The 57,671-nt window shown below is 28.5% G+C and carries 60 protein-coding genes and 10 pseudogenes (3 of these 70 cut by a window edge); 34 read left to right on the top strand and 36 right to left on the bottom strand.

Features of this window, described 5'->3' with window-relative positions:
* The 14 genes and pseudogenes from DJ007_RS04450 to DJ007_RS04375 all read left to right on the top strand — a co-directional run.
* Window positions 1-298, top strand: partial view of a hypothetical protein gene (locus DJ007_RS04450; protein ID WP_129408501.1) — the final stretch only. Its footprint begins 1,106 nt before the window's first position; 298 of the gene's 1,404 nt are visible here — the last part of the coding sequence; the start codon falls outside the window, past its left edge; it ends in the stop codon at window positions 296-298.
* Window positions 299-384: 86 nt separating this feature from the next.
* Window positions 385-1,968 (top strand): AmmeMemoRadiSam system protein B, encoded by a 1,584-nt coding sequence (amrB, locus tag DJ007_RS04445; RefSeq protein WP_129408500.1) that lies wholly within the window; start codon window positions 385-387, stop codon window positions 1,966-1,968.
* Window positions 1,969-1,984: 16 nt separating this feature from the next.
* A complete protein-coding gene (locus DJ007_RS04440) occupies window positions 1,985-2,290 on the top strand; it encodes an Asp23/Gls24 family envelope stress response protein (RefSeq protein ID WP_129408499.1) in 306 nt (101 codons plus the stop codon).
* Between the two features lie 48 nt (window positions 2,291-2,338).
* Window positions 2,339-3,991, top strand: coding sequence for a DAK2 domain-containing protein (locus tag DJ007_RS04435; RefSeq protein WP_129408498.1), 1,653 nt, complete (start codon window positions 2,339-2,341; stop codon window positions 3,989-3,991).
* Window positions 3,992-4,002: 11 nt separating this feature from the next.
* Window positions 4,003-4,859, top strand: a pseudogene (locus DJ007_RS19680) (glycine--tRNA ligase subunit alpha).
* Window positions 4,831-6,884, top strand: a pseudogene (gene glyS, locus DJ007_RS04420) (glycine--tRNA ligase subunit beta). Before DJ007_RS19680 ends, glyS begins: the two co-directional pseudogenes overlap by 29 nt.
* A gap of 63 nt (window positions 6,885-6,947) precedes the next feature.
* A complete protein-coding gene (locus DJ007_RS04415) occupies window positions 6,948-8,069 on the top strand; it encodes a TM0106 family RecB-like putative nuclease (protein WP_129408495.1) in 1,122 nt (373 codons plus the stop codon).
* Window positions 8,066-8,966, top strand: a pseudogene (gene era, locus DJ007_RS04410) (GTPase Era). Before DJ007_RS04415 ends, era begins: the two are co-directional and overlap by 4 nt.
* A 63-nt stretch (window positions 8,967-9,029) precedes the next feature.
* Window positions 9,030-9,242, top strand: coding sequence for a hypothetical protein (locus DJ007_RS04405; protein ID WP_129408494.1), 213 nt, complete (start codon window positions 9,030-9,032; stop codon window positions 9,240-9,242).
* Between the two features lie 252 nt (window positions 9,243-9,494).
* Window positions 9,495-11,099, top strand: a pseudogene (locus DJ007_RS04395) (IS1634 family transposase).
* 199 nt (window positions 11,100-11,298) lie between these two features.
* Entirely contained in the window at window positions 11,299-11,940 is a 642-nt protein-coding gene (locus DJ007_RS04385; protein ID WP_206076091.1) for a PHP domain-containing protein, read from the top strand.
* Window positions 11,931-12,122: a PHP domain-containing protein gene (locus DJ007_RS15505; RefSeq protein WP_206076090.1), complete on the top strand. Its 192-nt coding sequence runs from the start codon at window positions 11,931-11,933 to the stop codon at window positions 12,120-12,122. The genes DJ007_RS04385 and DJ007_RS15505 overlap by 10 nt, the downstream gene beginning before the upstream one ends.
* 4 nt (window positions 12,123-12,126) lie before the next feature.
* The gene (locus tag DJ007_RS04380; RefSeq protein WP_129408490.1) at window positions 12,127-13,068 is read left to right on the top strand and encodes a cation diffusion facilitator family transporter; all 942 of its coding nucleotides are present in this window, start codon (window positions 12,127-12,129) and stop codon (window positions 13,066-13,068) included.
* Window positions 13,069-13,072: 4 nt separating this feature from the next.
* Entirely contained in the window at window positions 13,073-14,140 is a 1,068-nt protein-coding gene (locus tag DJ007_RS04375; protein WP_129408489.1) for an alanine/ornithine racemase family PLP-dependent enzyme, read from the top strand.
* Window positions 14,141-14,173: 33 nt separating this feature from the next.
* On the opposite strand, the gene DJ007_RS04370 is transcribed toward DJ007_RS04375, so the two are convergent.
* The 29 genes and pseudogenes from DJ007_RS04370 to DJ007_RS04250 all read right to left on the bottom strand — a co-directional run bounded on the left by DJ007_RS04370 (window position 14,174) and on the right by DJ007_RS04250 (window position 37,517).
* Entirely contained in the window at window positions 14,174-14,371 is a 198-nt protein-coding gene (locus DJ007_RS04370; protein WP_129408614.1) for a cold-shock protein, read from the bottom strand.
* Between the two features lie 175 nt (window positions 14,372-14,546).
* Window positions 14,547-14,744 carry a cold shock domain-containing protein gene (locus tag DJ007_RS04365; protein ID WP_129408488.1) on the bottom strand — a complete coding sequence of 66 codons (198 nt, stop codon included), beginning with the start codon at window positions 14,742-14,744 and terminating at the stop codon, window positions 14,547-14,549.
* A gap of 221 nt (window positions 14,745-14,965) precedes the next feature.
* Window positions 14,966-16,515: pseudogene (locus DJ007_RS04360) on the bottom strand (bifunctional UDP-sugar hydrolase/5'-nucleotidase).
* A gap of 124 nt (window positions 16,516-16,639) precedes the next feature.
* Window positions 16,640-17,440 (bottom strand): damage-control phosphatase ARMT1 family protein, encoded by an 801-nt coding sequence (locus DJ007_RS04355; protein WP_129408487.1) that lies wholly within the window; start codon window positions 17,438-17,440, stop codon window positions 16,640-16,642.
* Window positions 17,441-17,534: 94 nt separating this feature from the next.
* A pseudogene (locus DJ007_RS04350) lies at window positions 17,535-18,912 on the bottom strand (RtcB family protein).
* A gap of 535 nt (window positions 18,913-19,447) precedes the next feature.
* Entirely contained in the window at window positions 19,448-20,020 is a 573-nt protein-coding gene (locus DJ007_RS04345; protein ID WP_129408486.1) for an acetate uptake transporter, read from the bottom strand.
* A 149-nt stretch (window positions 20,021-20,169) separates the two neighbouring features.
* Window positions 20,170-21,708 (bottom strand): ATP-binding protein, encoded by a 1,539-nt coding sequence (locus DJ007_RS04340; RefSeq protein WP_129408485.1) that lies wholly within the window; start codon window positions 21,706-21,708, stop codon window positions 20,170-20,172.
* Window positions 21,709-21,784: 76 nt separating this feature from the next.
* Complete coding sequence (gene deoC, locus DJ007_RS04335; protein WP_129408484.1) at window positions 21,785-22,534, bottom strand: deoxyribose-phosphate aldolase; 750 nt, start codon at window positions 22,532-22,534, stop codon at window positions 21,785-21,787.
* 557 nt (window positions 22,535-23,091) lie between these two features.
* Window positions 23,092-23,634: an HD domain-containing protein gene (locus DJ007_RS04330; RefSeq protein ID WP_129408483.1), complete on the bottom strand. Its 543-nt coding sequence runs from the start codon at window positions 23,632-23,634 to the stop codon at window positions 23,092-23,094.
* Entirely contained in the window at window positions 23,631-24,482 is an 852-nt protein-coding gene (locus DJ007_RS04325) for a hypothetical protein (RefSeq protein ID WP_206076087.1), read from the bottom strand. The genes DJ007_RS04330 and DJ007_RS04325 overlap by 4 nt, the downstream gene beginning before the upstream one ends.
* On the bottom strand, window positions 24,464-24,610 hold the full coding sequence (locus DJ007_RS14560; protein ID WP_165974000.1) for a hypothetical protein: 147 nt from the start codon (window positions 24,608-24,610) through the stop codon (window positions 24,464-24,466). The genes DJ007_RS04325 and DJ007_RS14560 overlap by 19 nt, the downstream gene beginning before the upstream one ends.
* A 195-nt stretch (window positions 24,611-24,805) precedes the next feature.
* Window positions 24,806-25,122 (bottom strand): annotated as a pseudogene (locus DJ007_RS17130) (JAB domain-containing protein).
* Between the two features lie 200 nt (window positions 25,123-25,322).
* Window positions 25,323-25,469, bottom strand: a complete 147-nt coding sequence (locus DJ007_RS17125) for a UPF0758 domain-containing protein (protein WP_240739264.1) — start codon at window positions 25,467-25,469, stop codon at window positions 25,323-25,325.
* Window positions 25,462-26,022 carry a Maf family protein gene (locus DJ007_RS04315; RefSeq protein ID WP_129408481.1) on the bottom strand — a complete coding sequence of 187 codons (561 nt, stop codon included), beginning with the start codon at window positions 26,020-26,022 and terminating at the stop codon, window positions 25,462-25,464. Before DJ007_RS04315 ends, DJ007_RS17125 begins: the two co-directional genes overlap by 8 nt.
* A gap of 70 nt (window positions 26,023-26,092) precedes the next feature.
* Window positions 26,093-26,514, bottom strand: a pseudogene (locus tag DJ007_RS15490) (Gx transporter family protein).
* Window positions 26,508-26,870: a NusG domain II-containing protein gene (locus DJ007_RS04305; protein ID WP_129408480.1), complete on the bottom strand. Its 363-nt coding sequence runs from the start codon at window positions 26,868-26,870 to the stop codon at window positions 26,508-26,510. The pseudogene DJ007_RS15490 and the gene DJ007_RS04305 overlap by 7 nt, the downstream one beginning before the upstream one ends.
* Window positions 26,871-26,874: 4 nt before the next feature.
* On the bottom strand, window positions 26,875-27,408 hold the full coding sequence (locus DJ007_RS18835) for an FAD:protein FMN transferase (RefSeq protein WP_276318667.1): 534 nt from the start codon (window positions 27,406-27,408) through the stop codon (window positions 26,875-26,877).
* An 88-nt stretch (window positions 27,409-27,496) separates the two neighbouring features.
* Entirely contained in the window at window positions 27,497-27,913 is a 417-nt protein-coding gene (locus tag DJ007_RS18830) for an FAD:protein FMN transferase (RefSeq protein WP_276318644.1), read from the bottom strand.
* A complete protein-coding gene (locus DJ007_RS17120) occupies window positions 27,883-28,287 on the bottom strand; it encodes a hypothetical protein (protein WP_240739263.1) in 405 nt (134 codons plus the stop codon). The genes DJ007_RS18830 and DJ007_RS17120 overlap by 31 nt, the downstream gene beginning before the upstream one ends.
* 20 nt (window positions 28,288-28,307) lie before the next feature.
* Window positions 28,308-28,562, bottom strand: a complete 255-nt coding sequence (locus tag DJ007_RS17115; protein WP_240739262.1) for a radical SAM protein — start codon at window positions 28,560-28,562, stop codon at window positions 28,308-28,310.
* Between the two features lie 389 nt (window positions 28,563-28,951).
* Window positions 28,952-29,473: an AmmeMemoRadiSam system protein A gene (gene amrA, locus DJ007_RS04290; protein WP_129408479.1), complete on the bottom strand. Its 522-nt coding sequence runs from the start codon at window positions 29,471-29,473 to the stop codon at window positions 28,952-28,954.
* 13 nt (window positions 29,474-29,486) lie between these two features.
* Window positions 29,487-30,401, bottom strand: coding sequence for a tRNA pseudouridine(55) synthase TruB (gene truB, locus DJ007_RS04285; protein ID WP_129408478.1), 915 nt, complete (start codon window positions 30,399-30,401; stop codon window positions 29,487-29,489).
* On the bottom strand, window positions 30,394-30,771 hold the full coding sequence (gene rbfA / locus DJ007_RS04280; RefSeq protein WP_129408477.1) for a 30S ribosome-binding factor RbfA: 378 nt from the start codon (window positions 30,769-30,771) through the stop codon (window positions 30,394-30,396). The genes truB and rbfA overlap by 8 nt, the downstream gene beginning before the upstream one ends.
* Complete coding sequence (locus tag DJ007_RS04275; RefSeq protein WP_129408476.1) at window positions 30,764-31,672, bottom strand: HDOD domain-containing protein; 909 nt, start codon at window positions 31,670-31,672, stop codon at window positions 30,764-30,766. Before DJ007_RS04275 ends, rbfA begins: the two co-directional genes overlap by 8 nt.
* 8 nt (window positions 31,673-31,680) lie before the next feature.
* Window positions 31,681-33,147 carry a sensor histidine kinase gene (locus DJ007_RS04270; protein WP_129408475.1) on the bottom strand — a complete coding sequence of 489 codons (1,467 nt, stop codon included), beginning with the start codon at window positions 33,145-33,147 and terminating at the stop codon, window positions 31,681-31,683.
* Window positions 33,148-33,150: 3 nt separating this feature from the next.
* A complete protein-coding gene (locus DJ007_RS04265) occupies window positions 33,151-33,534 on the bottom strand; it encodes a DUF1667 domain-containing protein (protein WP_129408474.1) in 384 nt (127 codons plus the stop codon).
* On the bottom strand, window positions 33,509-34,729 hold the full coding sequence (locus DJ007_RS04260) for an NAD(P)/FAD-dependent oxidoreductase (protein ID WP_129408473.1): 1,221 nt from the start codon (window positions 34,727-34,729) through the stop codon (window positions 33,509-33,511). Before DJ007_RS04260 ends, DJ007_RS04265 begins: the two co-directional genes overlap by 26 nt.
* Window positions 34,726-36,159, bottom strand: coding sequence for an NAD(P)/FAD-dependent oxidoreductase (locus DJ007_RS04255; RefSeq protein WP_240739261.1), 1,434 nt, complete (start codon window positions 36,157-36,159; stop codon window positions 34,726-34,728). Before DJ007_RS04255 ends, DJ007_RS04260 begins: the two co-directional genes overlap by 4 nt.
* Window positions 36,156-37,517, bottom strand: coding sequence for a fibronectin type III domain-containing protein (locus tag DJ007_RS04250; RefSeq protein WP_129408471.1), 1,362 nt, complete (start codon window positions 37,515-37,517; stop codon window positions 36,156-36,158). The genes DJ007_RS04255 and DJ007_RS04250 overlap by 4 nt, the downstream gene beginning before the upstream one ends.
* Before the next feature lie 146 nt (window positions 37,518-37,663).
* Between DJ007_RS04250 and ruvC the strand changes: the two genes are divergently transcribed.
* The 8 genes from ruvC (at window position 37,664) to DJ007_RS04210 (ending at window position 44,282) form a co-directional block, all read left to right on the top strand.
* Window positions 37,664-38,137, top strand: a complete 474-nt coding sequence (ruvC, locus tag DJ007_RS04245; protein ID WP_129408470.1) for a crossover junction endodeoxyribonuclease RuvC — start codon at window positions 37,664-37,666, stop codon at window positions 38,135-38,137.
* 478 nt (window positions 38,138-38,615) lie between these two features.
* On the top strand, window positions 38,616-39,626 hold the full coding sequence (locus DJ007_RS04240) for a rod shape-determining protein (protein WP_129408469.1): 1,011 nt from the start codon (window positions 38,616-38,618) through the stop codon (window positions 39,624-39,626).
* Between the two features lies 1 nt (window position 39,627).
* Window positions 39,628-40,308: a hypothetical protein gene (locus DJ007_RS04235; protein WP_129408468.1), complete on the top strand. Its 681-nt coding sequence runs from the start codon at window positions 39,628-39,630 to the stop codon at window positions 40,306-40,308.
* A gap of 389 nt (window positions 40,309-40,697) precedes the next feature.
* Window positions 40,698-42,020, top strand: a complete 1,323-nt coding sequence (locus DJ007_RS04230; protein ID WP_129408467.1) for a penicillin-binding transpeptidase domain-containing protein — start codon at window positions 40,698-40,700, stop codon at window positions 42,018-42,020.
* Between the two features lie 66 nt (window positions 42,021-42,086).
* Complete coding sequence (locus DJ007_RS04225; RefSeq protein WP_129408466.1) at window positions 42,087-42,404, top strand: penicillin-binding transpeptidase domain-containing protein; 318 nt, start codon at window positions 42,087-42,089, stop codon at window positions 42,402-42,404.
* A 16-nt stretch (window positions 42,405-42,420) separates the two neighbouring features.
* A complete protein-coding gene (locus DJ007_RS04220; protein ID WP_129408465.1) occupies window positions 42,421-43,272 on the top strand; it encodes a hypothetical protein in 852 nt (283 codons plus the stop codon).
* Window positions 43,215-43,601 carry a hypothetical protein gene (locus DJ007_RS04215; RefSeq protein WP_129408464.1) on the top strand — a complete coding sequence of 129 codons (387 nt, stop codon included), beginning with the start codon at window positions 43,215-43,217 and terminating at the stop codon, window positions 43,599-43,601. Before DJ007_RS04220 ends, DJ007_RS04215 begins: the two co-directional genes overlap by 58 nt.
* A gap of 42 nt (window positions 43,602-43,643) precedes the next feature.
* Window positions 43,644-44,282 carry an HAD family hydrolase gene (locus DJ007_RS04210; RefSeq protein WP_129408463.1) on the top strand — a complete coding sequence of 213 codons (639 nt, stop codon included), beginning with the start codon at window positions 43,644-43,646 and terminating at the stop codon, window positions 44,280-44,282.
* Window positions 44,283-44,289: 7 nt separating this feature from the next.
* Here the strand turns inward: DJ007_RS04210 and DJ007_RS04205 are convergent, their stop codons facing one another.
* From DJ007_RS04205 to DJ007_RS04175, 7 genes and pseudogenes are all read right to left on the bottom strand, one after another.
* Entirely contained in the window at window positions 44,290-44,607 is a 318-nt protein-coding gene (locus tag DJ007_RS04205) for a hypothetical protein (protein WP_129408462.1), read from the bottom strand.
* A gap of 9 nt (window positions 44,608-44,616) precedes the next feature.
* Window positions 44,617-45,081, bottom strand: coding sequence for a 23S rRNA (pseudouridine(1915)-N(3))-methyltransferase RlmH (locus DJ007_RS04200; RefSeq protein WP_129408461.1), 465 nt, complete (start codon window positions 45,079-45,081; stop codon window positions 44,617-44,619).
* On the bottom strand, window positions 45,074-45,748 hold the full coding sequence (locus tag DJ007_RS18825; RefSeq protein WP_276318665.1) for an ATP-binding protein: 675 nt from the start codon (window positions 45,746-45,748) through the stop codon (window positions 45,074-45,076). The genes DJ007_RS04200 and DJ007_RS18825 overlap by 8 nt, the downstream gene beginning before the upstream one ends.
* Before the next feature lie 414 nt (window positions 45,749-46,162).
* Window positions 46,163-46,467, bottom strand: a pseudogene (locus tag DJ007_RS18820) (AlbA family DNA-binding domain-containing protein); the annotation flags it as partial.
* A gap of 9 nt (window positions 46,468-46,476) precedes the next feature.
* Entirely contained in the window at window positions 46,477-47,589 is a 1,113-nt protein-coding gene (locus tag DJ007_RS04185) for an FtsW/RodA/SpoVE family cell cycle protein (protein ID WP_129408458.1), read from the bottom strand.
* On the bottom strand, window positions 47,586-49,616 hold the full coding sequence (locus tag DJ007_RS04180) for an HD domain-containing phosphohydrolase (protein WP_206076085.1): 2,031 nt from the start codon (window positions 49,614-49,616) through the stop codon (window positions 47,586-47,588). Before DJ007_RS04180 ends, DJ007_RS04185 begins: the two co-directional genes overlap by 4 nt.
* A gap of 1 nt (window position 49,617) precedes the next feature.
* Complete coding sequence (locus DJ007_RS04175; RefSeq protein ID WP_129408456.1) at window positions 49,618-50,295, bottom strand: substrate-binding periplasmic protein; 678 nt, start codon at window positions 50,293-50,295, stop codon at window positions 49,618-49,620.
* A 99-nt stretch (window positions 50,296-50,394) separates the two neighbouring features.
* On the opposite strand from DJ007_RS04175, the gene DJ007_RS04170 reads away from it, so the two are divergent.
* Window positions 50,395-51,123 carry a DUF2520 domain-containing protein gene (locus DJ007_RS04170; RefSeq protein ID WP_129408455.1) on the top strand — a complete coding sequence of 243 codons (729 nt, stop codon included), beginning with the start codon at window positions 50,395-50,397 and terminating at the stop codon, window positions 51,121-51,123.
* Complete coding sequence (panB, locus tag DJ007_RS04165; protein WP_129408454.1) at window positions 51,120-51,926, top strand: 3-methyl-2-oxobutanoate hydroxymethyltransferase; 807 nt, start codon at window positions 51,120-51,122, stop codon at window positions 51,924-51,926. Before DJ007_RS04170 ends, panB begins: the two co-directional genes overlap by 4 nt.
* Complete coding sequence (locus DJ007_RS04160) at window positions 51,923-52,663, top strand: biotin--[acetyl-CoA-carboxylase] ligase (RefSeq protein WP_129408453.1); 741 nt, start codon at window positions 51,923-51,925, stop codon at window positions 52,661-52,663. Before panB ends, DJ007_RS04160 begins: the two co-directional genes overlap by 4 nt.
* A gap of 1 nt (window position 52,664) precedes the next feature.
* Entirely contained in the window at window positions 52,665-53,195 is a 531-nt protein-coding gene (hpt, locus tag DJ007_RS04155; RefSeq protein ID WP_129408452.1) for a hypoxanthine phosphoribosyltransferase, read from the top strand.
* A 60-nt stretch (window positions 53,196-53,255) separates the two neighbouring features.
* Window positions 53,256-54,089 (top strand): purine-nucleoside phosphorylase, encoded by an 834-nt coding sequence (locus DJ007_RS04150; protein WP_129408451.1) that lies wholly within the window; start codon window positions 53,256-53,258, stop codon window positions 54,087-54,089.
* A 124-nt stretch (window positions 54,090-54,213) separates the two neighbouring features.
* The gene (locus tag DJ007_RS04145; RefSeq protein ID WP_206076084.1) at window positions 54,214-55,083 is read left to right on the top strand and encodes a lytic transglycosylase domain-containing protein; all 870 of its coding nucleotides are present in this window, start codon (window positions 54,214-54,216) and stop codon (window positions 55,081-55,083) included.
* Window positions 55,084-55,093: 10 nt separating this feature from the next.
* Window positions 55,094-55,465, top strand: coding sequence for a hypothetical protein (locus DJ007_RS21015; protein WP_129408449.1), 372 nt, complete (start codon window positions 55,094-55,096; stop codon window positions 55,463-55,465).
* Window positions 55,462-55,938, top strand: coding sequence for a hypothetical protein (locus DJ007_RS21010; RefSeq protein ID WP_497006734.1), 477 nt, complete (start codon window positions 55,462-55,464; stop codon window positions 55,936-55,938). The genes DJ007_RS21015 and DJ007_RS21010 overlap by 4 nt, the downstream gene beginning before the upstream one ends.
* Window positions 55,939-56,039: 101 nt before the next feature.
* Window positions 56,040-56,276: a flagellar M-ring protein FliF C-terminal domain-containing protein gene (locus DJ007_RS19930; RefSeq protein WP_129408613.1), complete on the top strand. Its 237-nt coding sequence runs from the start codon at window positions 56,040-56,042 to the stop codon at window positions 56,274-56,276.
* Complete coding sequence (locus tag DJ007_RS04125) at window positions 56,242-56,640, top strand: hypothetical protein (protein WP_129408447.1); 399 nt, start codon at window positions 56,242-56,244, stop codon at window positions 56,638-56,640. Before DJ007_RS19930 ends, DJ007_RS04125 begins: the two co-directional genes overlap by 35 nt.
* Window positions 56,641-56,656: 16 nt before the next feature.
* Window positions 56,657-57,671, top strand: a pseudogene (fliG, locus tag DJ007_RS04120) (flagellar motor switch protein FliG) (it continues 1 nt past the right edge of the window).
* Window positions 57,665-57,671, top strand: the start of a protein-coding gene (locus DJ007_RS04115) for a FliH/SctL family protein (RefSeq protein WP_129408446.1). It continues 680 nt past the right edge of the window; 7 of the gene's 687 nt are visible here — the first part of the coding sequence; its start codon is at window positions 57,665-57,667; its stop codon lies off the right edge, out of view. The pseudogene fliG and the gene DJ007_RS04115 overlap by 8 nt, the downstream one beginning before the upstream one ends.

Here is a 57,671-nt window from a genome sequence, read left to right as displayed (position 1 = left end):
GATAGATAAAAATTATATAATAAAAGGTACAGAAAAAGCAGTAAATACAATAAAAGATTTCAATGAAAAATATGATATTAAAGAAACAAAAGAAAGTTCTCCTGTTATATTGCCGAAAAAATTTTATTATTTCACTGTTAAAAATGATGAGTATAAATATTTTTCTATTATTCTAAAAAATTTAAATATTGATCATGAAATAATATATGAAAACAATACGGGAAAAGTATTGAAAATACAGGCTAGTGAAAGCGATTATAAAAATTTAAAAGAATTATTATCCTTAAAAATAATCTAAAAGAAAATGCTGTAAAAGAGAAAAAAATAGAAAATCTGACATTATATGAACTGGTAGAACAATATGCAAAAAATAATAATTATACATTGATAAATGATGAAGAACTTAAGAATATAACTATATACAATCCGGTATCTTTTAAAGATATTGAACTTTTATTAAGTAAAAATGATTATTATTTTGAAAAAGAAAAAAATGTTATAATTGTAAAGAAGAAAATTCCAAAAATAATATCTATAGAAATTGCTATAGTAGATTCTTCTATCTTAGAAGAAACCATACAGAAAATAGAATCAAAGATTTCTTCAAAAAGCATTATAGATTCGTTAAATCAGGGAATAATTAGCTCTCAATTATATAAAGAAATACTCGATACTGCTTTTAATGTTAATGATATTAATTCAAAATCAAATTCAAAACTCGTATCCAAGCCACGAATTATATTAAAATCCGGAACAAAATCAACATTTAAATCTGTATACAGAGTCCCTGTTATTCAGGAAAACTCTATCAGGTATATTGAAAGCGGTTTGACGCTGGAGATAGAAGCGAATTATATAGAAAATATGGATTTAATTGATATGGATATTGATTTAAAGGTTGGAGAACCTGAAAAGTCTACTGTTTCAGAATATAATGCAGAAAATTCAAGAGAAATTAATACTAAAATGATTTTAAAAAATAATTTTGTAAGTATTTTAGGTGGATTAAAAATAATGAAGGAAGAAAATTTAAATTCTGGAATTCCATTTTTAAAGGATTTGCCTGTTATAGGTTTTCTATTTAAAAGTAATGAACAAAGAAATCGAGAATATGATTTGAACTTATTTATATGGCCCAAATTAGTTAATTATGGGGCGATTAAAATGATTAGATACCCTGTGGTTGCAGGGAGTTTTTATCCTGAAAAAATAAGTGATTTAAATGATTTAATGGAGGAGTTTTTTGGAGAATTACCGGACATCCCAAAAAATTATATAAAACCAACAGGCTTAATTTCACCACATGCTGGTTTTGTATTTTCTGGAAAAACAGCTTCATATGGATATTATGAAATCTTCAAAAAAGGTAAAATAAAATCTGTTATAATTATTGGACCTAATCACACAGGTATAGGTCCAAATATTTCTGTATTTCCAGAAGGAACATGGTTCACGCCATATGGAGAAATAGAAGTGGATGAGAAAGCACGATTATTATTATCAAAATTACAGATAACTGGTGATTATTCGGCACATCATTACGAGCATTCCATCGAAGTTCAGCTGCCGTTTTTACAATACTTATATGGAAATACATTTAAAATAATCCCGATAATACTTGGAGATCAAAGTTTAGAAACATCGAAAATGTTGTCTCAGTCCCTAAAAGAAATTATAGATGATGGAACATTAATAATTGCTTCAAGTGATTTGAATCATTATGAAAGTCATGAACTGACGATAAAAAAAGATGAAAGAATAATAAAAGATTTAAAAGAATTGAATCCTGAACTGTTGTATGATGATATAAAAAAATATAGTATTTCTGCATGCGGATATGGATGTATAAATACGTTGTTATATATGGGTTTTGATAATGTGAGAATTTTATATCACACAACCAGTGCTGAAACTTTTGGCGATTATGAAAGAACTGTTGGATATTTATCTGCTATATTAGAAAAATAATTCTGGAGGTGTTATTATGATAGTTGAAACAGAACTTGGAACAGTTACTATAAAACCGGAAGTTTTTAATGAAATTGTATATAGAGCGGCATTAGAATCATACGGTACTGTGGATATCGGAAAGGGTGGATTTTTAAATAAGTTAACTTCTATGCTTCAAAAACCACAGGAAAAAGGTGTTGAAGTAATTGAAGAAAATAACAGAGTAACTATAAATTTATATATCTATATGGAATACGGTTTGCCTTTGAAGAGAGTTGCAGCTAATGCTCAGGAAAATGTCTATCATAGAATAAAAGAGGCCTTGGGGATGTCGACGTAGTTGTAAATGTAAAAGTCGTTGGAATAAAATCATAAAGAGGTGACTATAATGACTGAATTAAAGGCAAGAGACTTTTATGTGGCATTCAAAAAGGCTGCTGAAACATTGTTAGTAAATAAAGATGAAATAAATGCATTAAATGTTTTCCCTGTACCTGATGGTGATACCGGTTCTAATATGACTTCAGGTATGCTGGAAGCATGTGAATGGCTTGATAGAGTTAAAAACAAAGATAAAATAAAAGATGTAATGAAAAACATGCGTGATGGTTTATTAATGGGTGCAAGAGGAAATTCCGGGGTTATATTATCTCAGATTTTTAGAGGTTTCACTGAAGTATTGGAAAATAAAGAATCTGTAACAACTAAAGATTTTATTGAAGCTTTAAAAAACGCAAAAGAGGTAGCTTATCATGCCGTTATAAAACCAGTTGAAGGCACAATGCTTACATTGATAAGAAAATTAGCCGAAAGGGCTGAAACTGAATTATCAAATATAGATGATTTTGAAGAATTTATGGATAAATTATATGAAATTTCAGAGGAAATTGTAGAAGAAACACCTAAATATTTGAAAAAATTGAGAGATGCCAATGTGGTAGATGCCGGTGCTAAAGGTGTCAGCTATATTGTAAAAGGATTTAGAGATGCTATTAAAGGAGATACTGAGGTTAATCTTAAAGATATAGAGTCAGCATCTGCTGAGGAAATAAAAGAAATTGCATATGAAGAAATTAAATTTCAATATTGTACAGAATGCGTATTAAAATTACATGATCCAGAAATTTCTAAAGAGGGTATTGATAAAATCAGGGCATTTCTGGAAGAGATTGGTGATTCTATTGTATTGGTTCATCAGGGAGATTTTTTAAAAACGCATGTACATACAAATAGGCCTGGTAAAGTTTTTGAAGAATTTCTGGAATATGGAGAATTATATAAGGTAAAAGTGGATAATATGAAGGTTCAACATGAACACGTTGTTGAATCGACAATAGAAAATACTGCTAAAAAAGAAGAAGAAAATTTTGAATCTAACAATGAAAATTGGGGAATTGTTACAGTTTCTCCAGGTGAAGGCTTAACAAAAATTTTCAAAAGCCTTGGTGTGGATGCTGTTATATTTGGCGGTCAAACAATGAATCCAAGTGTTAAGGATTTTATGGATGCTATAGAAAAACTACCTCAAAAGAAAATATTGATTTTACCAAATAATCCAAATATTATTTTAACTGCAGAAAAAGTAGCTGATATGGTTGAGGATAGAGAGATACTGGTAATAAAAACAAAATATATTCAGGAAGGCGTTGCAGCGTTATTGGCCTTTGATGATAATATGAGCTATGATGAATTAAAAGAATCTATAGAATCTGAAATATCCGGTGTTGTTCCTATTCAGGTTACTTATGCTATAAGGGATTCTGAGATTGCTGGAGAAAAGATTAAAAAAGATGAATATCTTGTATTTGTTGGAAAAGAATTAAAGGCTCATGGTTTTGATTTAAATGAAACTGTATTAAAGGTATTAAAAGATAAAATTGATGATGGTTATGAAATAATGACCATTTTCTATGGTCAGGATATAGAATTAAAAACTGCCGAATTAATAGCTAATGAATTAATGGAAGAATTTCCTGATCTTGAGGTTGAAATCCATAATGGTGGGCAACCACATTATCCGCTGTTAATTTCATTGGAATAGGAGGAATTGACTTGTATATACAGGATTTAATATTAAAATTAGATAGTTTCTGGTCTGAACGTGGTTGTGTTATTGATCAACCATACGACATGGAAATGGGAGCTGGTACATACCACCCATCCACTTTTTTCAGAACATTGGGAAAAGACCCTTTTTATGTGGCATTTGTTCAGCCAAGCAGAAGGCCTACAGATGGTAGATATGGTGAAAATCCCAATAGAATGCAGAGATTCCATCAATATCAGGTAATATTAAAACCATCTCCAAAAGATTCTCAGGAAATATATCTGGAATCATTAAAGGCTATAGGTATTGATCCACTGGAACATGATATAAGATTTGTAGAAGATAATTGGGAATCACCAACATTAGGAGCATGGGAATTGGCTGGGAAGTATGGCTTGATGGTATGGAAATCACTCAATTTACATATTTTCAACAAATGGGTAGTATCCCATTAAAGCCAATTTCTCTTGAAATTACATATGGTATTGAAAGACTTGCTATGTATTTGCAGGGAAAAGATAATGTATATGAAACTATGTGGAATAAATATGTACCTTATGGAAAATTGTTTAAAGAAAATGAAAGGCAATTTTCAATTTTTAATTTTGAAAAAGCCAATGTGGAAACATTATATGGATTATTTGAGACATATAAAAAGGAATTTGAAGCACTAATAGAACAAAAATTATATTTACCAGCATATGACTATCTTATAAAAGCTGCTCATTCATTTAATCTTCTGGATGCAAGAAATGCTATTAGTGTAAATGAAAGGCAAAAATATATTTTGATAATAAGAGATATGGCAAGAAAAACTGCCCGCACATATCTGGATGCGATTGGGGCGAAGAAGAATGATTAAGTCATTACTTGAAATAGGTGTTGAAGAGTTACCATCAAGTGAATATGATAATATAATTAAACAATTATATACATATACTGAAGAGGAATTAAAGAATAGAAACATATCTTATTCTAAATTACAGGTGTTTATAGCACCAAGAAGATTTGGAATATTGTTAGAAGGATTACCCGAAAAGGAACCTGATAGGGTGATTGAGAGAAAAGGTCCTGCAAAAAAGGTTGCATTTGATGAAAATGGAGAACCGGCAAAACCTTACCAAGGGTTTTTAAGATCATTACAGAATGAAAATTATGAAATAGAAGAAAAAGAAATAAAAGGTAATATATATATGTTTGCAAAGATTAAAAAAGAGGGAAAAAGATTTCTGAAACACTTGCAGAAATTTATCCTTTTATAATTAAAAAATTGAGATTTAAAAAACCCATGAGATGGGGAAATGGCGATTTTGAGTTTATCAGACCTGTGCACTGGATACTGGCATTGCTTGATTATGAAATAATTGATTTTGAATTGTTTGGTATCAACTCATCGAGGAAATCATATGGTCATCGATTCCTTGGAAAAGGTGAAATATCAATATCACATCCAGATAATTATTTCTCTGAATTAAGAGAAAATTTTGTTATCGCTGATTATAATGAAAGAAAAGAAAGAATAATAAAAGAACTGGAAATGGTTGCAACAAACAATGAACTGGAGATTGAAAAAGACGAAGAGTTAATAAATGAAATTACTCAATTAACAGAATATCCAGGTGCTGTTGTTGGTAAATTTAATGAGGAATATCTTTCTTTGCCAGAAGAAGTAATAAAAATTACTATAAAACATCATCAAAGAAGTTTTGTTGCGAAAAAGAATGGTAAGATTAGCAATTATTATATAGCTTTCCAGGATGGATTAAGTGAAGAAGAAAATGTTACCAATGGTTATTCGAGGGTAATTAATGCCAGGCTTGATGATGCAAAGTTTTATTATGAAGAAGATTTAAATACATTACCAGATGCATATCTATCAAAATTAAATGAAATAACTTATCAAGCAGGATTAGGCACATATCTTGATAAGGTAAATGCGATAAAAGAAATTGCTAATTTAATTTCAAATATTTTAGATTATAAAAACAAGAACCTTTTAAAGGCAGCTGAATTATCAAAAATAGATATCCCAACACATATTGTGTATGAATTTCCTGAACTGCAAGGTGTAATGGGCAGGATTTATTTGAAACATCATAATTATTCTGAAGATGTATACATGGTTCCAGAAGAACATTATAAGCCAGTTGAAGAAGGTGATAATTTACCAACAGAATTAAACTCTTTAATTGTATCGCTGGCTGATAAATTATTTGATATTATTGGATTTTTTGGTATAAAGAAAATACCAACAGGATCAAAGGATCCTTTTGCTTTAAGACGAAAAGCCTATGGTGTTTTAAGAATAATTATAGAAAATAACTGGGATTTTGATTTAAATGATTTGATGAAAGAAATTGCTAAAATAATAAATGTTGAATATCTTGAAGAAGAAATTGCAGACTTTTTCAAAGGTCGTTTTGAAACGTATCTTTCAAAGAAAAACATTTCAACAGATGTAATAAATACTGTTATTATTAACTGGAAGAAACCATTAAGAGCTTTAATTTCAGCTCAGGCTCTTAATAAAGTGGTTCATTCTGATGATTTTACAGCCTTCATTAAAACATTCCAGAGAGTACAGAATATCTCAAAAAAACATGATTCTTTAAAATATGACGGAAGATTGTTTAAGGAAGAGGCAGAAAAGGAATTATTCGATAAGTATTTATGTGTAAAAGGTAAGATGGAAGAAAAGTTGGATTATTTAAATTATGATGATGCTATTGCTGAATTGTTGAAAATGAAAGATAGTATTGATAATTATTTTGATAATGTTTTTGTTATGGATAAGGATGAAAGTATAAGAATGAATAGACTTGGTTTTTTGAAAAATATTGCTAATTTATTCCTTGAGTTTGGTGATATTACGAAGTTATATAGCTAATTTTGACAGAGTATATTGATCGCAAGTTTTTAAAAAAGTGGAAATAGAAGTGGAGCTGGAAAAATGAAAATGGATCTGTTAAATTATCGAAATATAAAAAAATGTCAACATTTTGTACCTATTTATAAAAGACCAACTAAATACATTGAATTTAATTATAAAGGGCTTGATATTGTTACAAGTTATGATAGTTATGACGCAAAAAGAAAATCTGTAAAGATTTTAAGGGAATCACGTAAGTTAAAATTAAGTCATATTTTTCATATAATTTCGGTATATTTATATTTTAAAAATATGGGGAAAGAGGTTAGAGGCGTTGAAATTACCCTGGAAAATAAGGTTCATTATTTTTCTGAACGCTGGATAATGAGAAAACTCCCTTTGTTTAATAAAGAGGTTGAATCATTTAAAATCCCAAAAGAAAAAACTCCAGGAAACCATTGTAAATTCTGTAAAATAAAAGTTCAATGCCACAAGGAAATAATTAAAAAAGGCGATTTATCCGTTGTTCCTGGAATTTCAAAAAGTTATTTAAACCTTTTAAAAGATTTAAATATCAATCCTATAAAGGTAGTTGAATCGAATAAAATTGAACAGGTCCCTCCACAATTTCGAAAACCGTTATATAATTTAAAATCATTATTGACAGGTAAGCCAATAATAATAAGCAGATTTAATATTCCCCAAAAATATATTGTATATGATGTTGAAACGTATAGAGATTTAGATTTTCTTCATGGCATTTTGATAAAAGGCAAATATAAGCCATATTTGAATGTTGAAAATACAGATGACAATCTCGAAAGGTTTTTAAAATTCATTGATTCCACTAAAGAGACCATTGTTCATTATGATGTGTATGATATAAAAAGGTTACAAATGATTACAAAAAACATATCCCATTTGTATAAATATCTATATAAAATTGAAGATAGATCATATGATTTATACGAAAAGATCCAGAAAAATGTCGCTTTACCTGTAACTTCATATTCTTTAAAAGATATCAGTAAATTTTTTGGATATCAATGGAGAACAGATTTAAACGGTTATGCTATATTCATTGAATATAAAAATTATTTAAGAGGACATAAAGAGAGTTTAGAAAAGATTATTAAATATAATGAAGATGATTGTAGAGCAACTGCAATGATAATGGAAAGTTTAAGGGAGTTGATGAAATGAAAAGTGGTTTTGTAGCGGTTGCAGGAAAACCAAATGTTGGAAAGTCTACATTAATTAATGCGTTAATGAAAAGAAAGTAGTTATTGTTTCAGACAAACCCCAAACAACCAGAAATAGGATTAATTGTATTTTAAATACACCAGAAGCTCAGATTGTGCTGGTGGATACACCAGGAATACATAAACCTTTACATAAGTTTGGAGAATATATGGTAAAAATAGCTGTAAATGCCTTAAAAGGACAGGATTTAATATTATTTTTAATTGATCCTATTGATAAGGTGAGGGAATCTGATTTAAATATTGCCAGAATAATAAAAGAATCAAAAATACCTGTTATATTGATTATCAATAAAATAGATGCTGCTACTCCTGAAGAAATAAATGAAGCCAGAAATAGAATTAAAACTGTTTTAGATGAAAATTCAAATATTATTGCTGAATTTGAAATTTCTGCATTAACAGGGTATAATCTGGCAGAGTTATTGCAAAAGATAATCGATGTATTACCAGAAGGTCCACAATATTATCCAGAAGATATGACAACTGATAGACCTCTGGCTTTTATGATTTCAGAAATAGTAAGGGAAAAGATATTTCATTTAACTTCGCAGGAAATACCTCATTCTACTGCAGTTGTTGTTGAAGAAATAACTGATAAAGAAGATTTAGTATATATTAGAGCGGAAATATATGTCGAAAGACAATCGCAAAAAGGATAATCATAGGACAAAAAGGACGAATGATAAAGAAAATTGGTATGCTTGCCAGAAAAGACCTTGAAGCTTTACTGGATGATAAGGTTTATCTGGATTTGTATGTAAAAGTTAAGGATAAGTGGCGACAAAAAGATTCTATAATATTAAATACTATTGGAATGAAGGAAGATTTAGAATAATATTAAAAAAAGATAATTTGAGTCGATATATTTAATGGACCTAATTTAAAAGAAGGTGATAACATGATTAGTCCAGTTAGCGGTGTTTCATATCAATATACACCGCAAATTTCAAAACAGGCTCATGTTCAAGCTGCCAGAACTGTCCAACAAACATCTCAGGATTTCGAAAATTTACTAAATGCCATTGTTTATAAACAGGACGGGTTAACAAGGAAACTCGTGAGAATTGTTGGTGAAATGTATCAGGGTCAGAAGTTGGATATTCTCGCATAATGCGGGCTTTATGCCGCATTAATTTATTGTAGGAGGGAAATTATGTTATTCCTGAGTTTGACAGCGATTTCATGATTTTTGAAAAATCGAAACGGTAGAATGCGGGTTTGCGACGATGAAAAGGGTGAAAATTGGGGTTGAAAAATTTTTGTAGTGACACAAATATTTTTAACAATAGCGTTATATTCTTGATTTCATAATATTTTTGTGGTATAATAAGTAATGGTATTATGAAATCAAGAGGTGATTTTTGTGTTTTTGAGAGTAGTTAAAAATAACAAAGGTGTTGAATATTTAAGAATTGTTGAAAGTTATAGGGAAAATGGTAAGATAAAGCAAAGAACTGTTGCAAACTTAGGAAGGATTGACTCTTTTAGCGAAAATGAAGCGAAAAATATAGTAAATAAACTCATACAAATATTTGATTTAAAAATTATATTGATACAGAAGATATAAAAAAGGCACCGGATAAAAAGAATTACGGAGCCAAAGTAATAGTAAATAAGATATTCGAAAGATATGAGATGAAAAGATATTTTGAAAGACTGGATAAAGAAATAAAATACAATGCAGAAGAGATGCTAAAAATAATGGTGATGAATAGAATAGTAGAACCGAAAAGTAAATTGGGAATATTTAATAATTTAGAGTATTTTGGATATAACAAAGTGGAAGTTAAAAAAGAAAAAGACCTGGAAGAAAAAGATGTAATGCTGCACTGGTTATACAGAACATTGGATATATTGGCAGATAATAAAGAGTCGATAGAAAAACATATGTATAATCAAAGGATAAGTTTGTTTAATACAACGGTAGATTTAGTATTTTACGATGTAACGACATTAGCGTTTGAAACACAACAAACAAATGAAATATTACAAATGGGATATTCAAAAGATAAGAAATTTAATGAATCACAAATAGTATTAGGGATGTCAATAGATCAGGATAGAATGCCAGTTAGTTTTGATATATATGCAGGAAATACATTTGAAGGGCATACATTTAAAGATTCAATAGAAAAAATGAAAAAAGAATATCAATTAGGAAAAGTAATAGTAGTAGCAGATAGAGGAATGATGAGTAAAAAAAATATAGAAGTAGTAGAAAATTCTAATTATGAATTCATAGTAGGAAAATCAATAAAACAAATAAAAAAAGTAAATATATTTGAAGGAGAATTCATAGAACTAGCAAAAGGAATAAAATATAGAGAAGTAGAATATGAAAATAAAAGATTACTCATAATATATTCAGAAGAAAGAGCCAAAAAAGACAGAGCAGATAGACTACGATTAATAGAAAAAGCGAAAAAAATGTTAGAAGAAGGAAATATAGATTCAAAAAGTAAAAGAGGAGCGAAAAAATATTTAAAAGAACAGAATAAACAAAATTATATACTGGACATAGAAAAAATAGAAAATGATGAAAAATACGATGGATACTATGGAATAATAACAAACACAAAACTATCTCCAAAAGAAATATTAGAACAATATCATACATTATGGAAAGTAGAAGAAACATTTAGAACATTAAAAATTATCTTGAAACAAGACCGGTATTTCATTGGACACCAAAAGAATAAAAGGACATATTGTAATGAGTTTCATATCTTACATAATTCAAAGAACACTAGAATTAGAACTGGAAAAAAATAATGTTGAATACTCTCATGAAAAAATAAGAGAAGCTATTAAAAATATGGAATACATTGAATTTAAAACACAAAAGCAACATCTTGTAGCGAGAATGAATTTAAATAAATTAGGACAAAGAATATTAAATACATTAAATATTCCTGTACCAAAAATAATTTCACCCTATACAGAATTCAAAGAAAAATATAAAATTTAGGGGTGTAATGACACTTTTGTATTTAATAAAAAATTAACAATTGTTGTTTTTTAGAATAATTCTGCTTTTTAGAATTTTATTGAAAAAAATACTGTCAAACTCAGGAGAATTGTTGGTGAAATGTATCAGGGTCAGAAGTTGGATATTCTCGCATAATGCGGGCTTTATGCCCGCATTAATTTATTGTAGGAGGGAAATTATGTTATTGGATTTACATTCACATTCTACATTTTCAGATGGCACATATACTCCAGAAGATTTAATATTAAAAGCAAAAGAAAAAAATTTAATTTTATATTCAATTACAGATCATGATAATATTGATGCTCAAAAAGATGCAATTTATTACGCAGAAAAATATGGAATTAACTATATTACAGGTCTCGAAATTAGTTGTAAGTTTAAAAATATGTTTGATATTCTTGGATATAATATTTCTCTGGATAACGATGATTTAAATGCTGCTTTAAAAAAAGTGCAGAATTTTAGAAAAAATAGAAATAATTTAATGATTGAAAGATTGAATAGTTTAGGATTTGACATAACTCTGGAAGAAGTTATAAATGAAGCTCATGGTGATGTTGTGGGAAGACCACATTTTGCAAGAGTGTTATTGAAAAAAGGATATGTAAAAGATAGAGATGAAGCATTTGATAAATATTTAGGCGATGGTAAAATAGCTCATATCCCTAAAGAAAAGATAGAACCAAAAGAAGCTGTAAGATTAATTAAAAATGCAGGTGGATTCCCTGTTATTGCTCATCCTAAATATTTAAAACTATCTTATAATAAATTAAAAAATATTATTTTAGAATTAAAAGGGTATGGATTATGGGAATAGAGGTTTATTATCCAAAACATTCCAATGAAGAAATAAAAATGTTCAGGGATTTAGCTATAGAAACTGGTTTATATATCACCGCTGGAAGCGACTTTCACGGTGCAAATAAACCTGATATAGATTTAGGAATGAATGTAGATGACGAATTATTGGAAAAATCTATAAATGCATTGATGGGGTGAAGTAATGGACTATATTGAAAGAGAAAAGATTTCAACCAGATCTTCTTTGATTTCCATATTTACCAATGCTTTGTTAGCTCTTTTGAAAATTTTAATAGGATTTTTCACTCATAGTATGGCTATTTTAGCCGATGGACTTGATACGGCCACAGATATTTTAACCTCATTTATGACTTTAATTGCTGGTAAAATTTCCAATAAACCACCAGATATAGATCATCCATATGGACATGAAAGAGCAGAAACTATTGCTACAAAAGTTGTTTCATTAATTATTATATATGCAGGATTTGAGGTTTTAATTAATTCAATAAAAAGATTAATTAATGAAGAAATTATAATCGAAAACGCATTATATGTTGTGATTATTGCTCTTATTTCTGTTATTACAAAGTTTGCATTATATAAATATAGATTATCAGTTGGCAAGAAAATAAATAGTAATGCTATTATCGCTGATGCTTTAAATATGAGAAATGATATTTTAACTTCATCATCGGTTTTAATAGGTATGATAGTATTATATTTCACAGGGATATGGTGGTTGGATCCTGTTATTGCTATATTGGTTTCATTTATGATTTTAAAAACTGGGTTTGAACAGTTTATGGAATCTTCAAATGAATTTATGGAAAGTTCTCCAGAATTAAAGGAAATATATGATATTGTTATTACTGAATCTAAAACATGTAATTGTGTAAAAAATCCACATAAGATTAGAGCAAGAAAGTTCGGTTATAAAATATTTATTGATATGCATATTGAGTTGCCACCAGAAATGACTGTTAAAGAAGCAAATGATATATGCGCTAAATTGGAAAAAAAGATTAAAGAAAAAAATGATAGTATTAGAGATATTGTTATACATATTGAGCCATATGGTAACGCTGAAAAGGAATGTTTTGGAATTAATAGTGATAATATTAAAGATTTAAAGGGGGAATAAAAACGTGTATCCGGTTCTTCATATCTATCCTGAAAGAATAAAACATAACGCTAAAAACATTAAAAATCTTTGTGACAACCATGGAATTATGGTTACCGGTGTTACAAAGGTTGTTTCTGCTCATCTTGATGTTGCAAAAGCGATGGTTGATGCAGGGATTAAATCTTTAGGCGATTCAAGAATTCAAAACATTATTTATATGAAAGAAAATGGAATTAATGCAGAATTTATGCTCTTAAGAATACCTATGAAATCAGAACTCGAATTAGTAGTGGATTATGTAGATATTACTCTTGTTTCTGAATTAAAAACCGTAGAATGGTTAAATGATATAGCGAAAGAAAAGAATAAGGTTCAGGATATTATATATATGATTGATGTTGGTGATTTAAGAGAAGGTGTATGGTATGAAAATGCTGTGGAAGAAATTCTTCAGGTTCAAAAATATAGCAATATATGTTTAAAAGGAATAGGAACAAATCTTGGATGCTTTGGTGGTGTATTACCTTCTATTGATAATATGAATATATTGCTTGAAATAAAAAATGAGATAGAAGAAGTTTTAAACAGAAAATTGGATATTATTTCAGGTGGAAATTCTGCTGCTTTACCATTAATAGAAAATGGAACTTTACCGGATGGAATTAATCACTTTAGACTTGGTGAATCTATTATCTGTGGAACTGATGTTACCAACAATAGAAATGTTCCTGGAAATAGACAGGATACTGTTATTTTAGAAGCACAAATCATAGAATTAAAAGAAAAACCATCAGTACCTGTTGGAGAAATAGGTTTTGATGCTTTTGGAAGAAAACCCGTATTTGAAGATAAAGGTAAAAGATTAAAAGCTATTCTTGCTATAGGAGAACAGGATATTTCACCTGATGGATTGATACCTCTTGATGAAAAGATTGAGGTTTTACATTCCAGCAGTGACCATACTATAGTCGATTTAACTGACTCAGACCATGATTATAAGCTTGGAGATACAATTAAATTCAGGATGAGTTATGGTTGTTTATTAAAAGCCATTACCAGTAAATATGTTGAAAAAGTTATTGAGAAATAAAAAAGCCCTTTTCGGGCTTATTGGTTTATTTTGTTAGATAGCTCTTACATTAACAGCTTGTAAGCCTTTTTCGTTTTCTTGAATGTCGTATTCTACTTCTTGACCTTCTTCTAATGTTTTAAATCCGTCCATAGCAATTGCTGTGAAATGAACGAAAACGTCGTTTCCATCTTCACCTGAAATGAATCCATAACCTTTTTTTGCGTCAAACCATTTTACTTTTCCTCTCATACTTTTCCTCCATGTTTCTACCGTGTTACCCATTGCAACTACGGATGTGATTCTTTTCCCTTAAGGGAACATATTAATTATATACCTTTTTTCTGTAAAAGTCAACCAGGAAAAGTTTAAGCCTTTCCATCCGATATATAAAATAAAAAGCCCTTTCCGGGCTTGATTGGTTTTATTAGAGAGTAGTTACATTAACTGCTTGTAAACCTTTGTTGTTTTCTTGAATGTCGTATTCTACTTCTTGACCTTCTTCTAATGTTTTGAATCCGTCCATGCTTAATGCTGTGAAATGTACGAATACATCGTTTCCATCTTCACCTGAAATGAATCCATAACCTTTTTTTGCGTCAAACCATTTTACTTTTCCTCTCATACTTTTCCTCCATGTTTCGCGTGTTACCCTTTGTAACTACGTGTGATTTCTTCTATAGTATATACTTTTATTATTACGAACCTACACTTTTATTATTACGGTTTCATATTTCCAATAAAAAAATATTTCGCTTCGCAAAATGTTTATTGTTTTAATATAGTTAAAATAATAATAATAATAATAACCCCTTCCGGAAAAACGGAAGGGGGTTTTTTATATTATTATTTTTCCATAACTATTCTTGGAGTATTGTCATAATTTTCAATTGTTCCTAATTTTTGAATGTATTCTTTTACAACATCTGCTAATACAAATCCTGTGTCATATCCTTTTTTACCTTTTAACATGGAGTAACCGTCTCCGCCACCTGCCATGTAGTTATTTGCAGCAACTTTATATAGTTTATTCATATCCAATGGTTTACCATTTACCATAACGTCTACTGGTTTTCCATCCTTTACTTTATATGTTAATCCTGCAACGTGTAACCATGCACCTTTACCAGATGGAATCTTAACTGCATAATTTAATATATCCATTATATCTTTACCTGTTAATTCTTCGATATATACTGTGTTTCCAAATGGTAATACTGTTAATATATCTCTATATGTGATTTTTCCTGGTTGTATTGAAGCTCTAATTCCACCACCATTTTGTAATGCAATATCTGCTCCTGTTTTCCAGATTAATGCATCTGTAATTAAATGACCAAGATTTGTTTCTCCACCTCTAACATGTGTTCTTTCACCGTCCAATAATATCTTTGTTTCTCCAATAACTTTATTTAATTCTTCTGCGCCTAATGAATAATAGTAATCAGCTATCATTTTAATAAATGGATCTTCTGGAATTGGTTCTGTTACATATTCATATTGTGCTTTTCCATTTGCATCTTTACCTAAGTATTTCTTCATATTAATTGGAATAGCAGCCCATTCATAATCTACGATTTTTCCATTTTCTACCCATAAATCTAATCTTCCTAAATATTTTCCCCATTCGCCTGCTTGAACAACTATTGTTTTGTTTATATATGCAGCTTTATCCATTAATGTATGTGAATGTCCATCAACAATTACATCAATTCCCTTTACATCTTTTGCCAATTGATCTGATGTTGTGTATTTAACACCTAAAGGTTGATATTTTCCATCATAACCCAAGTGTCCAAGAACTACTACTATGTCTGCTTTTTTCTTTAATTCTGGTAAGTATTTTTTTACTGTTTCTTCTACATTTAAGAATTTACCACCATTTAAGTGAAGCGGTTCCAAAATCTGTGTTTGTTCTGTGGTTACACCAAGTATAGCAACTTTAACGCCACCAACATTTTTGATAATATAAGGTTTAAATAATTGTCTTCCATCCTTTGTTACAAAATTTGCTGATAAGAATGGAAATCCTGCATATCTTTGTTGCATGAATGTTGTTTCAAGTGGATTATCAAATTCGTGATTACCCAATGCCATTGCATCTACACCCATATAATGTAATGCTACAAAATCAGGAATTGCATCAAGCTGGTCTGATTCTGGAACTCCTGTATTAGCATCACCAGCATGTAAGAACAATACATTAGGATTTACTTCTCTTTCTTTATTTACCAATGTTGCGATTCTTGCAAATCCCCAATATCAGGATTATGATACTCACTATATGGCCATACATGACCATGTGTGTCATTCACATGAAAAATGACAAGATGAGTAGGAGCTGCAAATGCAGCAACTGTTAAAACTGCCAACAAAATAACTAATAACTTTTTCATCTTCTTACCCCTTAAAAAATAAGATTATGGATTTTTGCTTATTTTACAAATAAACTTTTTCTTGAAAATACTAAATCTCCAACATTAACTCCTAATTCCCTTGAAACAACTGGACATTTCGCCATTAAAACAAAGTAAATATTTTCATTTTCTCCACTAAGACCTTCAAAATTCCCTGACCTTTTGAAATTATCATATCTGCCTGTTTATAGGCAATCATAAATTCCTGATTTACATCACTTAATAATGTTCCTGGTATTTTACTACCTGACGATATTATTTCTGATGAAACTTCGTCAAGCCCTATCTCTTTTGCATCTTCTAATGTAACATCGTTTATTACAGGTTCTCCTCTTACCGCTGAAATCACGTGTAATTCTGGATATTTTTCTTTTATAAGTTTTATAAATAATTTGTCCAGTACTACTTCTCCAGCATTATCGTGTATATATAGCAGTATTTTTGAATTTTCCAGTGTTTCAACAAAAGCATCGAAATCATCAAGTGCAAAATCTTTATTTTTCAAAATATTTTCCAATTCCCATTCTAATTCACCAAAGGAATTTTTTACTCCATAATCAATAACATTACCTAAAGCTGAAAGTTTTGCTGCATTTTTTAAAGGATTATCTGACTCTTTTAAGAATGTATACATTTCATCAAATACATCTAAAAATGTTTCATTAGATTGCTTTTTTTCTTCTTTAAAATAGTCTGTTGTACCGGTATATTCGCCAAGTCTTTCATAAATTATTCTTGCCATTTCAATTGGTTTTTTTCCATATGTTGAGTATTTAAGCATTTCCAGGGATACATTTTTCATGATTTCAAATTTTTGCTTTTCATCATACCCTTTAAAGTCTTTATTTATAATATCTTTTATCTGCCCTATTATACATTCTATACATTCATATTTTGCAAACATATTATTACCCCGTCGTTTATTTCTTACAATTAAATTATAGAAATAAAACTTTACGATTTTAAAGATTTAACTTGAATATACGTTTTAATTTTCATTAACCCTTTACAACACCTATTGGTACTAATTTTGCTATTTTTTTGGAAATACCAACTTTTTCTATAATTTCAATTACAGCATCTATATCCTTATAAACGCCGGGGCTTCTTCAACAATAGTTCCTTTTGATTTTGCTATTATACTTATATTTTTGCTTTTTAATTCTGCTAATATATCTTTTGAATTTAATCGTTTTTTCGCCTGTCTTCGTCCTAATACTCTTCCTGCACCATGAGCAGAAGACCCAAAAGCAAGAGATTCCGACTTTTCTGTTCCTATAAGAATATAAGAGGATGTCCCCATATCTCCTGGAATAAGTACTGGTTGATTTTTAAAAGCTCTTGTTGCACCTTTTCTATGAACTATCAACTTTTTACTTTTTCCATTGATTATATGTTCTTCTAATTTTGCTATATTATGAGTTATATCGTATAATAAATTCACATCAACATTAAAATGTTCTTTAAATATTTTTCTGACTTTATGTCCCATTATTTGTCTATTGGCAAAAGCAAAATTTGCAGCTCCATTCATTGCATAAAAGTAATTCTGTCCATATTGGCTATTAAACGGCGCATTTATTAATTGCTTATCTGGAATTTTTTTATTCCATTCTTTTAGATTGTCTCTAAATATTTTAATATAATCTGTAGCAATCTGATGACCAAATCCCTTGAACCAGAATGTATTGTATAAACTATTTGATTTTCAAACAATCCCCATTGACTCGCTATTTCTGAATTATATATTTTTCCTATTTTCTGTATTTCAATAAAATGATTACCTGAACCCAATGTCCCTAATTCATTTGAACCTCTTTTTATAGCTTCTTTAGAAATAGTATTGAAATCTGTGTATTTAATTTTACCTCTATCTTCAATATTATTCAAATCCTCTGATATTCCATAGTTATTATTAATCGCCCAATATGCGCCATTTTCTATAATATTCTTCATTTCTTTTACAGAAAATTTAAAATTTGTTCTCGAACCAACACCAACAGGTATTTCATTAAATATTCTTTTTATTAATTTATCTATATATTTTTTTACATCATCAAAATATAATGGTGTAGTCATAACTCTTACACCACAATTAATATCAAAACCAACTCCACCTGGTGATATTATTCCATCTTCTGCGCTAAATGCAGCTACTCCTCCAATTGGAAAACCATATCCCCAATGAATATCTGGCATTGCATATGCTGCTTTTACTATGCCTGGTAATGTTGCTACATTAATAAGTTGCTGAATTGCTTCATAATATTCCTGACTATATATTGTTTTTGAATTGGTAAAAACAATTGCATCAACTTTCATATTTCCAAATTTTTCAATTCTCCAGATATACGGTGTTTCTCTTATAACTTTCATAAAATCCACCTCATAATTATTATAACACAAAACCTTTCCGCTATGCGGAAAGGTTTTGGTTTTTTTATTATTATAATAAATTTTATCCATAAACATTTCGCGAAGCGAAGCAAAGCTTCCGCATAACTGAAGATTTTTGATTTTTCTCTAATTATAATAACAAATTATAATAACAAAAAACTCTTCGCTTTGCGAAGAGTCAGTTTGTAGACAAAGTACAAAATAAAATAATCAAATAATATTCGCTCATCCGGTGAAAATTCTTAATCCTCAAAAATGTTTATTCCCGCCGGTCGCGCAAACTCACATCCTTGTTCGGTTTTGCTCAATTTTGCATCCATGCAAAATTGACCGGCTCCATTCACATTTTTTCGGGAATTTTCAAGGATTCGCTTATATTATTTTTTCTTATTTTATTTTATTTTGTCGACAGTCTGAATTTCTGCATAGCAGAAGCTTTAAAATTTAATAATTTTTATTTTATAATAAAAGCATTTTCATAAACCCTTCGCGTAGCGAAGCGTTTCCGCGAAAGTTATAAAGGTAATACTGTTTTACCAAATTTCTCATTTAACACTTCCGCCATTGCTGTATATATCGCAGAAGACCCACAGAATATTCCTTCCCATCCTGCAATTGTTTTTATTACTGCACTTCCTGTAAAATCACCAATTGCCAATAAGAAAAATAGTATTGTAAGAGTTCCAAACACAGTTTGAGTTGCTTTATTTCCATTCAATGTTCCAATGTACATAAATAATGTAAATATTCCCCATAATAAAAGGTAAAATGCAACTGCTTTTGTTGATGCTGGTTCTCCTAATCCCATTTTTGGCATTGTCCATATACCAACTAAGCTTAACCAAAAAAATCCATATGATGTAAATGCTGTTGCACCAAATGTATTGTTTTTCTTCATTTCAAAAATTCCAGCAATAACCTGAGCTAACCCGCCATAAAAAATGCCCATTGCCATAATCATAACACTTAACTTAATTATTCCAGCGTTATGTAAGTTCAATAAAACTGTTGTCATACCAAATCCCATTAAACCAAGTGGAGCAGGATTTGCCAATTTTTCAGATACGCTTACATTTTTTATTTCCATGAAAATACCTCCTCAAATTTTATATTCCACGCTATTTTAAAGGAAATATATTAATTCCACTTTAATGCAATGTCAACAAAACAAATACCCGGAATACCGGGTATTTGTTATTTTTAAAATTATTATATTTTTCTATAAAGCGAAAGATATCAGGTTGAAGTTTTTTCTATAATATAATCATCAATATTTCTTTTTTCAGAATTTATGTTTATTCCTATAAGATATATCTCTTTTCCTTTGTATTTTTCATAGTATTTCTTTTCTTTTATCTGAGCTAGTGCTTCTTCTGCACTTTTGTTTAATTTTGCTTCAAATATATATACTCTTTCATCGAATTCTAATACCACATCACTTCTTCCAAGATTTGTCATTTCTTCTGCTCTTACATTTAGTCCTGCTATTGCAAGTATTGCAAATATTAATGAGTGATAATATCTTTCTTCTTTTTGATGTAGATTATATGGTATTGCACTTATTACTTTTTTTATTTCTTCTATTAATCCTTCTATATCATTGTCATATATTTTTTCATATATTATGTTTTCTGCTTCATCTAATCCTTTTAATCCATAATTTGCTTCCAATATTAATCTTGAGAAACTGCTTTTTACTTCTATGTTTGGATAGTCAAATATATATTTTTCTTTTAATCCCAATTTTTTTATTCCTTTAAAGGTTAAATATCCTGCCTGTGTAAAGAATATATTTGCATTTGCATCTTCTATTTCTCTTGTTGAGAAATCCATTGCACTTATTGTTTCTTTTACTAAATCCTCATAGGTTATCTTTCTGTTTTTTATGTATTCGTATAAGAATGATGGAGATCCACTTTCAAACCAGTAATTTTGAAATTTCTTTTCTTCAAAGAATTTTAATATTGAGAATGGATTATATACATAATGTTCTCCATCAAATGAAAATCCATTATAATACTCTTTTAATCCTTTTAATAATTCTTCTTCACTTATTCCCATTTCTTCTGATGTTTCTTTTATATGGTCTTTGAAATAAAATTCTAATTCTTTTTGGGTGAAACCCAAAAAATTTGAATAATTTTTATCAAATGATATACTATTTAAATTATTTAAACCCGAATACACACTTTTTAGTGTGTATTCTGTTATCCCAGTTAAAAATACAAATTTTATATATTCGTCTTTTGATTTGATACTTACATAGAAGTCCCTTAGTATTTCTCTATATCTTTCTGCTTTTTCTTTGCTATTTATATTATCAAGTATCGGTTTTTCATATTCATCTACCAATATTACTACCTTTCCTTTTTTTGATAGTTTTATTATTAATTCATTGAATGCAAATTTGTAATCTTCTTCTTCAATATTTACTCCATTTCTTTCTGCTTCTAATTTTAATATTTTTGTTAGACTTTTTTTCATCCTTTCTTCGTTATCTGTTGCTATATCCAATAAGTTTATTCTTATTATTGGATATTCTTTAAATTCCCATCTGTCATATATATAAGTATTCTTAAATAATTCTTTTTCACCTTTGAATATATAATATAATGTTGATACTGTTAAGCTCTTTCCAAATCGCCTGGGGCGGGATAAAAAATAAAACTTTCCACTTGTCATTAAATCATATAGGTATTTTGTTTTATCCACATATATATAGTTTTCTGTTATTATTTCTTTATAATCCTGTACCCCTATTGGTAATTTTTTCATCGATTCCATCTCCTTTTGATTATTTTGTACTTATCTATAAACTAAAATGAGGCATAAGCCTCATTTTAGTTTATTATTAATAATCTGCGTTAGATTTTTCTCCACTCACTATCTTTACTCCAGCACTGGCTCCAATTCTTTCTGCTCCTACCTTTATCATCTTTTCTGCGTCTTCAAAACTTCTTACTCCACCAGAAGCTTTTACTTTTAATGCATCTCCTACAACAAATTTCATCAATGCAACATCTTCAGCTGTAGCTCCACCGGTTCCAAAACCTGTTGATGTTTTTACAAAATGAGCTCCTGCTTCTTTAGAAATTACACATGCTGCTATTTTTTCTTCTGTTGTTAAATAACATGTTTCAATAATTACTTTTACTGTTTTTCCCTGTGCAGCTTCTACAACAGATTTTATTTCATTATATATGTAATCATATTCTCCTGCTTTTAGCATTCCAACATTTATAACCATATCAAATTCATCTGCGCCATCATTTAATGCAATATCTGTTTCATATGCTTTTACATCGATAGGATTAGCTCCTAAAGGAAACCCTATTACTGTAGCTACTTTAACATCTGAACCTTTTAATTCTTCCTTTGCTAAAGGAACGTATGCTGGATTTACGCATACAGAAAAGAAATTATAATCTTTTGCTTCTTTACAAATTCTTTTTATATCTTCTGGCGTTGTTGTTGCTTTTAATATTGTGTGGTCAATATATTTTGCAACATCTTTGGGTTCTAACTTTATGTCTTTCTCCACAATTTTAAATTCTTTGTTGTATCTTTCAATTTCTTTTTGAATTAATCCTTTTAAATCCATAGCTTTCACCTCTCTCAAACACTTTGCTTCGCAAAGGGTTTTTGGTTTTGTTTTATAATATTTAATAATTATTTTATCCTTAAATCACTTCACTTTGTGAAGTGATTTAAGTTTTTTTATTTTATTAATAATTTTATCTCTAATTCTCTTCGCGCTGCGAAGCGCTTTTGCTTCGCAAAGGGTTTGGTTTTTTTTGATTTTATATTTATAATAATTTATAATAATAATTCTATCTTAATTCTCTTCGCTCTGCGATGTGCTTTTGTTTACAAATTAAAAGTTGCGAAATCTCGCAACTCAGACTGTCGACAAAATAAAATAAGAAAAATAATATGAGCGAATCCTTGAAAATTCCCGAAAAAATGTGAATGGAACCGGTCAATTTTGCACGGATGCAAAATTGAGCAAAACCGAACAAGGATGTGAGTTTGAGCGACCGGTGGGAATGAACATTTTTGAGGAATAAGAATTTTCACCGGATGAGCGAATATTATTTGAGTATTTTATTTTGCACTTTATCTACAAATTAAAAGTTGTGAAATCTCACAACTTTTAATTTATAATCCTAATTCTTCAGCAATTTCTTTCATTGATTCTATTGATATTTCGAAAAATCTATTTAATTCTATTCCTATTTCTTCTATTTTCTTTATATTTTCTCTATTTGCTCCAGCTGCAAATGATTTATCTTTAAATTTTTTCTTTAAAGATTTCACCTTTAACCCTTCTATTTTCTTTTCGGGCCTTACCAACACTGCCGCTGTCACTAAACCTGATATAGGATCAGCAGCATATAATGCATAATCCATTTTCGTATTTAATGGTGCATGTTCATTATGAGCCAAAATTGCATTTTTTTCTTCTTCTGTTAATTTATCAGCCAAAAGTTCCACTGTCTTTTTAGCATGTATTTCTGGATTATCCTTTGTATATTCATAATCTAAATCATGTAAAATACCTATTATTTCCCATCTCTCTGGATCCTCACCCAATTCTTTTGCCAATCCCTTCATTATAGCTCCTACTGCAAGACAATGTTTTATAAGATTATCGTTTTTTATCTGTTCTTTTAATAATTTAATGGCTTCATCTCGTGTCATTCTTCTTCCCCCTCATAATACATTTGACATGTTCTCCATCCAAATAGCATTTTTATTCCTTCATAGAATGGTAAATCTATAGCAAAATCATACCTTACTCCTTCTTTTGATTCCAATCTTTGAATTATATTTTTAAGTTTTTGATATACACCTGGTCCTATTAATTTTGCTACTTTTCCATTTTTTATAGGTTCCATTGAAAATGTCTTTAATCCTTTCACATGCGAATCATTGGGGAAAAATATTATTCTTACTTCTCCAAACATTTCTGATATCTCTTCAAAGCTCTTATTTGCCATTTCCTCATTATTATAATTATAAAAACCAAGAAAACTTATGATAGCCTGTTCTGGCAAATTCATCTCTGTTTCGAATCTACCAGAAGTTTCATATTCAAACGATTCAAGTACTTTCCAGTACTTACAATAATCAGGAGGAACATTTATAGCCTTTAATTTTGAATATCTTAATAAACAATTAGCACATGGAATATTGTTTTCAAAATTCTTTCTCATTTGATATAATTTATCTCCTTCTTGAGATAAATAATGTAAATATCCCTGATATATTGAAGCTACATATTTTACTTTACCCTGTAAAAATACCTTACTTAAATATTCTTTTGCTTTTACATAATCCTTATCATATAATGCCATAACAAAGTACAACAATGGATCGTTTGCGCTTTTTGCAGCTTCCTCTATTGCCATATATGCTTTATAATATTGACCATTATATACTGCATTCATTGCCAATAATAAATTTGTATATTTATTATTTGGAAATCTTTTAACTGCATTTTCAGCAAATTCATATGCATCTTTTTCTTTCAAAAGAAATTTTGCCATTCCCAGATTAAAGTAATCTTCTGGAATGATGGATTATCTAATAAATCTTTTACTTCTTCATATTCTTCCCTTAATAAATGAATTACAGCTTGCTGATTAATATAGGAACTTTTTGGTTTATTAGCCAATAATTTTTCTATATGCCTTGCCAGTTCAAGATTATTGTTTTTAAAGTCATAATAATTAAGATCTACAATAGTTTGAACATCATCAATAGGAACAGAAATATATTTTATTTCTATTTTTGCTCTTTCAACACTTTTCTGTTTTTTTCTTTCAATTTCTTTTTTAATTGCATTAAAGCTTTTAAATTATCAGGTATATTATCCATTTCTAATCACCTTTCTTCCAATTTTAAAACTATAATATTCTGATTTTCCAATAATTACATGATCAGATAACTTTATTCCCAACAAATCCCGCTTTTTTCTATTTTTTTTGTAATTTCATAATCCATCATACTTGGTTCACTATCTCCTGATGGATGATTATGAACAATTAAAATCGATATTGCATTGTTTTTTATTGCTGCTTTAAAGATATCCCTTGGATGTAGAATTGAATGATTCGCTGTCCCAATACTTATTGTATCTATAGAAATCGGATTTAATTTGCTATTTAAAGATATGCATTTTACCATTTCTTTATCTAAAAATACCATTTCATCATATAATAGGTCATAAACTTTATCTGGTGAATCAAGTTTTAGCTCTTCTTTTTTTAATGCCTCTTTGTGAAATCTTATTCCCAATTCAAAAACTGCTTTTAATGTGATGGCAGTAACTTTCCCTACACCAGATATTTCACAAAGTCGTTCAATGTCCATAGAAAACAGGTCTTTCAGGAATATTCTTTTGAAATTTCTTTTGAAATCTCAAAAACATTTTTTTCTTTAGTTCCCTTTCTTATTATTATAGCTAATAATTCATCAATAGTCAAATTTTTAGGACCATATTTTAATAATTTTTCTCTTGGTAATTCAAACATTTATAACTCCTTTTTCATATAAATACCAAAAGATTTTATTTAACGGTAATCCCATTACATTATAGTAATCACCATTTATCTTTTCAATAAATGTTCCTCCAAAATCCTGTATTCCATAACTTCCTGCTTTATCCAATGGATAATACGTTTTTATATAATATCGAATTACATTTTCCGGTAATTCGTGAAAAAATACTTCCGTTAAATCATATGTGGTATATGTTTCATTTAGTGTTCTAAAAGTAATACCTGTAATTACATCATGCTTTTTACCAGATAATTTTTTTAACATGTTTATTGCATCAACTTCATCTTTAGGTTTTCCCAATATTTCATTATCAAAAACCACAATGGTATCTGCTGTAATTAGTAATTCATCTTCAAAAATTTCTATATCTTTCGATTTTTTTAAACTAAGTTCTTTAGCATATTCAATAGGATTTTCTTTTTCGCTATATTCTTCAGCATTAGATATTCGAATCTCAAACTTTATTCCTATCTTTGAAAGGATTTCTTTTCTCCTTGGAGAACCTGAGCCCAATATTATTTTCATTTATTTACACTCCTAAATGTTGATTTAACGACAAAAGCATTTGCAAGTGCTGAAAACGTTCCAAATAATATCATCTGGGTAAATACCAGAATATCCCTATGGATTTCACTATAAATAACCAACCTATTGTTACCTGTGTAATATTATTAAATATCGCTCCTATTTCACTAATTCCTATTATACCAAATTTTTTGTTTTTATTATTAAATACATTGAAATTGCTGCAATAATGCTACCAGACAAACCCATAAAAAATGTAGGGCTTAAAAATTTTCCGGCTAATAATGCTCCTAAAATACTTTTAAATATCGCTATATATAATCCATTTAAGAGAGTTTGATCGTAGCTTAATGAATATAATATGGCAAAATTTGAAAAACCCCATCTTGCGCCTGGCAATGGAATAGGAAAAGGAACCAACGTTTCTAAATAATAAACCGCAGAGGATAACGCTGTTAATATTGCTATTCTTGGAATATTATTTTTTACCATGAAATTATGTCAACTCCTATATTTTTTTCTTTTCCAATTGGTTTTACTACTACTTTATTTGGTAAACATATTATTTCCTGTGATGCATTATCAACCCAACCTGTATATTCACATGTTTTTAATGGACAATCAGCATCAATAACCCTTACTTTTTCACCATTAAATTCCACTTTTAATTTGTAATCATTATCTCCACCATATATTGCATATGTACCTGGTTTTGTTATTTTTAATATTTCTTTTCCTTCCCAAAAAACTTCTACACCTTTTAAATCACTTTTTAATGATTTTTGAAACAACATAATGCCTGAAGCTAAAATGATTATTAATAATACAAAAATTAAATCTTTTTTCATATGTTCATCTCTCTTCTTTTAAATAATAATCAAATCCTGTTGTTTTTATTATTTTGTCGTCAGATGTTATTCCATAAACCTGTATTCCATATCTCGTCATTGAATCCAGCCCGATCAGTTTATCTCCAAGAATAAATATTGCTGTTGCCATGGCATCTGCTTTCATAGCATTATCTGAAATTATTGTAACACTCTTATAGTAATTAGCAGGATATCCTGTTTTTGGATCTATTAAATGATGATATCTAACGCCATCTTTTATAAAATATCTTTCATAATTTCCTGAAGTAACTATTGCACCTTCTTTCAAATATACTCTTTCTTTAATATCATATGGTCCACCATCTGGATCTCTTATGCCTATTGACCATGCAAATCTACCAAATTTTGGACCAATTATTCCAATATCTCCACCTGCATCTATAAATCCTGTTGCATTTGGATCTAAATCTTTGATTTTCTGAATGGCCATATCCACGGCATATCCTTTTGCTATACCACCTAAATCTATTTGCGTTTTATCGTTTAATAAGGAAATTTTATTCCCTTCAATTTTAATAAATTTATAGCTTACCCGGGTAAAAGCTTATTTATTTCTTCCTGTGTTGGCACCCGTTTCTCGCTATTCATATCATCGAATCCCATAATTTTATTATTGCGCCAACCGTTGGATCAAATGCACTTCCTGTTAAATCAGCATAGTTTATCGCTGCTTTTATTAAAAATAACGTTTCTTTATCTGCTATAATACTTCTTTTTTCATTTAATTGAGATATTACACTGCTTTCTATGTTTTTACTAAATTTTCTTTCTATACGTCTCATTTCATTAAATGCTATATCGGCCAATTTTTCTGAATCTATTTTGTCACTGGCCACTACTACATTAACCCATGTTCCCAAAGCAAAATCTTTTTTTTCATAATATTTAGGCAATGGTTTGTGGAATATAAAGAATAATGTTAAACCCAATGCCAGAATCAAAATTATTAGATATAATGTTCCTTTCTGTTTCAAAAAATTATTGGGATCTTTTTTAAGCAACTTTTGCACCTTCCTTTGCCATTTATATTTTGAATTTTTATATTGTAACCTCTTCTATTTATCAATAATGTTCCACACTCTGGACAAAATGTGGATTCATAATCCTCATCCCATACATTGCCTAAATAAACATAGTTTAAATACTTTTTTGCTATATTATATATTTTTTTCAATTTAACAATATTTGTAGGTGGTTCATGATATTTATAAACAGGATAATATCTGCTCAAATGTAATGGAATATCTTTTGAAAGATTTCCAAGCCATTTAAATAATTCCTCAAGTTCTTTTTCAGCATCATTCCCGTTGGTAACAACTAATGTTGTTACTTCTATATGAACGTTATTTTCATATGCTAATTTTATACTTTCCATAACAGGTTCTTTTTTTCCACCTATAATTTTTTATAAAAGTCATCATTATATCCTTTTAAGTCTATATTCATAGCATCAATATATGGTATTAATTTCAATAATGGTTGTTTGTTTATATATCCATTTGTAACAAGAACGGTTTTTATATCATTTTCCTTCAATAATCTTGCTGTTTCAAATACATATTCATACCAAACAATTGGTTCTGAATAAGTAAAAGCAACAATTTTAGCATTTCTTTTAATTATTTTATCAACGATTTCTTGTGGATTCATTTCATATATACTATATGGACGTTCCTGGATATTTCAAAATTTTGACAAAATAAACATCTGAAATTACAACCCATGTTCCTAAAGATAGTACGTCGTTCCCTGGATAAAAGTGAAATAATGGTTTTTTTTCAATGGGTCTATATTAATTGCTGTTATTTCTCCATAATTTAGAGAATATAATTTACCATTAATATTTTTTCTAACCTTACATATTCCTGTAAGGTTATTTTTATAATACAATTATGAGGGCATAATTGGCATCTAACCATTTTATCTTCTATTTCCTCATAAAACATTGCCTCTTTCACGGAATCACCTTAAACACTTCGCTTCGCGAAGGGTCTGATGTTTTCGCTATGCGGAAGCTTTGCTTCGCGAAGGGTTTTTGTTTAAAAATATCTTTCCACTGTAAATCTATAAATATCATATGGTTCTGATGAGTATATCCCTGCTTTTAATTTTGCTATTCTCAATTGCTCTTCCACTGTATCAACACCTTCAATAGCAGGAAGTAAAACACCTTTTTTCCATCCACTAACAACAATTACACCATAGATATTTGGATCTAATTCTTCTGTAGAATCAACAGGTTCAGGTTCACTTAAAACATCAACACTTACCTGTATTTCATCCAGTTCATCTACAGTAACAGGTGAAAATCTGTAATCTCTTGTAGCCGCTGCTATTCCATTTTCTCTTATTTCCACAGCCAGATTTTCATATACTGGCTCTATTGTTCCGATACATCCTCTTAAATCACCATTAAATTTATGTAATGTTACAAAGCAAGCCGCTCTTCGTGTTAACAATTCTTCTGGTAAATCATCTTTGACATTTATTTTTCTGCCATGTTTTACATAATTTTCAATACAATCTATTGCCCATTTTACATAAGGATGACTTCCTTCCATATCCTCACCCTCTTTATTTAAACACTTTTTTTATTTTAAATACTCTTTCATTTCTTTCCAATCTTTCCAATGTTTCTAAGAATTTAGCATTTCTTTCAGCAATAGCTACTGCAATAAGATTTTTATCTTTATCTATTAAAGAGACCATATCCTCTTTTTTAAATTCATCATATTTTTCAATGTGCTCTAAAAATATATGATTCCCATTCAATGCCCTTCTTAATCCCATTTCATTTAATGTTACTTTTGGAAAGGATAGCATATCAATCATTGGTATAACATCTCTTTCAGTTACCTTTTCTAAATTTACTGCTTTGCTTATATCAAAATTGCCAACTTTCAATCTTCTTAATTCTGTTGTAACTGCACCTACACCAATTTTATATCCTATGTCCATTATTAACGACCTTATATATGTTCCCGAGGACACCACACATTCAAATTCAAATGTACCATCTTCAAAAATTTGTATATTCTCAATATTATATATTTCAACTTCTTTTGGTGGCATTTTTATTATTTTACCCTTTCTTGCAAGTTCAAATAGTCTTTTTCCCTGATATTTTCTTGCAGAATACATTGGTGGTACCTGCATATATTTACCTTTAAATGATAAAATAGTTTCTTCTAATTTATCAATATGTTCTTTTAAAACATTATTTTTTTCTTTTATTTCACCAGTTATATCATATGTATCTGTAACTATACCTAATTTTGCCTTCACATAATATTTTTTATCCTGATGCTGAAGATATTCTAATAATCTTGTTCCTTTATTTATACCAATTATCAATAATCCAGTAGCGAAAGGATCAAGGGTTCCTGAATGCCCCACCTTTTTTGTTGAAAACTTTTTTCTTATAATTTCAACAACATCATGCGAGGTTATTCCTACAGGTTTATCAATTAAAATGAAACCGTTATTCATCGGTTTCACCTTTATCTTCTGAATTTTCATTTTTAGATATTTCATTTAATAATTTATGTATTTTTATACTTTCTTCAATACCTAAATCTTTATGAAATCTAATTTCAGGTATTTTATACATTCTTATGTTTTTTGAAATTACATTCTTAAAAAATCCCTTTGCTTTTGTTAAGACATTTATTATTTCATCTATATCGCCATTTAAAACAGATACATAAACATCTGCATAAGATTTATCACGTGAAAGTTCCACTCTTGTTGCTGATATTATTTTATTTTGTATCCTTGGATCCCTTAAATTGCTTATATTCATATTAATTAATTTCAAAATTTCTGATTCTATCATTTCTCTTCTAAATTCTTTAGCCATTTTTTTCGTCCTCCTCTTTTTCTTCTTCTTCTGTATCTCCTATAAATGTGTCTAAATTGGTAAAATCATTTGATTCGTTTAATTTTTGTTCTAAATTATTTAAAAAGTTCATATATTTTTTTATGTTCATATCAAACTTATTCCATACAACATCTGATGGAACAGGTATATCAAAACATCCTGAATACCCATAATATATTGAATTTATAGATACATTTGCAAGATGAACAATATATACATTCATGGAAAAGGCATCAATCTTTAAGTTTTCAGGATCATCATGAAATGCAGCGGTATATATAACATTTTCTGGTAAATTCCAGTTTTCAAATAAATTTTTCCCCAATGTTTGATGACTCATTACATTTAGCATATTTTCTGCTTTTGAAAATGAAACCTTTTTATATTCTGCAACATTTAACACCATCTCTACTGTTTCTGGTGTAATTATTCCCATTACCATTTTGCCAAGATCATGCAACATTCCACTTAAAAATATTTCTTCTTTATCTGGATAATTGACTATTTGAGCTATTTGCTCTGAAGCTATTGCTACACTAATACTATGCTGCCAGAATTTCTTAGAATCCAGAAATTCAAATTCTCTCCTGAAAAAAGAGTCAGCAACAAAAATCCCAAGAGCTAAATTCCTTACCGTTTTAAATCCAAGAATGTTTATTGCCTGAGATACTTTTGTTATTTTTCTCGGTAATGCATAGTATGCCGAATTACTGAGTTTTAAAATTTTTGCAACTAATGGTGGCGATTGCAAAACAGCACTTTCAAGCTCTTTGGTATTTGATGAAGGGTTAGAAGCTATATCCATTATTCTTTTTAATATAAAATCTGGAGTGGGTAATTCTGATATTTTTTTTATTATTTCTTTCATTGTTGGTGCCATTTATATCACTATCCTTTTTTAAACTCTATATAGAATCTCGTCCCTTTTCCTTCAACACTTTTTAACCATATTCTACCGCCCTGAATTTCTACCAGTTCCTTCACCACTGATAATCCAATTCCTGTTCCTGATATTTCATATGTCAATGATGAATCAACTCTGTAAAATTTTTCAAAGATTTTATCATGATGTTCTTTGGCTATTCCTATTCCATTATCTTCAACTAATATCAATACTCTATCTTTTTCATCTTTTACTGTTATTTTTATAAATTTTAAATCTTTTCTTTTATCAGAATATTTTATGGCATTGTCAATTAAATTAGACAATATTTGTTTTACCCTTGTTCTATCTAAATTAACAATTATATTTTCTTTTGGTAAAACCTTATATAATTTAACCCCATTTATTTCTGCTTTATTCTTATTTGCTATATATATTTCTTCAATTAATTCATTAATAGAAAATTTTTCTTTTTTTATATTTATAGTTTTCATTTCTAATTTTGAAAAATCCAGTATTTCATCAAGTAAATTTTGAAGGTGATCCGCTTCGTTTAATATCGTTTCCATAAAATCTTTTAACGTCTCTGTATCCAATATTTCCAGACTATCAACTATTGACTCAGAATATGCTTTAATAGCTGCCAATGGTGTCCTTAGCTCGTGAGATACTGTCGATAAAAATTCTGTTTTCATCTGATCTATTTTTTTCAATCTTTCAAGTTCTTTTGTTCCTGTAATATCAGAAATTATAACCAGATAATTTTCATCTTTAGTCTTTAAAAAATCTATAGATAAAAAATGTTTTTTTATTTCAAACTCTTTTGTCAGCTTTTCACCAATTACATCCAGATTTATCAATTCACTTTTTATATATTCCAATAACGCATTCCCATAATCACTTTCAAATTTTGAAAAATTAGAGTTGAAAAATATCTTTTCGTACTTTTGATCAAAAACAGCTAATCCACTAATCATTGAATTTAATATTTGATTCAAAAAATCTCTATTTTTTTCTATAACTTCGCTGGTTTTTAAAATTTCCTCATATAACTGAAGATTTTCTATAATTGCAGCTGTTAAAAAGCTCATAATATTTAAGAATAGCATTATTTCATTTGAAATTTCTTCTATATTTGTTTTGCAAATGTAGACTAACATTAATTTTTGTGATTTTGAAAAAGGTAATATTAAAGCATTTTCTCCACTGTCTAATGGGAAAATAGAAATTTTCAAAGATTTAGCTGCCCATGCAGCTAAATCTTTGATTTCTTCTGATATATTTTTATTGTCAATTTCAATATAGTTATCACCATCTGGTTTTAAAAAATATTCTTCTTTTATTGGAATTAACTTATTTATAATTGCGTGTATAGAGTCTTCAATTTGATTTAGACTATTTAACGAACTGAGCTCCATTACAAGGTCAGAAATTTTTGAATATGTTTCAATAACCATATTTTTTGATTCCATGTTTCACAACCTTTCAACACTTCTTGTAACAATTAAATTGGTTCCTGTTTCTAAAAAGTTCTTTATTATTATATCGCCTCTTTTCACTGGAGCCTCGACTTCTAATTTTTCTATTATTTTCATCGCTTCATCAAATAGCCTTAAAGGTATAGCATCAGTGGTTTTTACTGAAGCCAGTAAATATTTACCTTTTTTTACTTTTATACTTGTAACAAGTATTCTATGTGGATCACTTATTTCCTGAATAGCATATTCCCTTCCTCTAGGACATTTATTACCTGATATATTTAAGACTTCCAATTCTTTTGTATACTCAATTTTTACTTTACATCCAAGAGGACACCTTACACATGTAAGTTCCTTAACCAAGTTTTGAGATGAGCTCATCTGCCATCACCTCGATTTCATCTATATTTTCATCAAATGGTTTTAATTTAACCACTATCATTTCTGGCGGTCTTGCTTCATCTTCAATTACTTCAACGTCTAATGGTAACACTTTTATATTTGCTCTATCAAAAACTTTTGATACCCTTATATATAATGTTGATTCCTGCGTTGGATCTATATATATAGGATGAATAACTCCTATATTTTCGCCTTTTCTTACTTTTACTTTTTTGCCCTTTTTATATTCACCTTTAGCATACATTGCTGCATATTTTCCTGCTTTTTCACCTTCTTTTGCTACGTAATCCACCAGGTCAAATATCACAGTACAATTTCCTGCAGCAAATATCCAATCTTCACTTGTTTGATTCGTATTTGAAACTAAAAATCCCGGATCAGTTTCAACAAAATCAACAGGTTTGGTTTGTGGAATAAGCCCAACAGATGTAATTAATGTATCTACTTCAAATTCCTTTTCCGTTCCAGGAATAGGATCCCATTTATAATCTACCTGAGCAGCTATTACTTTTTCTAATCTTCTGTCACCTTCAATTGCAGTAACAGTATGAGACAAATATAATGGAATACCAAAATCTTTCAAACATTGTTGAACATTTCTTTCAAGACCTCCAGGATATGGCATGATTTCCAGTACTGCTTCAACCTTTATTCCTTCGAGTGTAAGCCTTCTTGCCATTATAAGCCCTATATCCCCAGAACCAAGAATTACAGCTTTACTTCCAGGTTTTAAATTTTCAAGATTGATAAATCTTTGAGCCAATCCAGCTGTAAAGACGCCTGTTATTCTTTTTCCTGGAACAGGTAATGAATTAAAATGCCTTTCTCTGGCACCTGTTGCCATAACCAACGCCTTTGTCTCTATTTCATGAATTCCTCTTCTATCAACAAAAATAATTGTCCTGTCATTTCTTACTTCAAGTACATATGTTCCAAATAATATCTCAATATCTTCTAATCTTTCTTTTGCATATTCTTTAAATTCCGGACCTGTTAAATCCTTTTTGAAATATTGTAAGCCAAAACCATTATGAATACACTGATTTAAAACTCCTCCTGTATCCTCATCTCTTTCTAGAAGTATTACATCAACCCCTTCTTTTTTTGCTCTATATGCTGCAGCCATTCCTGCTGCGCCGCCACCTATGACAACAACATCTGTTTTATATTTCATATTCTCACCTTCGCATTCACAATCCATGATCCATCTTCATTTTGATTTATTTCTCTCGGATCTCTTCCAGTATATTCTGCTAATATTTTTAAAATTTTTGCTGTACAAAAACCTCCCTGACATTCTCCAAAAGATGCCCTTGTCATAAATTTAATATCATCTAATGTTCTGGCTCCATTTTTTATAGCATCAATTATTTCTTTTTTTGTCACTTTATTACAGTGACAGATCATTTCTCCAGCATCTGGATCTTTTTGAATAATATCATTCCATTCATTTCTATCAATATGAATCAGATGTGGTGTTTTTTCTATTTCTGGTATATAATTTTCTCTTTTGTATAAATTCATACCTATTTTTTCCTGAATTAAATATTCAACAACATATTTAGCTATTGCAGGTGCTGCGGTTAATCCTGGAGACCTGATACCAGATACATGAATTGCCCCGCTTTTTCCAACATCTATATGAAAATCCTTTTTTTCTGTTTCTGGTCTCAAACCCGCAAATGTTTTTACAAGATGTCTTCTGAAATTTAGATTTGGAACAAGTTTTGTTCCTTTTTCCCTGATTTCATTAAGTCCTTCCCTTGTCGTTGCTGTGTCATATTTGGACAGAACTCTATTGGCATTTGGCCCTACTAAAAATCCACCATCCACTGTTGGTAAAACCAGACAACCCTTTGAAATCCCTGTTGGCACAGGAAAAATAGTTGAATTTACATATTGGAAATCTTTTGATAGTAAAAAATATTCTCCTTTTACAGGAAAAATTTCTGGAACTTCATCACCAAATAATTTAGCCACATCATCTGCGAATAACCCAGCTGCATTAATAACGAGATCAGCAAAATACTCTGATTTATCCTGAAACCTGAGTAAAAATTTTCCATTTTTCTTTTCAACTTCAACAAGACGTTTTTTTATTAATGTTCTTCCACCATTTATTCTAACTGACTTTGCTGCTTGCATGGCAACTATCCACGGATCAAAAATACCTGCTATTTCACAAAATAACGATCGTTTGGCTTTAGGATTAATATTTTTTTCCATTTCAAGTAATTCAAGTTTTTCAACTACTCTAACCTCTTTTACACCATTTTTCTCTGCTTTTTTTACCAGTTCATAAATATATTTGGTTTCTTCATCTTCAATAGCAACAACATGTGACCCCACTCTTTTTAAATCAAAATTCAGTTCTTTTTGCAATTGTGTATATAGCTGATTCCCTTTATAACATAATTGAGCTCTTAAACTTCCTGGTGGATCATCATATCCACCATGTAGAATCGCAGAATTAGATTTTGTTACCCCCATACCAAAATTTGTTTTTGCTTCAAAAAGCCATACATCTTCTACATATTTGTTCAGTTCCCTTGCTATAAGGGTACCTACTATTCCCCCACCTATTACGGCAATCAAAAAAATCACTTCCTTCCTGAATTATTCATCTCCATAAATTTCAAATTATCAGAATAATAATAAATAAGATTATTGTATAGTTTTATCGTTTTGATTTTTTCTTTTAAATAAGTATAATCAAGAAGATCAAAATCCATATTATATACATATATTTCATTGTTAAAGGTTAAAAAGGCTATTTTATTTTTGTATATATCATATGAAGTTATTTTTGATAATGCTAATTCTTTTTTATAATATATCATTCCATTTTTGTATTCACATTTTATCAATTTATCTGCCAGCACAATAATAGCCATTTTATCATCATTATAAATTATTTTTTTTAATTGTTCTATTCCTTTTTTGGCATATATTTTATAGTTTTTATCCATTAATACCAGATTATTTTTTGATAAAAGAATTATACTAAAATCATTTGAAGATACGGATATAAAATCGCCTATAATTTCTTTTTTTAAAAAAGGATAGTAAGGATTTGTTATATCAAAAACCTTTAAACCCTCTCCATTTACCACATATAATAATAGTTCATTTTTTCCTTTTTCTATATGATAGTCCTTTATATTTTTAACAGTAATTTCAGATGTCTTTTTTCCGCTTTTATGAACTATTTCTATTCCATTTTCTGTTTTTAATATAATAAAATTTTTATATTCATAAAATGATTCTATATCGTTATTTAAAGTATATATAGGCTTTTTCTCAAGATATTCACCATATGTTTTTATTTCGTATATTGTATTTTTTAGATTCATTAAAAAGTTAAAAGGTTTTGTGGAAAAAATGTATGGTCCAAATGTATATTTATTTTCAAATTCATCATTTAATATTATATACCATTTATAATTCGTTCCTGGAATCAAGTTCATAGTGTATTCATTTTTAAAAAGTTTTTTTTCGATGATTTTTTCATTATTTTTATACAATATGATGGTTATTGTATAATTTATAGAATAATTTAGATTCCATTTAAAAATAACATTATCTGGTTCTAAATCATGTTTGAAATTTGGATATACATTTTTTATCTCTGGTTTTTTCAATTGTAGATAAAACCTGAATATTTCAGATTCTATAATATCGTTTTTTGTATATACTTTTATTTTCCAATAATAATTTTTATTAGGCTTTAAGCCTTTTATTATATACTTCGTTTTTTCTCCATTATATATTAATTTTAAGCCTTTTTCGTTTTCACCAAAATATAGACTATAGTAATTTGCTTTTTCGTTTATATTCCATGATAGAGTCAAAAATTTATTATATTCAACTACTTTAAAATTAGATGGATTTATTTCCCATATTATGTTTGAAAATGAAATAGTTACCAAAAATAGAAAATAAATGATCAATATCTTTTTCATATTTACCTCCATTTATCTTAAATTCAATTTAATTATAACACAAAAGTTGCTTTGGAATTGCGTATTTTGACGAAAAAAATTAGATGTTTTTTTTATTTCATGATATAATTCTGATAGGAATAGAAAAAGAAAAAATGAGGTGAATAATGCGAATATTGGGAATTGATCCAGGATATGGAAGAATTGGATTTGGAATTATTGAAAAAATCGGTAATAATTTTAGATTAATAGATTTTGGCGTTATAGAAACTGATAAAAAAGCTGATTTAAATGCCCGACTTCTTGAGATTTTTGATAAACTTAATAATTTAATTAAAGAGTATAATCCTGATGAATCAGCAGTTGAAAGCCTTTTTTTCTTCAAAAATGTAAAAACTGCTATTCAGGTTGGTGAAGCTAGAGGCGTTATTTTATTGGCTTTACAGAAAGCAAATATCCCTATTTTTGAATATACTCCTTATCAGGTAAAACAGGCCATCACAGGTTATGGAAGAGCAGAAAAAGGTCAGATTCAAAGAATGTTGAAGGTAATTTTTAATCTAAAGAAAAATCCTACACCTGATGATGCTGCAGATGCGCTTGCTATTGCCTTTTGTCACGGAAATTATAGAAGGTCATAACTTTTAATAATTCTTAAACTCTTCCCTTCGTGAAGGAGTTTTAAAAAATTTTTTATTATAATTATTTTTTAATATATATATCCTTTAGAGAAGCGAAAGAATAGAGCGAATTTAGAGTCTTCATTCACTTTATTTTTTATTCCATTTATATTTTATATTTGTTTCTTTAATTATATTAATAATAGTCAAAATAAAATAAGAAAAATAATATGAACGAATCCTTGAAAATTCCCGAAAAAATGTGAATGAAGCCTGTCAATTTTGCATGGATGCAAAATTGAGTGAAGCCGAACATGGATGTGAGTCTGAACGGCAGGCAGGAATGAACATTTTTGAGGATTTAGAATTTTCACCCGATGAGCGAGTATTATTTTGATTATTTTATTTTGTTCATAATTACAAAGTTTAGAAATTATTTTGTCAAAAGACTTGTAATGTGGTATAATTTGTAAAACAAAAAATTTCAGGAGGATTTGAAATGAGAGCGAATATTGGTATAGATTTGGGAACTGCTAATACTTTAGTTTATGTAAAGGGAAAAGGTATTGTTGTTAACGAACCATCTGTTATTGCTATAGAAAAGGATACTAAGGAAATTTTAACTGTTGGAAAAGAAGCAAAAAAAATGATAGGTAAAACTCCTGCTAATATAATAGCTGTTAGACCATTAAAAGATGGTGTTATTGCTGATTATAATACTGCATTGGCTATGTTAAAATATTTTATAAATGCCTCTGTTGGATCATTCACTTTTTTTAAACCAACTGTAGTAGTTGGGGTACCAACTGATGCTACAGAGGTCGAAAGAAGTGCTTTACACAAAGCAACATTAGATGCTGGAGCTGGAAAAGCTTTTTTGATTGAGGAAGCAATGGCAACAGCCATTGGAGTTGGATTAAATGTTGAAGAACCGTCAGGAAATATGGTTGTTGATATTGGTGGAGGAACAACGGAAATTGCTGTTATTTCTCTTGGAAGTATCGTTCTTTCAAAATCTATTAGAATAGCCGGTGATGAGCTTGATGAAGCTATTATAAATTACGTTAAAGATAAAGCCAGTCTTCTTATTGGTGAAAGAACAGCAGAAAAAATTAAAAAGAGAATAGGTAATACCTGGCCCAATGAAGATTATGATAATGAAGAAATTGAAATTATTGGGAGAGATATCTTATCCGGTCTTCCAAAAAATATAATATTAAAAGGTTTTGAAATAAGGGAGGCTATAAGCAATCCCGTTTCAAAGATTGTGGAACAAATAAAATTGACTGTTGAAGAAACACCACCAGAACTTTTAACAGATATTGTCATGAAAGGTATATATCTCTCCGGTGGTGGTGCATTATTAAAGGGTTTAAAAGAATTAATCGAACATGAAACCAAAATCAAGGTTATTGTCGCAGAAGATCCTTTAACTGCTGTTGCCAGAGGAGCTGGTATGGTACTTGATAAAATTAAAATTTTAGAGAATTTAGCTAAATTACAGAGGTAATATGTTTAGAAAATTTATATCTTATACTATAATATTGCTATTTATTTCAATAATCTCTACATTATTCCCTTATATTAATTCTATTATATCCAGAGTAAATTATCCTCTGGATATTGTTTTTTTTGAAATAAGAAATAATTATTTATTATTAACTAAAAATGCAGAATATTTAGAAAATTTGGATAATATTATATCTGATTATACCAGATATATACAGATTAAAAATGAAAATATAGATTTAAAATTATCTTTAATCCCGGGGATTTTTATAAATGAAGATACCAAATATTATTATGTAAAAACAAGCAAAGATGTGAAAAATAATGAGATTGCATTTACTAAAAATGGAATGATTATTGGTTTTGTAGATAGTTCTTTAAAAAATAATAAAGTAATTAAAAAATTAGGATGGGGTAATCACGAAATTTTTGGTTCATATAAGAATATTGAACTATTGATAAAAGAAAGTGGCAATGGAAATATTTTCATAAATATTCCAGAAGGTTTTTCTGTTTTTGATAATGGAGAAGAAGTCACTTTAACCATATCAAAATCAAATTGGATAAACAGAACATTAATAATAAAAGGAAAAGTTTATAAAAAATCTAACACTATTTATTATTTATATCCAACAAAATTAGACGATAAAATTATTCTTTTTAGTGAATTTGGGGTGAAATGATGTCATATATTTATATTGTTGTTATGACTTTAATATCTTCCTCATGGATAGATGGATGGGAGATGTATTATTTTTTTCTTTTCCTATAATATTTTTAGTAGTTCAATATTTGTTTAGAGAAAAGATGTATTTTTTTGCTTTATTATATTCTGTTATATATTTTGCATCTAAATACGATATTGGTTTAATGACTATTATCTTTTTTATTTTAACAATCTCTTCATTTCATATTTTTGAATTTTTAGAAAAAAGCTATTTAAGAAGCCTTTTTAGCTCTTCCATACCATTGTTTTTTCTGGCTTTTATAAACAAAAATTTCTACGTGTTATTAATTTCATATATTTTACTTTCTATTACTCATTTTATCATCACTGGAAGGATCGGTAAAAATGACAGAATCGAGATTTAAATTACTAATTATACTATTTTTATTTTCTTTTATTATTTTAATTTCAAGAACTATTTATATACAGATTTTTAATCATGCAAAATATGCAAAGGAAGTAGAAGAACTAAGTACAAAAATTATAACCCTGAATCCTATAAGAGGAAATATTTATGATAGAAATGGTGTTTTATTAGCCTGGAATGAAAAAGTATATGTTATTGAAAACTATAGGGAATCTTTTTCAGAAAAAGATATTACATTATTGAAAAAAGCTTTTTCAAACATTACAGAATCTCCCGAAACGCTTATTGATAAATTAATTTTTCAAAAAAGAATTACAGTTAATCTTACTCCAGCGAATATAAAACTTATTTCAACTATAAAAGGAATAAGAATTTCTGAAAAATTTATTAGAAAATATAAAGATAATACTATATACCCTATTATTGGTTATGTTAACTCTGAAGGTGTTCCTTTATATGGTGTTGAAAAGGTTTATAATAACATTCTGGAAGGAAAACCAGGTTATCAGATTGTGAAAATTACACCCGGAGGACGTATAGATAAGGTTTTAGAAACCGTTGTTCCTATAAAAGGTAAGGATTTATATCTTACTATTGACTATAAATTACAAAAATTTATATATGATGAAATGGAAAAATATAAAAAACCCGGTGCCGTAATAATGTCAGATCCAAATAATGGAGAAATTTTAGCTCTTGTTAGTTATCCATCCATAGAACCAAATTTATTTTCTTCTGGTTTATCGATTCAGGATTGGAAAAAAATTATATATGATACAAAACAACCTTTAATTAATAGAGCAATATCATCTGTGTATGCTCCAGGGTCAGTTATTAAACCTTTTTTTGCACTTGTAGGTCTGGAAGAAGGCATTTCTCCTGAAGCTACCATTTTCTGTGATGGAAAATTTGAATTAAAAAATTCTCAAAATAAAGTTATTGCGGAATATTATGATTGGAATATTTTTGGACATGGTGTTACTGATCTTGTAAAATCATTAAGGGTTTCCTGTAATTTATATTACTATAATCTTGGTTTAAAACTCGGTATTGATACTATGAGCTCATATGCTAATGTATTTAAAATAAATCATAAAACTGGTATTGACTTAACAGGAGAAGTTGCTTCTGTTTTTCCAAGTCGCTCATGGAAAAAAGAAAAATTTGGAAAAGATTGGTTCATTGGAGAAACAGTTTTAACTTCAATTGGTCAGGATATATGCAATTTACACCTATTAGTATTCTCAGATTATACAATATACTATCAACAAAAGGGAAATACTATAAATTTCATGTTTTAAAAAATATGTCAAAAATATATCAGAAGAAGCTGTAAATTATGAAAAAAATTAGATTTTGTTTTCAATATCAAACCTATTGAATATTTTAATATTTTAAAAGGGCTAATAGAGGTTACAACATATCCAGGAAACAGCTCTGATGGTGGAACAGCATATCATGTATTTAAAAACTTTAAAGAATTAGTAGCTGGAAAAACCGGAACTGCAGAAGTAACCGGCGGCAAGTCACCACATTCCTGGTTTGCAGGGTTTATGCCGGCAAATAATCCGGAGGTTTCAATAGTTTCATTCGTTGAAAATGGCGGATATGGCTCGGAAGTAGCCGCTCCTATAGCTAAAAAAGCTCTGGAAAAATACATTGAATTAAAAAATAATAACAAATAATATAAGGGGAAATTATATGAAAAAAGTTTTACTTCTTATTATAATTAGTATTATAGCTCTGACATCATTTTCTAATGATATATTTATTTTTAAAAATATTGGAATTATAAGCAAAGATTATCCGTGGACTGATGAAATAAATATCCCTTTACACAAAGATGAAGATGTTGTTTTTGTTGAAAATGCTGATTTTTATAAAATAACTTTATCAGAATTAAAAGATATTAATTTCAAAATTATAGGAAACAGCGATGATTTAAAAAATGTATTAGGTAGCAGAATAACCATGTTGAATCCAAATCCTGTAATTTTAAAAGATGCTTTGAACTTAAATTATATCTATTTTTTCAATTCATATTTGAATATGTGGTGTCGAACTGAAGCAAAAAATCTTGATATTTTGTTAAACCACAAAATTTTGTATGCTAAAAACGTTAAAGGAAAAATTTTAATATCCAAACCCATAAGTTGGAATTTGTTTTATGATCTAAAAAGCAATGGTGATTTGTTTGCCACATATAAAATAAATGGTAGTATAAAAGAATCATATAATGCTATTTTAATTGATGAAAACTTTAATATTAACGATAGACAGGTAAATAACAAAACAATATATACAAAAACCATGGCATTGGAATCTGCTCCATATCTTCCTCAAATTGTTAATGAAAGTGCTATTGTAAATTTTGGAAAAATTGAACCCTTTAATGGTGTATTTTCAAAGGTAATAAAATTGGGAACTATAAAAAAATATGATGATATTAATTATTTAAATATAAACTTTTATTCCGGTCATTTAAAAATAAATACATGGGTATTATCCGAGAATTTAAAAACACTAAAGAAAATGGTGTTGGTGTTCCTTTAATCAAAAGTAATATTTATATTTTTACAAAAAAAGATGGTAAAGAGTTTATACAAAAGGTTGCAACACTTTCAAAAACAAATGAAAATGAAATAGCAGAAATTTTGCTTGGTCAGTCATGGAATTCAACTGCAGATTTAGAAATATTAAATGAAACAAGATCAAAAGATCATATTGACAAAACCTTCAAATTTAATATCAAATCTTCTGGAAAATCAAAAATTACAATTAGCGGTATAGCAATGAAATTATTAAACATTAAGGGAAACTATATTAAAAAATTGAAAATGCTGACAATATTTCAATTTATGTTCAGGGTAATCAATCTTTAGAATTAAATATAAGAAGTAATGTAAAATAAAAAGGAGGATAAAATGAATATAGTTTTTGATCTGGATGGAACGTTAGTTAATACAGGAAATATCGCTTTACCTGCTATTAGATTAGTATTAAATGATTTAGGATATAATCCTGATATTCCTGATTCTGAAATATTTAAATATATTGGATACACTATAGATGAAATTTTTGAAGGGCTTTTAAAAACAGACGATAAAAAAATTATAGAAAAAGCTATTAATCTACTGGATAAATATGAAACTGGAATTATACAAAATGAAAATATTAATAGGATCTTTTTTGATGATGTCTTTGAAGTTTTAGATATTCTGAAAAAAAATGGACACAAATTATATATTCTTTCAAACTGCAATGTAAAATATATGAATGCATTATTAGAAAAAGGCTTAAATAAATATATTGATTCTCCTCATTGTGCTGAAATGTATAATTGGAAAGATAAAGATTACGTATTAAATTTAATAGCAAATGGAAATAATGATTTTATTATGATCGGAGATAGACATAAAGATATTGAAGCAGCTAAAGCTAATGATTTTATATCCATTGGTTGTACATATGGTTTTGGAGATGAGGAAGTAAAAGATGCAGATTATATTGTTCATAATATAAAAGAAATAATACCAATTATAAATCAAATAAGCCAGAAATAATTCTGGCTTATTTTTCTCTAACTTCAAATATTATTTCTAAAAATAAAGAATCGTCTCTGAAATCTGGTGGAGTTTCTTTCCAATTCTCTAACTTCTTTTTAGTTTCATCTATATATTCTTCGTAACATAATTCACAACTTCCAGAACGATAAAATTTTATAAATCTAACTTTATCTTTTTCTTCAATAATTCCAGATGATGAATCTTCATCTTCAAACAAAACTTCATTAACAAATTCTAAAACACTTTTATCCTTTATTTCAGTTTCAAAATAATTTCTTACTTCATTATAATTTTTTAATCTTTTAAACAGTCTTTTATGCATAGCCACCTCCTAATAATGATATTTTTCGTTATTATTTATTTTAAAAGCTCTATATATTTGTTCTAATAACAACAAAACTGCAATTTCATGTGTAAATGTCATTTTTGAAATTGATAATAAAAAATCTGCATTTTTTCGTATATCTTCATGATGACCTAAAGGGCCTCCAATAAAAAAAGATATATTCTTTTTTCCTATTCTCCATTTTTCTATCTTATTAGCAAAATCTACAGAGGATAATTCTTTTCCTCTCTCATCTAAAACCACTTTAAAAACATCTGGTAAAAAGTATTTATCAAATTTCTCTTTATCCTGTTTTTTATATTCTTTCACTGTTATTTTATTTAAATCATTGGACAATGGTAATTCAATTAATTCAACTCTATCATACTTTTTGTTCCATTTCAAATATTGTTCAATACCTAATTTAATAAATTTCGTTTTCGGTTTCCCGATTACAAATATTTTAATCATCTAATTCAACCTCAACTTTCCAATATCCGTTTCGCGAAGAACCTATTCTTGTTAATAAGTTTTTCTTTTTCATTTTTGCTATATATTCTTTAATCGTATTTAAGCTTATATTCAATTCTTTAGCTAATTCTTTTCTTGTGATTTTAGAATTTTCATTTATTTTAATTAATATTTTCCTCTCCAGATTTGTAATCTGATATGACGTCTTTGGGGTGGTCTTTAGGGCGGTCTTTGGGGTGGTCTTTAGGGCGGTCTTTGAACTATAAATAGTAACTTCTAATCCTCCAGATATTTCCTTAATATCTGGCTCAGCTAAATTATTCATTTTTAATTCCATAATAGCTCTTTTAATTCCGCTACCATATCTTTCAATGAATCCTGCATCTCTAAATATTTCTGCTATTAATTTATTTCTAGGATGTGATTTTTGATTACCTTTTTTAATATCTTCTATTGTTAAATCATAAGGTAATTTACCCGAATTCCATAATACTATTTTATCAGGAAAAATTTGAAATTGTGAGTGTTCTTCTCTATAATCCCTATGAACAATTGCATTTATAACAAATTCTCGAAGAGATTTTAGTGGATACTGCCACTTTTCAATTCTTTGTGCTTTTCCATTAAATATATATTCTTTTAAAATATATGATTTTATAAAATCCATTACTATCTCTACCTGTAAAATCAAATCATCTCTTATAACAATAGATTTTTTTATTGTTATTTCATCTTGAAACAAACCAATTTGAATATCAGTCATATTCAATTCCTTCTTCGAAAATAATAATAATGCTGCATTTGTTGGATATTCTTTTCCATTTTTTTCTACAATTAAAGAATATTTTCTTAAAAAAGATAATGGATTTTCTAAATCAATTTCCAAATTTTTTTCTATCATCTTCATAACTTTTAATATTTTATTTTCATCTAAATCATTAATTGTTTTACTTTCCTCGACAAGATAATCCCAGCTTGTGTTTCTTGTCCTTAAATACATTTCTGCAACTTCCGATAATCCCATATGATGATCTCTGTTTTTTGTTCTTATATAATATCTTCCTTTAAAAGACACTGGTTTTATGGGAAATTCTATTACTTCTAAAGTTATTATTTTTTTATTCTCTATTTCTAAAACAGATATTTCAGGAGTTATATATGGAGAAGTTTTATTTTTTATATCTGTTAACCATTTTTGAATAGTTTCTTTACCCAAATTTATTCCTTTAATTTCCCTCTATCCGAAACACCTATTATAACAATACCACCTTTATAATTTGAAAAAGCACATAATGTTCTTATAGCTTCATCAGAAATTTTTTCTTTAAATTCAATATATTCATTTTCTCCATTATTTATATATTTTAATATATCTTCTTTTTTCATATAAACCACCTATTCATTATCCAGATAATTTTCTTCGCTAAATGTTTCTGTTGTAGCTATACCTTTTGTAACCAATCCCAGTAAAAATGAGAATGTTATTATTTGACTTCCCCCATATGAAATTAACGGCAATGGAACACCAGTTACCGGCATAATTCCCAAATTCATTCCAATATTTTCATATACATGAAAAAATATTATTGCAATTGTACCAAAATATATATATTTCCAGAATTTTCTTGATGTCTTCATAGCATATTGATAAATTCTATAAATCAATAAAGCATACAAACCTATAACAAACAATATTCCAATAAATCCTAATTCTTCACCAATTACCGCTATAATAAAATCATTATGATCTTCTGGCACAAAATTGGAAAGATTCATAAAACCATTTAAATATCCTTTCCCAAATAAACCACCTGATCCAATTGCTCTAATTGCCTGTAATGTATTATATGCAACACCTGCAGCATTTTTCTCTGGAAATAAAAAACCTATTATCCTGGCTCTTTGATAATCTTTCATAAAATAAAATGCAAATGGTGAGGAAAAGAGCATTAAAAATAATGATGTTTTCCATGTTTTTTCATGCTGACCTGAAACATATGTCAATAAAAACCATAACCCGAATGTAAATAATGTCATTCCTAAATCCGGTTGCTTAAATATTAATCCAAGACCTATCAAAGTGGTAAAAGATAATATGTAATAAGCCTTTTTATTCTTTTCTGCCAGATATTTAGAAAATATTATGAGTGTAAATACCAGAAATAAATGCGATGGTTGAATCCCAACAGGTCCTACTCTTATCCATCTTCTGGCGCCATATCTGGCTTTTTCAAAGACTAAAACATATAATAATAATAACATTGTTATAGCATATAAATGAGGAATTATACTTTTTAAAATTCTTTCTTTTAAAAAATATGTGAAAAAAAATATTATTATTCCTAATATGGAAAATATTATTTGCTTATAATAATTATCTTCAATATATTCACCATATGTTGCTGTTCTTACCATAAAAATTCCAAAAATAAGTAAGGTTAGATATATTAAAGGAATGATATATTCAAATTTTCTCATTCTTTCAAATGGTTCAACATTTATTCTCACAAATACTTCCTCCTGAGATATTCTATAAATTTTTCTGCTAATTCAGGATCAAACTGACTTCCAGAGTTCTTTTTTATATCTTCAATTGCATCCTGAATACTCAATGCTTTTTTATACGGTCTTATTGTAATCATTGCATCAAAACTATCTGCAAGCATAATTATCCTTGAAATATATGGTATTTTCTCTCCTTTTAACCCATCAGGATAACCTTCCCCATCCCATCTTTCATGATGATGTTTTACAATTTTAGAATATTCTGAAAGATATGGATTACTTGCTAATAATTCATAACTTTTTATCGGATGTTGCTTTATTATTTCATATTCTTCATCATTTAATTTACCCGGTTTATTTAATATTGTTTGAGGTATAAAAAACTTACCTATATCATGAGTAATACCAGACCAATATACCTTTTTTATTTCAGCATGTGAAATTCCTAAATATTCTGCAAATTCTGTAGCTATATTTGCTACTCTTTCTGAATGGCCTTTTGTATATTTATCATAATATTCAAGAGCTTTAACAAGAACTAAAATTATATTTTTATGAAGCTGTCCTTCTTCTTTTGATATTCTTCTTAATCTTATAAAAATAGAAGAAATTATAGTAAATGTTTCCAAAACTTTTATTGCTTCATCATCAAATTTTACATCTTTTTTTGCATCAAGGGATATTTGACCTATTACATAATCATTTATTTTTAATGGTGAAAAAATGCTCTTTACAAAGGGCTTACTTGCCTTAAAAATTTTTTTTATCTCTTCATTTTGAATTGCTACTTTATCTTCTTCAAGAATATTTTCAATAATTTGTGTTTTATTAACATAAACAAATATATTATCTGGAATTTCTATATTTTTTAATATATCATAATCATGCCCGTATGAAGAGATAAATCTCCATTTTCCATTTTCCCTTATAACAATACTTCCATAATCAACCCCTGGAATTAAATTAATTGCAGTTTTTAAAAGGGTATTAAAAAATTCTTTTTCACTAATATTGCTTAACGCAAGATTTCCTATTAATTTAATAAATCCCTCAAATCTGCTTATACTAAATTCCAGTTGTTTTGTCGTTTCAATGAGAACTTCATTTGCAGCTGTTGCTTCTTCATACGATGCCTCTATTTCATTTTTTTGCTCTTCAATTTCTATTAATAAATTATTATATGATTTTCTTAAATTATCAAATTCGTCTATAAAGATTTCTTTTTCATATAAATTTCCAGATTGTTTAATATAATCAGAAAACTCTTCTATTGGTTTTATAACCTCATTTTCCAGATTTTTAAAAAACATTATTTTTAATATTTCATATAATATGAAACTTAAACACATCAAAATAATCGTCAACATTATTAATAAATATACATCGTTACTATAATCCAGTATATAATAGTATTTTTCTGAATAAAAGTCAAATTCCTTTGAAAGGGTAAAAATAGATTTTTTATTATAAGGTTTAATATATTCATTTTCAACTAAACCAATCTTTATTTCAGACAGAAGATATTCTTTTGACATATAATATATTAAAACCCCTTCAAAAATTTCTATATTTTCTAAATAATAAAAATATGGTGCAATAAATATTATATTATTTTTAAAATTAAATACTTTTAATTTTCCTTCTTCAAGCAATTTTAGATTTTGTTTTATATACTCCTTTATTTTTTTATCCATATTATCATCAGGATAATATTCATTTATTTCATCAAATGTCGGTTTGTAATCTATGACTTTATCAATAGATTTATTATTTTCAACCATATTTTTCAGCACACTTTTATTATCTATCGAATATGAATATGTTCTTGATATCAGTTTTATATTATTAATTATTCTTTTCTTTTGAAAATCTATTGTTTTATTAATTTTATTGTATTGCAACTCTATTCTCTTATTCAAATTATTTTGAATATTAAATATAACCAAAATTATCGATACAAGAAATAGTATCGATATTAATATTATCAGTGTTTTTTTTAATATTTTTTTTAGCCAGAATTTTAATGTCATTCTATTCACCTGTTTTTATTAAATTATTATTCCTATATTTTATTATTAACCTATTTATTTTTTCCAATAATTTTTCTGATTTAATTCCAATACCAATATCATTTTTTGTTAAAGGTTCTCCATAGATTTCAACTGGATATTTTTTCATCAAATATACTGCATTTATCAGATCAAAAAATGCTCCATCTACTTTGCATTTTAAAACTGCTTCAAGACATTCTTCATTGGTTTCATATACTATATAATCTATTTTTTTGCCTTCTTTTATCCAATCTAATACTTTTTTGTATCCCGTCGAACCATTTTTTACTCCATAAGTTTTTAATTCAGTGCTATTATTTTTTAATTTTAAAATAACTAATCCTGTTGTTAAATACGGAATAGAAAATTTTATATATTTTTTTCTTTCTCCATTTATATGTATTCCACCTATTATTAAATCATATTTTTTTAATCCATTTTTTATTAAGTCAGAAAAATCTGTAATATATATATCAACATCTTCGTTTAAATCATTTGATATCATTTTCACTAAATTAACATCTATACCCTTTAATAAATACCCTTCATTTGTTTTTTCAAAATATGCATAAGGTTTAGTTAAAGCTATTCCAACTTTTAAAATTCCAAATGTTGTTATTCCCAAAAACAAAACAAATAACAAAGATAGCTTTTTCATATTATTCCTCCAAAGTAGTATAATTAATTTAAGCAATATTATTATATCATAAAAATTTTAGTATTAAATTGTAATTATACTATAAATGTGAGGTGAAATATGAATATAAATATTATTGGTCCTGGAAAGGTTGGAAAAAGCCTTTACAATTGTTTTAATAAAAAAGGATTAAATGCCGTTTTAATCGATAAGAACTTCGATTATGAAAATAATATACTCACTGGAATTGTTTTAATAACTACCAATGATGAAAATATAGAAAAGGTCTGGAACAAATTAAAAAAATATGATTTGTCCCGGATAAATGCGATTGGACACTGCAGTGGTTATCTGAATTCGTCTTTTTTTGGACAGATTCCTCATTTTTCAATACATCCAAATTTCCCTTTTTCTTCTGTTATTAATTGTGAAGATATAAAAAATATCGTCTGGGGTATAGAAGGAAATGAAAAAGGTTTAAATTTCGCCAAAAAATTAGTTGATATTCTCAATGGAAAATATGTTATAATACCACAAAACAAAAAGAAATTATATCATTTAGCTGCTGTTATTGCTTCAAATTTTTCATATGCTTTAATAAAACTGGTCAGAGATATATATTCAAATCTCGAAATAGAGGATATAAATCATTTAATAGACCTTTCTATAATATCTTTAAACAATATTAAAAAACATGGATTGAAAAATGCTCTCACCGGCCCCGTTTTAAGAAATGATTTAAAAACAATCAGGGAAGAAAAAGAAGAATTTAAAAAAATTTTTGGTAATGATGATGTATATGATTTTTTTATAGATACCCTCTATAAAATAAAGGAGGAAAAGAAATGAGTGTAAAAAAGATATTAAAAATGAAGAAAAAAGAGAAAATAGCAATGATAACCGCTTATGATTACATAAGCGCAAAAATAGCAGAAGCTGCCAATATTGATATGATTCTTGTGGGAGATTCTGCTTCCAATGTAATGCTCGGTAATACAGATACCATAAAAATTGGTATGGAAGAAATGTTGATTTTTATAAAAGCTGTAAAAAACGGGGCTCCAAATACTTTTGTTGTTGGAGATATGCCATTTTTAAGTTATCAAGTTTCAGAATCTGAAGCTATTAAAAATGCCGGTCTCATTTTAAAAGCTGGAGCTGATGCTGTTAAATTGGAAGGTGGCAAAAATGTCGCTCCTTTAATAAAAAAAATGGTTGACTATGGAATTCCTGTAATGGGGCATATTGGTTTTACCCCTCAATCATATAAACAAATTGGTATTTCTTCAAAAGGAAAAAACAAAACAGAAGAAGATTTTCTGCTTGAGAGTGCGAAATCAATTGAGGAAGCCGGAGTTTTTTCTATTGTTTTAGAAATGATAACTGAACCTGTTGCAAAAAAGATTACAGATTCAATTTCTGTTCCAACCATTGGAATTGGTGCAGGAAGATATTGCGATGGACAGGTTTTGGTATGGCATGACTTTTTGGGATTAAATAAAGATTTTGAACCTAAATTCTTAAAAAAATACTTAAATGGTTTTGAATTATTTAAAGAAGCCATTGAACGGTATTCTAAAGAAGTAAAAGAAGGCATTTTTCCCTCAATTGAAAATACTTTTAAACCAATAGAAGGCAGTGATCAAAAATAATAGGAGATAAACTAATATATTTTGATACAATAAATTCTACCAACCTATTTTTAAAAGAACACTGGAAAGAACTTCCTTCAGAAACAGTTATCTGGGCTTCAAAACAAACCGGTGGATACGGGAGAATGAAAAGAAATTGGATATCACAAAGAGGTGGTTTGTGGTTTTCTGTTTTGTTCAAACCCAAAAATAGACCTATGAATCCGTGGCATTATGTAAGACTTTATACTATGGCTGTAAAATACGTTTTAGCTAAATACAAACTTGAAACCGTTATAAAATGGCCTAATGACTTACTTGTAAATGAAAAGAAAATATGTGGTATTTTAGGTGAAGGTGTTTATACAGGTAAAACTGTTGCCGCAATTATTGTTGGCGTTGGGTTAAATGTTAATAATAAAATTCCTGATGAATTGAGTGATATTGCTACCAGTTATATAGAAGAAAAAAATAAAAAGCTCAACCTTAAAAAGTTATTAAAACAAATTAATTCAACTGCTTATTATAAATATTATATAAAATATTTTAAAAACGATACGATTTCAGTTTTTACAAAACAATGGATAAATAATCTTAACATTCGAAACGGAGATTTTATAAAAATAATATCGCAAAATGGTGAAAAACATGGTAAAATTGTTTCAATACATGGAGATTATTTAGAAGTATTACTTGAAAACGGCTTAATAGAAAATATTTATGCTGGTGAGGTTTCATTGAGAAAGGAGAGTGTTTAAAATGGAAATAGATCCAAAAAAACTAAAGGTTTTATTAACAGAAGAACAGATTCTTGAAAAAGCAAAAGAGATAGGAAAACAAATAACAGAGTATTATAAAGATATTGATGATGAAATCATTGCTGTTTGCGCATTAAAAGGTTCCGTACATTTCTTTTCTGATTTAGTAAAGAACATTGACCACGACATGAAATATTATTTCGTAAGGGTTTCAAGCTATCATGGTGGAACATCTTCAACTGGAAAAATAACAGTTAATAGCTGGACAAATGAACCTTTAGAAGGAAAACACATTCTCATTGTTGAAGATATTGTTGATACTGGAAATACTATCAGATTCTTGATAAATGAAATAAAAAAACAAAATCCCGCTTCAATAAAGTTAACTTCCCTTCTTATAAAAAATGCTCATGATCATGGAATAAATGTAGACTTTCCTGGATTTGAAATTGACAATTATTTTGTTATTGGTTATGGTCTTGATTATGATGAAAAATATAGAAATTTACCATTCATTGGCTATGTAGAATAAATTTTGTGGTATAATAATAATTGTTATGATAAAGTTAAACGAATTTCTGGAGGTGGATTTATGAACTTCAATATCGATGAATATGTAAAAAATGTTAAAGAAGCTGCTGAATATATAAAAACAAAAATTAAAAACAAACCTGAAATTGCCATTGTTCTAGGTTCTGGCTTGCACGGAATTGCTGATAAGTTAGAAAATCCATTAAAAATTTCTTATTCAGATATTCCAAATTTTCCTGTTTCAACTGCTCCAGGACACAAAGGAGAATTAATGTTTGGAACAATTTCAGGAAAAGATGTTATGTTAATGAATGGAAGATTCCATTATTATGAAGGTTATACAATGAAAGAAGTTACTTTTCCGATTAGAGTTATGCAGGAATTGGGTGTAAAAATTTTAATAGTGACCAATGCTGCTGGCGGTATGAATCCAAATTTCGAAGTTGGAAATCCTTGTATAATTACTGATCAAATTAATTTTATGGGAGATAATCCATTAATTGGTCCAAACGCTGAAGAATGGGGACCAAGATTCCCTGATATGAGTGAAGCTTATAATAAAGAATTAACAGAAAAAGCTATATCCACTGCAAAAAAATTGGGAATCCCTGTTTATACAGGCGTTTATTTAGGAATTACAGGACCTACCTTTGAAACACCTGCCGAATTAAAAATGATGAGAAATTTCGGAGCGGACTTAGTTGGAATGTCTACGGTTCCAGAGGTTATTGTTGCTAATCATGGTGGAATAAAGGTATTGGGTTTCTCTGCTGTTACAGATAAAGCAGTTCCTGAGGAATTGAAACCAGTAACTGCTGAAGAGGTTATAGAAATAGCCAATAAAACAGGTGAAAAAATAGCTGAGATTATTCTGGCATTATTAGGTGAACTTTAAGGTGAAACGATTTTTTTTTCTTATTTTTTTAATAATATCAGCAGTATTATTTTCTCAAAAAATTGATATATATAATAAAATTTTCTATAAACCAGGCCTACACATGGAGTTGTATACGGACTCCATGTTTTTGAATTTTGAATACACTTTTCTTGGAAAATATTCGTATATGAAATCTTCTGATTTATTAAAATATGTCTGGGCACAGGATAGAACACTTATTGGTGGTCAAATGTATGTAGAATCGAATTATTACACACATGCTATATCTTCCAGTCATGCAATAGGACTTTTACAATTAAAACCTGTTGTTGCTCAGGATTTTGGTATAGATAATTTATTTAATCCAATTGATAATATAACCGGGGCGTCTGCTTATCATAGCTTTTTATATAAATTGCTACAATCGGAAAAAAGCGAAATTGCTGCTTATTATCAAGGACCAAATTCAGTTCTCAAAAATGGTATAAATTCCTCTGGATTATATTATTATAAGAAAGTAAAAAAAGCTCAAAAAAATTATAAAAACACTAAGATTTTTTCTCCTATTTTGATTGGTATTCAGGGTTCTGTTTCACAAAATTTTTTTGAACTAAATAGTTATTCTGGTCTGGCATATAAAAATTTAGAATTTTATTCTACACAAAATATTTCATTTATAAAATCAGATAATGCCACAAAATTTAATGATATAAATTTAAATGTTGGTTTGATGTATTTTCCAAAATCAGATTTTTCTATTGGAACATCTTATGGAAAAAATGTGAATTTTTATTTGAGACTTGGTTATCCCTGGACACAAAATATTCTATCTCTTGATAATTTAAAAACGCTAGATTCGTTTTACTTAAACATCGAAAAGAAAAATGGATTATGGCTAAAATTATATATTGATAAAAAATTACAGATTGCTACAGGTTTTTCTATTTATGATATAAAATTTGGGATGATATTCAATTCCGAATATAGAATTGGAGTATATATGAGTCTTTAGAGGTGAAAATATGAACCCTTTTCAAATGATTAAAGATTATTGGGAAAACTTTAATACAAATCAAAAAATCATATTTTCAGTAATAACTTTAACGGTTATATTTCTGTTAATATTCCTGATTGTTTTAAACCTAAGACCAAATTATCAGGTCTTAATTAGTGGTGTTGACGAAAAACAGGGTGGAAGAATTATTTCAAAATTAGAAGAATTAAATATTCCTTACAAAGTTGGACCTGGTGGTTCTATAATGGTACCTGAAAAATATAATAAATATGAATTATGGATGAAACTCGCATTAAATGGTGTTCTTGGAAATCAGGTACAGGATATGAATTGCTTCAAAAACAAAGTTTTGGAGCTACAAGTTATGATAAGCAGGTGAATTATCAAATAGCACTTGAAGGTGAATTATCTCGTTCAATTTCAACAATGAAAGGGATTCAATTTGCGAGAGTACATATAGTTATGCCATCAAGAACCTATTATACACCAGCAGAACAGGCTAAACCTACTGCATCAGTTTTGCTTTTTTTAGAACCAGGTGCTACTATAGAACCAAATCAGGTAAAAGCGATTATGGATTTTGTTGCTGGAGCTGTTCAAAATTTAGATCCAAAGGATGTTAAGGTTGTAGATAATAATTCAAGAAATTTAAGCGCTCAGGTTATATCAGAAGGTAATATTGCAGACGCAGCTACAAAATTTGATTTAAAAAGAAAAATTGAAGAATATTACACAGCAAAAATAGAAAATAAATTACAAAGAGTTTTTGGAATGGGTGCAGTTGTTGTCATACCGGAAGTAGACCTAAACTGGCAAAAATTGAGGAAGAATCGAGAAAGGTACAACCGTTAATAAAAGTAGCGGTTTGATTGTTAGTGAACAAAAAGAATCTGAAGAAAAAAATCTTTATCTGGATCATCAAACGTCCCTGGAGTGGATTCTAATGTTCCTCCATATACAACGCAAACCCGGATAATCAGGGCTCAGATACATATAAAACTTCTAAAACAATTACAAATTATGATTTCAATGAAATATACCAAAAAGTTACTGACGATAAAAATGGTGAAATTGCAAAAAAATCTATCACAGTATTTATTGATCTTGATAAATCTCCTATACCAGAAAATGATACAACAAAAGCACAGATAAAAAGTGCAATATCAACAGCTACTGGGCTACACCAGTAATATAAATATTTTATTTACTAAATTTAATAAAGAACTGGAAGCAGAATATCAAAAAATTGTTCAGCAATCTGAAAGAGCAAAAACAATTACTGTTATTACAATAATTTCTGTTATCTTTATGTTTGTTTTGATCCTATTGATAATTGGTATAATTAATATTAACAAGAAAAGAAAGGCAAGAAGAACGCTTATTGAAAGGAAAAAGAAACTTGAAGAAGCTGCAACAAGGCTATTGAAGAAATTGAACCTGAAGTTTCAGAGATTACTGAAGATCAAAAAGCATTTGAAAAACTTACGAAAACTGTTGATTCAAGTCTGGATGACGTTGTTGAAATACTTAAGTATTGGATTAATCAATAATTGATTATAGAGGTGATATTATGGCTGCACAAAATTCTTCGGGCGTTAGTGGATTAAGGAAAGCAGCTATTTTAGTAGTTCTTGTTGGACCCGATAGAGCTTCAAAGCTATTAAAAGAATTAACGGAAGAAGAAGTAGAAATGCTGACACTAGAAGTTGCCAATCTGGGAAAATATCTGATGAGGAAAAAAATAATGTTTTAAATGAATTCTTTGAGTTAATGAAAGTAAAAGAATTTATTAAAGAAGGTGGCGTAGATTACGCTAAAAAGTTGCTTGAAGAAGCCTTCGGACCAGAACAGGCTATTAAAATCATTGAAAATCTTGTTACAAATTTACAGGTTAAACCTTTTGATTTCTTAAAAAGAATCGATATTGCACAGATTACTAATGTTTTGCAAAATGAACATCCTCAAACTGTAGCCCTGGTATTATGTTATTTGCCACCTGCTGCTGCTGCTCAGGTTATTGCTGGATTACCAGAGGATTTACAGGTTGATGTAATCAAAAGAATTTCTATTATGGATAGGGCCACTCCAGATGTTGTTAAGGAGGTGGAAAGCCGTATGAAAGACAGATTATCATCATTCGCCGCACAACCATTCAGTCAGGTTGGAGGTATCGAAACTACAGCTGAAATAATGAATAATATTGATAGAACTGTATCTAAAAATATTTTTGATAGATTATCTGAATCTGATCCTAAACTTTCTGAAGAAATTAGAAAGAAAATGTTCGTATTTGAAGATATACTTAAACTCGATGATAGAACTATACAAAGAATACTTAGAGAAGTTGATACCCGTGATTTGACATTATCTTTAAAAGGTGCTTCTGAAGACCTTAAAAATAAAATACTTACAAATATGTCTCAAAGAGCAAGTCAAATGATACAGGAAGAACTTGAATTTATGGGTCCAGTTAGATTAAAAGATGTAGATGAAGCACAACAAAGAATAGTTGCAATTATAAGAAAACTTGAAGAATCCGGTGAAATAATTATCGCTGGTGGAGGAGGAGAAGAATTAATTGTTTA

Origin of the sequence: Marinitoga lauensis, assembly GCF_004135675.1 — a bacterium.
Classification (GTDB): domain Bacteria; phylum Thermotogota; class Thermotogae; order Petrotogales; family Petrotogaceae; genus Marinitoga; species Marinitoga lauensis.
This window is presented reverse-complemented; position numbering and strand designations above follow the sequence as displayed.

Excerpts from the sequence above, each read along its gene's own strand:
- DJ007_RS04440 (WP_129408499.1), top strand. The coding sequence starts at position 1,985 with ATGATAGTTGAAACAGAACTTGGAACAGTTACTATAAAACCGGAAGTT.
- DJ007_RS04435 (WP_129408498.1), top strand. The coding sequence starts at position 2,339 with ATGACTGAATTAAAGGCAAGAGACTTTTATGTGGCATTCAAAAAGGCT.
- DJ007_RS04415 (WP_129408495.1), top strand. The coding sequence starts at position 6,948 with ATGAAAATGGATCTGTTAAATTATCGAAATATAAAAAAATGTCAACAT.
- DJ007_RS04405 (WP_129408494.1), top strand. The coding sequence starts at position 9,030 with ATGATTAGTCCAGTTAGCGGTGTTTCATATCAATATACACCGCAAATT.
- DJ007_RS04385 (WP_206076091.1), top strand. The coding sequence starts at position 11,299 with ATGTTATTGGATTTACATTCACATTCTACATTTTCAGATGGCACATAT.
- DJ007_RS15505 (WP_206076090.1), top strand. The coding sequence starts at position 11,931 with ATGGGAATAGAGGTTTATTATCCAAAACATTCCAATGAAGAAATAAAA.
- DJ007_RS04380 (WP_129408490.1), top strand. The coding sequence starts at position 12,127 with ATGGACTATATTGAAAGAGAAAAGATTTCAACCAGATCTTCTTTGATT.
- DJ007_RS04370 (WP_129408614.1), bottom strand. The coding sequence starts at position 14,371 with ATGAGAGGAAAAGTAAAATGGTTTGACGCAAAAAAAGGTTATGGATTC.
- DJ007_RS04365 (WP_129408488.1), bottom strand. The coding sequence starts at position 14,744 with ATGAGAGGAAAAGTAAAATGGTTTGACGCAAAAAAAGGTTATGGATTC.
- DJ007_RS04355 (WP_129408487.1), bottom strand. The coding sequence starts at position 17,440 with ATGTTTGCAAAATATGAATGTATAGAATGTATAATAGGGCAGATAAAA.
- DJ007_RS04345 (WP_129408486.1), bottom strand. The coding sequence starts at position 20,020 with ATGGAAATAAAAAATGTAAGCGTATCTGAAAAATTGGCAAATCCTGCT.
- DJ007_RS04340 (WP_129408485.1), bottom strand. The coding sequence starts at position 21,708 with ATGAAAAAATTACCAATAGGGGTACAGGATTATAAAGAAATAATAACA.
- deoC (WP_129408484.1), bottom strand. The coding sequence starts at position 22,534 with ATGGATTTAAAAGGATTAATTCAAAAAGAAATTGAAAGATACAACAAA.
- DJ007_RS04330 (WP_129408483.1), bottom strand. The coding sequence starts at position 23,634 with ATGACACGAGATGAAGCCATTAAATTATTAAAAGAACAGATAAAAAAC.
- DJ007_RS04325 (WP_206076087.1), bottom strand. The coding sequence starts at position 24,482 with ATGGCAAAATTTCTTTTGAAAGAAAAAGATGCATATGAATTTGCTGAA.
- DJ007_RS17125 (WP_240739264.1), bottom strand. The coding sequence starts at position 25,469 with ATGTTTGAATTACCAAGAGAAAAATTATTAAAATATGGTCCTAAAAAT.
- DJ007_RS04315 (WP_129408481.1), bottom strand. The coding sequence starts at position 26,022 with ATGAAAATAATATTGGGCTCAGGTTCTCCAAGGAGAAAAGAAATCCTT.
- DJ007_RS04305 (WP_129408480.1), bottom strand. The coding sequence starts at position 26,870 with ATGAAAAAAGATTTAATTTTTGTATTATTAATAATCATTTTAGCTTCA.
- DJ007_RS17120 (WP_240739263.1), bottom strand. The coding sequence starts at position 28,287 with ATGGAAAGTATAAAATTAGCATATGAAAATAACGTTCATATAGAAGTA.
- DJ007_RS17115 (WP_240739262.1), bottom strand. The coding sequence starts at position 28,562 with ATGAATCCACAAGAAATCGTTGATAAAATAATTAAAAGAAATGCTAAA.
- amrA (WP_129408479.1), bottom strand. The coding sequence starts at position 29,473 with ATGGAAGGAAGTCATCCTTATGTAAAATGGGCAATAGATTGTATTGAA.
- truB (WP_129408478.1), bottom strand. The coding sequence starts at position 30,401 with ATGAATAACGGTTTCATTTTAATTGATAAACCTGTAGGAATAACCTCG.
- rbfA (WP_129408477.1), bottom strand. The coding sequence starts at position 30,771 with ATGGCTAAAGAATTTAGAAGAGAAATGATAGAATCAGAAATTTTGAAA.
- DJ007_RS04275 (WP_129408476.1), bottom strand. The coding sequence starts at position 31,672 with ATGGCACCAACAATGAAAGAAATAATAAAAAAAATATCAGAATTACCC.
- DJ007_RS04270 (WP_129408475.1), bottom strand. The coding sequence starts at position 33,147 with ATGGAATCAAAAAATATGGTTATTGAAACATATTCAAAAATTTCTGAC.
- DJ007_RS04265 (WP_129408474.1), bottom strand. The coding sequence starts at position 33,534 with ATGAGCTCATCTCAAAACTTGGTTAAGGAACTTACATGTGTAAGGTGT.
- DJ007_RS04260 (WP_129408473.1), bottom strand. The coding sequence starts at position 34,729 with ATGAAATATAAAACAGATGTTGTTGTCATAGGTGGCGGCGCAGCAGGA.
- DJ007_RS04250 (WP_129408471.1), bottom strand. The coding sequence starts at position 37,517 with ATGAAAAAGATATTGATCATTTATTTTCTATTTTTGGTAACTATTTCA.
- ruvC (WP_129408470.1), top strand. The coding sequence starts at position 37,664 with ATGCGAATATTGGGAATTGATCCAGGATATGGAAGAATTGGATTTGGA.
- DJ007_RS04240 (WP_129408469.1), top strand. The coding sequence starts at position 38,616 with ATGAGAGCGAATATTGGTATAGATTTGGGAACTGCTAATACTTTAGTT.
- DJ007_RS04235 (WP_129408468.1), top strand. The coding sequence starts at position 39,628 with ATGTTTAGAAAATTTATATCTTATACTATAATATTGCTATTTATTTCA.
- DJ007_RS04230 (WP_129408467.1), top strand. The coding sequence starts at position 40,698 with ATGACAGAATCGAGATTTAAATTACTAATTATACTATTTTTATTTTCT.
- DJ007_RS04220 (WP_129408465.1), top strand. The coding sequence starts at position 42,421 with ATGAAAAAAGTTTTACTTCTTATTATAATTAGTATTATAGCTCTGACA.
- DJ007_RS04215 (WP_129408464.1), top strand. The coding sequence starts at position 43,215 with ATGGGTATTATCCGAGAATTTAAAAACACTAAAGAAAATGGTGTTGGT.
- DJ007_RS04210 (WP_129408463.1), top strand. The coding sequence starts at position 43,644 with ATGAATATAGTTTTTGATCTGGATGGAACGTTAGTTAATACAGGAAAT.
- DJ007_RS04205 (WP_129408462.1), bottom strand. The coding sequence starts at position 44,607 with ATGCATAAAAGACTGTTTAAAAGATTAAAAAATTATAATGAAGTAAGA.
- DJ007_RS04200 (WP_129408461.1), bottom strand. The coding sequence starts at position 45,081 with ATGATTAAAATATTTGTAATCGGGAAACCGAAAACGAAATTTATTAAA.
- DJ007_RS18825 (WP_276318665.1), bottom strand. The coding sequence starts at position 45,748 with ATGGATTTTATAAAATCATATATTTTAAAAGAATATATATTTAATGGA.
- DJ007_RS04180 (WP_206076085.1), bottom strand. The coding sequence starts at position 49,616 with ATGACATTAAAATTCTGGCTAAAAAAAATATTAAAAAAAACACTGATA.
- DJ007_RS04175 (WP_129408456.1), bottom strand. The coding sequence starts at position 50,295 with ATGAAAAAGCTATCTTTGTTATTTGTTTTGTTTTTGGGAATAACAACA.
- DJ007_RS04170 (WP_129408455.1), top strand. The coding sequence starts at position 50,395 with ATGAATATAAATATTATTGGTCCTGGAAAGGTTGGAAAAAGCCTTTAC.
- panB (WP_129408454.1), top strand. The coding sequence starts at position 51,120 with ATGAGTGTAAAAAAGATATTAAAAATGAAGAAAAAAGAGAAAATAGCA.
- hpt (WP_129408452.1), top strand. The coding sequence starts at position 52,665 with ATGGAAATAGATCCAAAAAAACTAAAGGTTTTATTAACAGAAGAACAG.
- DJ007_RS04150 (WP_129408451.1), top strand. The coding sequence starts at position 53,256 with ATGAACTTCAATATCGATGAATATGTAAAAAATGTTAAAGAAGCTGCT.
- DJ007_RS04145 (WP_206076084.1), top strand. The coding sequence starts at position 54,214 with ATGTTTTTGAATTTTGAATACACTTTTCTTGGAAAATATTCGTATATG.
- DJ007_RS21015 (WP_129408449.1), top strand. The coding sequence starts at position 55,094 with ATGAACCCTTTTCAAATGATTAAAGATTATTGGGAAAACTTTAATACA.